The organism is Paenibacillus sp. 2TAB26 (assembly GCF_052115145.1).
Classification (GTDB): Bacteria; Bacillota; Bacilli; order Paenibacillales; family Paenibacillaceae; genus Pristimantibacillus.
On sequence record NZ_JBFRGC010000004.1, the window covers coordinates 1 to 57,671 of the forward strand.

Here is a 57,671-nt window from a genome sequence, read left to right on the forward strand (position 1 = left end):
ATGGTAAAGGACCTGAGTTTACCTCGGAACTGGAGCAAATAAAGGCGGAGAATCGGTTCTTAAAGCAACAAATAGATGTGCTAAAAAAGTACAAGGAAATGGAAAGGAGTTGTCACCAAAAATCATAGTTGAACAGGTTGAGTTGATTCACGGGGAAGTTACGATCACCAAAGCTTGTGCATGGCTGGGTGTGCCACGTGCTACCTATTACCGATGGAGAGCAAAAAACRAAACTCGGCCATTGGAYAGCATGGTTGAAGAGATTCGAGAACTCTGCACTGAGCATAAATTCCGTTACGGATACCGAAAGATTACTGCACTGCTTCGAAAAAAGCACAAGATTAATCACAAGCGCGTACAACGAATCATGCAATGTGAGCAGCTTCAATGTCGAGTCAGAGTCAAGAAACGAAAGCATACAGGGCAGCCTGCTTATGTAGCTGAGTACCTRTTAAAGCGGCAATTTCAAGCTGAAGCACCGATGCATAAACTCGTCACGGATATTACGTATTTACCATTCGGYGGAAAAATGATGTACCTATCGAGCATCCTCGATTTATATAACGGAGAGATCGTAGCTAGCAGTCTATCCGATACGCAAGATACGGACTTTGTCCTGGATACACTTAATCAATTGCCAGCTGTGCCTGGTGCGATTCTCCATAGCGATCAGGGCAGCGTCTACACGTCCCATGGGTATCAGGAAGCTGTAAAAGGAAAAGGCATTACCATGAGCATGTCCCGCAAGGGAACGCCCGCTGATAATGCCCCCATTGAATCGTTTCATTCCACACTAAAGTCTGAAACGTTCTACCTCGAAGGGTTGACCCATACAACGACTGCAATCGTTGAACAGACCGTTCGAGACTACATCACTTACTATAACGCAATTCGTATTCAAACGAAACTAAAGAACCAGTCGCCGATTGATTACAGGCGACTGGCCGTTTAAACTTGAAGGTGTTTTGATCCCTGTCTCACAAATGGGGGTCAGTCCCTTAATTGAATGCCTCCGCCGGTTACGAAAGCATCTTCAATGGATAAAGAGCCATACACTCTAATCGGAAAATGTTTGATCAGCAGCGAAAGGGCTATCCAGTCCTGTTTTGGAATATTGTCATAAGTAAGGCTATCCGGCAAACCTGCCTTTTGAAGCAAGATGGGTATCATTTTTTCCGGCAAATAACCTTTAAGGACATTTTTAATCGTTTTTTTCGGTTCAAGCTCGGAAAGTCTTAGCGTTTCCTTATAGACCTCGTCTTTGCTTTTATCAGGCACTAAGTCAATCGCAACCTCAATATTGCCCGTCTTAAATTGCTTAAGAGCTTTCACTACAAATTGACTGCATCTTAGCACAATCGGTCCGGAAATACCGAAATGCGTAAATAGCATATCGCCTTGATGCTCAATAATCTGCTTCCCTTTCGGGTTCCAAACCGACAGTGCAACGTCTCTCAGAGATAGCCCTTGCAGCTCCTTGCTTACAATGAAGGGCTCATTTGACGTAAGCGGAACCTCAGTTGGAAAAAGCTCAGTTATCGTATGCCCGGCTTTTTCTGCCCATGCATAACCGTCGCCAGTTGAGCCGGTTTGGGGCACGGACTTGCCGCCGGAAGCTACAATGACACTGCGAGCACGGAATGTTTCACCAGCTTTTGTACGCACGCCTGTGACCCTTCCATTGTCATACATGATATGATCGACAGGAGCGTTCAGTATGATTTTGACACCTTGTTTGCGTACCTGGTTAACAAGCGTATCTACCACCGTTTTAGCTCTATCTGATACGGGGAACATGCGCCCGTTATCCTCTTCCTTTAAAGCAATGCCAAGGTTTTCAAAAAAGGCGATAATATCCTTGTTATTGAAATTGGAGAATGTACTGTGAAGAAAACGCCCATTACCGGGAATATGCTTGATCAGCTCATCCAGTTCTTTATTATTCGTTACATTGCATCGGCCGCCGCCGGATATGCCGAGTTTGCGTCCTAATTTATCGCCTTTGTCTAGGAGAAGCACTTTAGCGCCTTCCTTGCTTGCAGCAATACCCGCCATTAGTCCTGCGGAGCCTCCACCAATTACAATTGCATCATATTGCATTGCTTTCCACCTGCTATATTATTAGTAGTATTATAATACCACAAAAGAAAGGCGGCGTTTGAATGCTGCGAGATGAATGGGTCATAACTGGTGCTAAGGGGTCGCAAATATTTTTGCGGGAATGGACGTCAGAAACGAGAGCGACAAAAGCTGTCGTCTGTCTCGTACACGGGATGGGGGAGCATGGCGATCGTTATGGACATGTAGCTGCTCAGCTTACTGCTGCTGGCTTTGTACTTATAGCGCTGGATCAGCAAGGCCATGGCCGCTCTTCAGGCAAACGGGGGCATCTGCATTCACTTGGAGCAGCTGTAAGCGATGCAGCGCTTATGATTGAAGAGGCTGGCAAACGGCACCCGGGAACGCCGATCTTCTTATACGGCCACAGTATGGGCGGCAATGTAGCGCTTAATTGTGTGCTGCGACTTCAGCCTCCAATTCGTGGACTCATACTGACAAGCCCTTGGCTTCGGCTTGCATTCAAACCGCATCCAGCTGTGGAGTGGTTTGGACGCAAATTGGCAGCGGTTGTCCCGAAGATGCACCAATCTACAGGCTTAAATCCTGCCGATTTATTTCGTCCTGGCTATGACCTTGCTGCGCCAATCGTGGAAGATCCGTTATGTCATACCAAAATTACTCTCCAAACCTATATGGAGATTACCGCTGCCGGCGAGTGGGCGATCGCTCATGCATCCAGCCTGCAGGTTCCACTACTGCTTATGCACGGCACTTCTGATCGCGTAACATCCTTTGAAGCAAGCGCGCTTGTTGCTGAGCGAATCGGAGACCAATGTTATTTTAGACGCTGGGATGGCGGGTATCATGAGTTGCACAATGACGTGGAGGGGAAAGAGGCTGTTCAAGAGCTAGTTTCTTGGCTGGAAGAACAATTGTAAATAGATGTATTTTATGTTTTAATCGGATTAATAGATTGTTTCAAATAGTAAGCTATTTCACGTAAAAAACATAATATGGAATAGATTCAGAGCGTAGTAGGGGGATCGGACGTGACGTCTGTGTTAAAGGAATTGCTCTTACAATTCATTGTGTCCTTATTGCCTGTTTTCGCCTTTCAGCTTTGGTATGACAAAGACCAAAGATGGAAGGGAATACCTATTTTTATGAGCCTTTTTTGCGGTGGATCGATGGTATTGTGTATGGTGACTGCTCCTGATTTATTAGGTTATGAAGTCGATTTTCGTCTCATTCCTTATGTAATAGGATCTCTCTACGGAGGCGTGCCAACATTAGCCGTCTTAACCGTCATCTACATTGCAGTAAGAGTATCTATGCTCGAAGGCAGCTTGGAAGTCATTAACTTTATCATTTTTGTCATTGGTTTTGTTCCGCTGATGTTGTATGCGATTCCATCTTTCCAGCGTAACTCTGTTTTAGGCAAAGAACAGAAAAAACGCAGGGGCTTAGTGATCATGTCCATTTTGATCCTATACTACATTATTTCCGTTACTGGAATTATGTTATTTAATGGTATTTGGTGGTCGGATGTGATGATTTATGTGCAGTTGATCTCTGTTTGTGCATCATTAATGGCAACCTGGCTCTCTATCTTTATGATCGAAAATGTTAAGGAGAAGCAGCAGCTCTATGATGAAGTGAAACGAATGTCGGTTAATTATAGCAATGAAGTGGAGAAGCTTCAGCAATTTATAGATGAGACTTCTTTTGGGGTAGTCATTGTTGATCGTGAAGGCAAAATCACACATTTTAATGATATAGCCAAAACAGTTCTCAGTCTGCCTTCAAAGGATTCGGAAGTGAAGGACTTGCTTGGCGCCTCCTTCCCGCTTATTTTTCAAGACGGACATGGCGATGTTTGCATAAAGCTGCTTTCTCAGGCGTTAAACGGCAGGAAGAACACACTCGTTCCGTACGTTAGCGGCGATAAAATGCTGCTCTTGTCGACGATTTCGATGCGTACATCGGTTAATGCTGAAAATGCAGGCGCATCACTTATCGTTCAGGATGTAACGGAGCTTCGTCAACTTCAGAGTGAGGTTGGGCGAATGGAACGATTAAGCCTGATAGGTCAAATGGCTGCAAGCATCACTCATGAAATACGCAATCCGATGGCGGTTATTCGCGGCTTTGTCCAATTGATTCAGGAGCGCAGTCCAAAAAATCAAGAGGAATACTTTCAGATTGTGATCGATGAGCTGGATCGTGCGAATATGATTATTAGTGATTTTCTATCGCTTGCTCAAAATAGGGAATTAGCCATGGAGCTGACTTCCCTGCATGATGTTGTTAATGAACTTATACCGCTGCTTAGTGCGGATGCGAATTTGCGAGGCCAATCTATTGAAGTGAGCCTTTGCGAAGATATACCTTTAATTATGATGAACGACAGAGAAATTAAGCAGCTATTTCTTAATATTGCCCGTAACGGAATGGAAGCTATGGGTAATAAGGGCTCATTACATATTAGTACTCGTAATAATGGAAATAAAATTGAGCTGCGGATTGCCGATCAGGGTGTCGGTATACCTCCAGAGCAAATGCAGCATTTGTTCGAGCCTTTTTTCTCGACGAAGACGCAAGGAACAGGGCTTGGCCTGCCGTTATGCCTAAGCATCGCTGAGCGCCATAATGGCCGGATTGACGTTGAGTCGAAGGAAGGTGAAGGTACAGCGTTTATCGTTACTTTCACAGTGCCGGAGGAACGCGCGAGTTGAATGAAGGAGCATATTAGAGTGGAAATGGAAATACGTAAGTTGTTAGCAAACGAACAACCCCCAATGGAACTGCTCTTGTTAGCTGATCCTTCGATTAAGCTCGTAGAAGAATACATAAAACGCGGGGAAGTTTTTGTAGGTGTTATAAGCAATGAAATTATTGCAGTATTTGTACTGCTGCCAACAAGGCCCGAGACGATCGAGATCGTAAATGTAGCAGTAGCCGAGTCAAAGCAAGGCCAAGGGCTTGGAAAGCAAATGGTACTTTATGCGATTTCATATGCAAAGCTTCTAGGCTACAAAACGATTGAAATTGGAACGGGCAATTCAGGGGTCACCCAGCTTGCATTGTATCAGAAATGCGGCTTTCGAATGACGAGTATTGACCGAGACTTCTTTGTTAGACATTATCCGGAAGCGATTTATGAGAACGGAATACAGGTTGTTGATATGGTTCGTTTATCTCAGGATTTATAAGGAAAGCGCCAGCTGCGCATACTACCTCTGAAAGATAACCGGCAATTGCGGTTACATTTTATGACGAGAGGAGCGCTCACAATGACGCAGCATAATGAGGTAAAAGGTCGTTCGGCTGAGCAAGCAAAGCAGGCTAAAAATAATACGGCTGCTGACAGCAAATCACCCGAATCCGCTGGTTTTGACAAAAAGCTTGATGGACCTAATCGTCCTTCAATTTAGTGCGGAGGTGTTCATATGCCAGATCATGAGCACAAGAATGAAGATGAAATGCTTAAAGATGATCCCGCTTTAGATCCTTTTGAAATCGAATTTCTGCCTCAGTTTCGCGAAGGGCGAGGAAGCCGTGCGCCGTTTGTGAACTCACACGGCATCGTTATAGGCGATCATGAATATGAGTCTCCGGATTCACCATTGTCGCAGTGGAGCGAGGAAACAGATCCAGCTGTAATGGCTGGCGATGAATGGGTGCATCCTTTTAAGGATGTAGGTTTTCTAACCGCTGAAAATCGAGATATTTTTGAGGAGGGCCTTCAGCCGCAAGGAGGAATATTTACTCATCCTGACAAAAATGCGGCATTTGGTTTGGACAAGCCGAAAGACGCTCCTGTTTAAGCTGAAAAAGAACAGCCGGAGTGCGAGCGCTCCGGTTGCTTTATTTTGACTACGGAAGGTATAATAGTAGCTAAAATAAAGTAATTAAAGGAGTGTGTTTCGATGTCGATGTCATTCGAACGATACATGTTAGATATGGTGCAGCCTATGAGAGACGATCTTACTCGAATTGGTATTCAGGAGCTTCGCACACCTGAAGAAGTAGAAGAAAAATTGCCAAATGCAAAAGGTACGGCGCTTGTTGTTATCAATTCCGTTTGCGGATGTGCAGCAGGCCAATGTCGTCCAGGCGTGGCTGATGCGCTTCAACACGATATTACTCCTGATCATTTATACACTGTATTTGCAGGACAAGATAAAGAAGCAACAGCAAAAGCTCGTGAGTTTTTCGCTCCATATCCGCCATCTTCCCCTTCAATCGCTTTGTTGAAGGATGGAGAGCTAGTACACTTTATCGAGCGCCACCAGATCGAAAATCGTTCCGCATCGGACATTGCAGCCGATCTGACAGACGCTTTCGATCGGTTTTGCCGCTAATTAGGAAGGTAACTATGAGCTTACAACAATCCATTATTCAAAGACTTGGCGTTAAGCCGCAAATCGATCCGGAACAGGAAATTCGCAAACGGGTTGATTTCTTGAAGGAATACGTAACGAACTCGGGAACAACGGGTTTGCTTATTGCGATTAGCGGCGGAATTGACAGCGCAGTCGCAGCGGGTCTTTGCAAGCGGGCAACAGATGAGCTTAGCGCTGAAACAGGCCGCGAGTATATGACGCTTGGCGTATTTCAGCCTTATGGCGAGCAATCCGATATTGCGGATAGTTATGCAGTAGCGGAAGCGTTCCAGCTAAAGCACCGCGCGGAGACGAATATTGAAGAAGCTGTGGATGAAATCGCGATTGAAGTGGAGCATAGCTTTAAGTCGTTAGGCATTCCGCGTCATTTGAGCCGCGGCGGCAAAGGCAACGTGAAAGCGAGAACGCGGATGGTTATGCAATACGCGCTTGCATTCGACCTTAATCTGTTAGTCGTTGGTACAGATCATGCATCTGAAGCGATTACAGGCTTTTACACGAAATGGGGCGACGGAGCGGTTGATGTTACTCCGCTTAGTACGCTTAATAAACGGCAGGTTCGTGAGCTGGCCTCCCATATCGGCGTACCGCAAAGCGTGCTCGACAAAGCGCCAACGGCAGGCCTATGGGACGGACAAACCGACGAGGGCGAGCTAGGCATCACTTATGGTGATAACAGCGACTATCTCGAAGGCAAGTCCATTAGCGACGAGGCTCGCGAGAAGCTTGAAAAGCAATATTTGAAAACCGAGCATAAGCGCTCCCCGATTCCGGGTATTTAATGAGCTGCTTTAAGCTTCGAGCAGTAAAAAGACTGTCCCTTGAACCGAGAATTCGGCAGGGGACAGTCTTTTTTTGTTGCAGTGGAGCAGCATTTGATTAGCTAAGCGGACGCCAATGATGGAGGAGAAACGGCTGGAAGATAGAATATAGTAGTTGTGAAAGGAGCTGAATGCCATGAATAATACGAAGTTAATCCTTGTTGAAGGATTGCCCGGATCAGGGAAAACGAGTACGGCACGTTTTGTGAAGCAGCTATTAGATGAACAGAATATTGCCAATCGCTTGTTTTTGGAGGGGGATTTGGAGCACCCAGCCGATTATGATTCCGCGGCTTATTTTACAGAAGAACAATATAAGCAAATGCTGCAAAAATATACGGAGCAACAGCAGTTAATCATTAAGCATTCCGAGGCTAAGGCGGACGGATATATCGTATATTACGGGAAGCTGCTAAAGGAAACAGATTCGATTAATAGTGAATATTTCGGGGATTATGATGTATATAACCTCCCTTTGGAGAGGCATCAGCAGCTCATTATTGAAAAGTGGAGCGATTTTTCGAGACAGGCTATTAACGGGGATGAAGTGTACATAATGGAATGCTGTTTTTTGCAAAATCCGTTAACCGTCATGCTTGTACGAGACAATTGTTCCGAGGTTGAAATATCGACCTATATTCATGAACTGAATCGCTTGATTAAGCAGCTGAATCCGGTATTGCTCTATTTGTATCAGGATGACTTTAAACATGCATTTCCTGCAATAATTGCTGAACGGCCAACAGAATGGCTAAACTTTATTACTTGGTATTACACGGAGCAGGGCTACGGCAAAAGTAAAGAGCTCAAGGGAACTCAAGGTCTTCTCGAGGTGCTTGAGCTGCGAAAGACTTATGAATTAGCGATACTAAACGAGTTGCCGATCGATAAAATGCTGTTTAATAAAAGCAGCTTGGACTGGGACAAGATCCACAGCCAAATCCAAATCGATCTGCAAAATCGTTTAAGCAGGTGATTATCAAATGAAACCGAGAATACGATACGCGATTGCGGTTGTTATAACGATGGTGCTTGGCTACAGCTCAAGGAGCTTTGCAGATTCGCTGCCTGGGTTTGTTGCAGAGCATTTTGGCGATGCGCTTTGGGCATGCATGATTTATTATGGCTTCCGTACCATAGGGGTGCACAAAAACTTGTTTTGGGCTGCTGGCGCTAGCCTCATCTTTTGTTTTGGCATCGAGTTTAGTCAGCTCTACCAGGCGGATTGGATTAATGAGATTCGCAGGACGTTTATTGGAGCTTTAGTGCTCGGGAGCGGTTTTTTGACCGTGGATTTGATCAGGTACAGCGTAGGCGTTATGTTTGCCATAATTGTTGATCGATATTTTATTTTTAAAAAGTAAGAAGACCCTTCCACCGAAACGCGGCGGAAGGGTTTTTGATTTATGATTCAACTTGACGTACAACTGTCCAGCTCTGGGCAGCAGGCTTTAGCACAAATTTAAATAGGTGTTCTCCAGATTTCTCAATAGCAACCATAATACCATCTTGAACAGGTACGATATGATGAATTTCTCCACCCGGTACAAGTTCGGCTGCCAGCGGCGTCAAGATGGGAATGAGAGCTTCCTCCAGCCAGCACCTTTCTTGATACCATTGTGGCGGTGGTAAATCAGAAGGATAACCATCAATAGGTAAATCAAGTTCAAGAGCCATTTTTAGGGGATCGGTTGAAAGCTTACGGCCGGCACCTATCGCTGCTACGAATCGCAAGCACAGCTCAATGGTACGGAGAATTTCTTCATCATTCACTGAGCCATTTGCATAACGAATTTCCACCGTGCCTATATCAAACCAAGCCGCTGTGTTTATTCCACAACGATGAGATTGCGGACGTCCTACATGGAGAACGGCTTCATCGCTTGGATTTGCAATATAGCTCTCACGCATGTCTGGAGTAACGGGCGGGCAGAACAGCAGTCGGTGCTCGCTCGTATTCAATAGCGCTTGAATCGTTTGTTGATATTCCAGTGCGGCGTCTATAAGCGGGAGGACAGCATCTTCTCCCCATGGTTCGAGACCAATATGAACATGGAGTCCGCAGCTCCAATTGGCTGTTGCTCCTTGTTCCCTCAGCCTGTTTAACATGATCTGAATTTGCTCACGGTCTTCCCACAAGATCGGAGGCGGCTTAAGCTCACTGCCTGATTCCATACCTTGTGCATCAATTTGCCGCTCATCCAAAGAAATAACCCAACCAGGCAGCAGCTCCAAGCTTTCTGGATTTCCGCCTACAAACTCAATTTCCACGCCAAAGCGCAGCTCTTTCCAATCAACGATTTTTGGCCACATTGCCATCATCCTCTCCATTTATATAAGCTTCATCATGTAAAGAGAGGAGTCGAGGCGGACCACGAGATTAACGAGGGATTTTTTTTCTGAACATAAAATGTCCTCCTTATTCGAAAAAATGATTGTAGTTTTGAACTAAAAAAATAATGAAGAGGTATCTCTTATTATTCAAATTATATATGATTAGAAGAAAAAAGGTAAATTGAGGAGATTCGTATAATGAGCTTTACAGCTAAGCAAAAAGAGATTATTCAAAAAATAGCAATTGCAGCCCATAACCAGCCATTATTAAGCAGCGGTTTATGGTTCCACCACGATTTACGCGATAACTTTTATTATGCTTCCTATTTGCTTGCAGCTGCAGTTGATAACTCAGAACAACTGCCGTTTGAGAGAGAGGCTGCTAAACGAACTGCGGAATCTGTGCTTCTAGAGGTGCTTGCGCTGCAAGATCAGGATGTAGAAAGCGATACTTATGGACATTGGCCGCTTAGACTAGAGGATGTTCCGAAGGACTCCAAGCCAAATACGTTGCCCGTAGAGCTGATGGGGAGCTTGATGGCATTTTTTGCGAGACGCTATAGGACGTTTTTTAACGAACAGCTAATCCAAGCATTTGATACTGCCCTTATCCATATTTATCGAAGCGGCTTCTACCATCATAAAAATGTATTTGGTCATCACGATGCAAAATATACAGCTGCAAAGCTGATTTTTGGACAAATGTTTGCCGATGCTGATTTGCTGGAGGATGGTCGCAGCAATCTTCAGCTTACATTAGCCCATATTCGCAAGTATGGCATGTCCGAATACAACAGCTTGCCTTGGTTCTGGCATTGGGTGCAGGCATTCACTTGTGCTTGGTACGAAATAAAGGACGCAGCCATTAAACAAGAACTCGCCGATGTGCTTGATTTTCTCTGGAATGAGCGAGCTGCATTCTATTTGAAAGGCGCCTTTGTCGGTGCTCATTGCCGCGGTCAGAAGCATGACATGCCGCTTGATAGCAACGTTCTGCATGATTATGTGCAATTCGGTGATTTCGAGCTTCCAGAGCAAATGCCGCGGACGGAGTATGCAGGATTTTTATTTTACGAGGCGCCTGAAACAGCTCGTCGTACAGCGCTTAATCATAGTGAGCCAACTGAGGTGAAAAAGGCGATTACGAAGCTAACGGATGAAGGAGCAAGCATGCTTCACAGCTATGCCTACATTACATCGGATTTTGCAGCGGGCGGAATGTGGGAGCGATTCTCGGAGTTTGACAATGAGCAGCATCGCTGGGATATTTCTTTGCCATTGGGACTGCAAAACGGCGTGAATCAACTCTACTTCTTCCATCCGGCAGAGGCGAATGCGGTTGAAGATTTGCGGCATCAAACCGAGTTTACGGAAGTTCTTTATTACAAAAACACAATAATGGCTCTATATCCGATTCCTCCAGACAAAGACAATACGATTATCGGGTTATTGCCATGTATGGATTGGCAGCAAGAGCCGGGCATGCTTGTTGGTCAGACAGAGAATGTGTTTTTGGCGGTTTATGTCATGCAGCCTTATGAGCTGGAACAACGTTCGGATCGCTCTATCGTGACGAGCAAAGGTTCGGAAAACGGCGTAATTGTCGAAGTAATCAGCCATAACGATGCGTTGAAGAATGGCATAAGCAGCTATGAAGAATTTGTGGAACAGGCAAAAAACAATAGGCCAGCTTGGTCTGCTGAGGAAAGGCTTAGTGTGAAGTATATGAGCCATGATAAGAGCGTACTTGAGCTAAATGTTGATGGAGAAGGCAGCAGTGAGAAATTAATCAATGGCCTTTCAGTTGATTTTAGTGAATATAGAACTTAAACGAGTTGCGTATCGTTTCAGACGGAAGGAAAGCTACACTTTCCATAATTGCATAGTCATGATTCACATATCGTTCACCACTATATAGCTCTAACGAGTCATGTGATGCAGCTCCCCCATTGATACAATTTGGACAGTGAATCCAAATCGATGGGGGTATTTTTATGAAGCTTAAGAAAAAAATCGCAGGAGTCGCACTGGCAGCTATGTTGACTCTAGGAGCGGCGGCTCCAGTATTTGCGCATGACGGTTGGTCTCAGACGAGTGCACCAATCGTAGCGCCTGGTCAAGTTTCCTATGTTGAGCTTATGTATGGAAACCACTCCAACGAGCACAAGAGCTATCGGTTGGAAGGGCAGTGGGGCAGCACTTCAAAAGTATATGTGACTACGCCGGCAGGGCAGAAGTCAGATATTACAGGCACTCGTTTCTACACTGGAGAGCCAGCTACGGAAACAACGCCAGCGCTAAATAATTACTTTGTTGCGTCATTTAAATCAAATGTTCCAGGCGCGTATATTATATCAACCGAAGCAGACAGCGTGTACAAAGGTGCAGACGCTGCTACTCGTACGCTGCGCAGTGCCAAATCATTCGTAGCGATTAGCGATATTCCTGTTATTGATCGGGTTAAAGCACTTACAGGTTTCTCTAAGGAAGTAAGCCCGGATCGAGCGGAGCTCATCCCTTTGTTCAATCCTGCTGCAGTTACACCGGGTGAAAAAGTGTCGATTGAGCTGCTTCTAAAGGGCAAACCGCTTACTAATACAGCCGTTGATATTATTCGTCGCAGCAATTCTGAAGCAGTGGAGCTGAAGACCGATGATAAGGGCGTGGTTTCATTTACGACGGGTGCTGCCGATTATTACTTAGTACGTGCGAAGCCAAGCACTACGGAAGCTAAGGAAGGCGAATACAGCGCAACAAATTACGAAGCTACAATGACTTTCACGGTTCAAAATAAATCAGTGAAGCTCCCAGGCAGCGCCGTGTCTGCTAAACCACAAATTTACGTAAACGGAAACGTAGTAGCTGTAAGCAGTTTGACCGTTTCAAACGGTACGACGAAAGTAGATGCAGCGTTCATTAAGCAATACGTAGACGCAGCATATAAAGGCACAGGTGCTGTAACCCTTCGTTCCGCAGCTGAGGCAGCTGGTGCTTCTGTTGAATACTTCCCTGCCGTAGGCGGTAATCAAGCAGCTGTCGCCATTTATACGAAATAAGGATTGCAGATGAAAAAAATAAGATTGATATTTGCAATAGTAATAATATGGGCATGCCTGCCGAGCTTCGTCTCGGCGCATGCCTATATTGCGCAATCGACACCTTATGGGGATGCGGAGCTGGCGGAAGCTCCGCCTGCCATTCGAATAAAATTTACAGAGAAAATCGATACGAAGCTAAGTAATATTTCACTAAAAAGCAGTAGCGGCACTGACATTACTGGCAAGTTAAGCAGTGATGATGATCTTACGCTTGTTTATACCATTCCTAAGCTGGATAAGGGCATTTATGAAGTAAGCTGGCAGGTGTTATCGCTTGATTCTCATATAACAGACGGTTCCTTTAAATTTGCGGTAGGCGTGAAGCTTGAGGCTGTGAAACCGGATGATACGGTTTCACTGGACGGTGCTTCTGCTGGTAATACAGGGAACAGCTCTGGAAATGAAACAAAAGTGACTGACAAACCAGTAATTACAAAGAGTCCAGAGCCCACAATTAAACCTAAGCCTACAAAGAAGCCGGATATAACGCCTACGCCATCTGCATCGCCCACTCCGACTGCTATAGAAGTCAGTGAAGGGACGGCAGCTACCCCGTCTCCCACGATTTCAAGCAGTGAAGAGGTGGAGACAGCAGAGCCGGATACAAATACAAATACAAATACAAAAGATGTTGATGCGGATGCTGTGGAAGATGATAATGCTGCTCCGCAGATCGAACAGGATACGGCTAATGATCACAGCAGCCATAGCAATCACAGCGGCGACAGTGGCGCTGGAGAGGCCGAGCACGATCATACGGGTGGCCAAGGCTTCATGGTGCTGATGCGCATACTCGATATTTTGACGGCTGTTATTCTCGCTGGAATATTGTTTTTCCGATATGTCATCTGGAGAGATGATGAATCTAAGGCACCGTTTGGTTTCTCCGTCCGAGCCGAGAGACTAGTGATGGGAGCCGCGGCGCTTATTTGGCTGGTTTCCGGATTGCTTCGCTTGTCGATGCTTGCAGACCAATTCGGCGGTGTATCCATCTATGCACTAGCTAATGGAACAATGATTGGAAAGATAGCGACATTAAGAGTTGGGCTTGCTTTAATCGCACTTCTTCTCGCATTTGCCCCTATTCGGGAGAGACGATGGGCGAATATGATTAAATGGATAGCTGCAGCGGCATTGATAGTGAGCTTCCCGCTCACAGGCCATGCGAATGCTGCTTTAACCGATGTCGTATTTGGAATAGTGACCCATACGGTCCATATGTCTGCTGCCGCAATATGGTTTGGTGGCCTTGCGGGTTTGCTGTCATTAACTTTCCATAGAAATGCTGTGGAGCTCTTGAACCAAGCGGCTGTGCGTTTCGCAAAGTGGGCGCTGCCAAGCATGATCGTTATTTTGATTAGCGGAATATGGCTTTCGGCTGCTAGGCTCTCAGAATGGGGACAATTGCTCACTACAGCGTATGGCAAGCTAATCCTCGCCAAAACCATTCTCATGCTGCTTGTCGTCGTCATTGCAGCACTTCATAAGCTCGTATTCATGCCGCAAATCGCGAAAGCGAGCGCCGCAAGAGGTTTGCTAGTTGGCATCCGAATTGAGATGCTGCTTGCTGTTGCTCTATTCGTGCTGGCAGGCTGGTTGTCGACAACTTCTCCGCCGGAAGCACGCGTGGAGTCAAAGCTGGCTGAACCGATTTATTGGCATGTGATGGGTGAGCAGGCGCATATGAGTTTGCGTATTTCGGAGAATGATCAGACTGGGGATCAGGCTGTACGCCTTGATTTGTGGCTTCCTGAAGATCAGGGAACGCCTTTATCCGCGGAAGTAGCTGTTAAGATAGACTCGAATCAAGCGGAAGCGGAAAAGGAAACCGAGCAAGGAAACAAAATTGTAATTCCGCTGGAATTGCAGCCGATGGGGGAAGAGATGTTTGAATTTCCAGGCTTTACGAAATATACGTATCGTTCATCAGGTGAGTTTATCGATGATCAGAAAAAAGGGTTAATTACAGTTGATGTAAAAGACGAGAAAGGAAACAATTTCCATTATGAGCGAGCGATAGGCGACTCTCTAACGGAATAGTTGTTACTGCAAAATAAGAGGGAAAGACATGTCCATGCTTGACTTCGCTTCATGCTTCTGCTAATCTCACCATCAGGGAAAAGGCGGGTGTTAGCATGATCATCGGCATCGGACATGATTTATCAGATATTACAAGAATCGCGAAAATAGTGGATGGCCGCACAGGCAGAAGGTTTTTGGAGCGGGTGCTGTCTGCGGGCGAGCGAGAGCTGGCTTCGGAGTATACAGGCGAGCGGCTTTATCAATTCACGGCTGGACGTTTCGCTGCGAAGGAAGCGGTTGTGAAAGCTTTTGGCTGTGGAATAGGGAATATATTAGGATTCACAGACATCGAAATTTTGCGGGGAAGCTGCGGCAAACCCGAGTGCAGCTTAACGGTGGCAGCTTGGAATCGCCTAGGCTTTAGCAGAGAGGCTGTTCGAATTCATGTTACGATTACACATGAACGAAAGCTTGCTTCCGCTTTTGCTGTTGCGGAACGGATATCGGAGTAACCTTTTGCCTATACTTGGAATGTAATATACCAAGTTAGCTAGTCGAGAGGGGATGTCGACAATGAAGGAGCAGCGGCTGCAAAAAACGAATCGTCGGTTTAAAACCGGACAATGGGTTGAATTCGACGGGTTGTATTCAGACGATTGGGGCGGAGATCTAGTGCTTGTACAGGGTGATTTATTTCCGATGCATCCCCAAATGGGTGAAACGCATTGGACCTACGCCGGCCAAGCGGCACTTCATTTCATGAGCTCTCCAAAAATAAACGGCCATCATATCGGCTATTAAGCGAACATGAACAAGAAAAAAAGGATGCTTGAGCAGCATAATCTGCTCAGGCATCCTTTTTTTTCGCTAAGCCTTTGTTATTTTTTGCTTGCCAACCAATTAGAGAGCCCAGCAATTTCTTCAGCAGTCAGACGCTCTTTAAAAGCAGGCATCGAGCCTTCGCCCTCTTCAATCTGTTTCGTAATATCAGCAGCACTCATGCGCTCTCCAACTTTTTGGAGATTTGTTGCCGGGCCTACTCTGCCTTGAAGCCCGGTTCCGTGACAGCTGACGCAATTGGCCTTATAAACCGAAATCACTTCCTCCGGCCCGCTAATCGCGTTGGTTTTCTCAGTCGAGCTGTTCTCCTTGCCTCCACAGCCCGCTAGCAGTATCACAGCTAAAAAGAATGTTATTGCGATAGAAAAACCTCGGTTCCGATTCATATATAGCAATCCTTTCATTAATTGTTTATTATAGAAGATTCGGTCTTGTTCAGGGTCTTCATAAGACTTCCATATGAATTTGAATCGTTAGTTCGTATAATAGAGAAGATGTTAACCACTAGAGAGAAGATATAACTATTATATCTCAGTTTTACTTATAGGAGAATTCATGAAACCGACAATAGAAAGTATTTTGCAAAATCAGTTGAACAACATTCAAGCCGAGGTTATTATGACTGCCTATAACGAATTTGAGCCGGGCTGGTTCGAGCAAAAAACCGAGCCAGATTTTTTTCGTTTCGGTTATACAGTCAAGGGAGAAGCCCGGCTTAACATACAAAATGACACCTATTTCGTACAGCCGGGTACTCTTTATTTTTTGCCAGCGGGTACAAAACAATCTTTTGGTACAGAGGGAAATGAGAAGCTTGGGCTTTATTGGTGCCATTTCCGTTTGGAGCTTAGCGATTTTCAAGTTATAAATGCGCTGCAGCTTCCGCCATTTGTTTATGTGAAAGACAAAGAAATGATGAAAAACCTTTTTATAAAAATGAACGAATATCAGCATTGTAAATCGATTACACGAGAGCTGCGGTTAAAGTCGGTGCTTCTGGAGCTGCTTGCCTATTATTTAGAAGAAAGCCATGTGCAGAGAACAACATTTCAGCAATCGGATTTTGAGGTAAAATGGAATGAAGTGCTCGCCTATATTGAAGCAAATTTGCATCAGAATATACAAATTGAGGAGCTAGCAAAGTTTGCTTTTCTTCATCCAAACTATTTCATTACATCCTTCAAAAACATCATGGGCTGTTCGCCGATCCAATATGTGACGAATCGCCGCATCGCGATAGCAAAGCAGCTGCTTATGGAAACAGAGCTTCCTGTAGCCGTTGTTGCGAAGCAGGTTGGCATGCAAAATCATTATTTATCTCGGCTGTTCAAAAGATATACAGGCATCACGCCGGTTCAGTATAGACGGATTGGAAAAAATACCGGAACCAATCGAAAGACGCTTACAACAAGAATGAACGAGGAGAAAAGCTAATGGGAGAAATAGATGTAAAGACGTATTTTAGCACAGAGCTGCTAAATTGGTATCGGCTTATCAAACGCGATTTGCCATGGAGGATTAATAAAGATCCTTACCGGGTATGGGTATCTGAAATTATGCTGCAGCAGACGAGGGTAGACACTGTCATTCCCTATTACAACCAATTTATGAGTAAATTCCCCACAGTACGAGCGCTTGCTGAAGCTCCTGAGGAGGAAGTGCTCAAAAGCTGGGAAGGACTCGGCTACTACTCGCGTGCCCGCAATTTGCAAGCAGGTGCCAAAGAGGTCGCTCAGCGTTATGGGGGAATCGTCCCAGATGATAAAGCGTCCGTTGCTGGATTGAAAGGCGTTGGCCCTTATACTAGCGGAGCTATTATGAGCATCGCATTTAATCGTCCAGAGCCGGCAGTTGATGGTAATGTGATGCGTGTGCTCTCGCGATATTTTTGCTTGGAGGATGATATCGCAAAAGCTTCTACACGAGTAGGCATTGAGAAGCTGGCTGCTTCGCTTATTCCAGAAGGCGCCGCTGGTGACTTCAATCAAGCGCTGATGGAGCTGGGTGCTCTCGTGTGTACGCCGAAATCGCCAAGCTGTTTGCCTTGCCCTGTAATGGAGCATTGTGAGGCGAGACTAGCAGGCAGAGAAATGGAATTGCCGATCAAGACGAAGGCGAAGCCTCCTCGTCCAGAGTTTAGGGCGGCAGCGATCGTTGTTGGCAGCGGAGAAAATGCCGGCAAAGTGCTCGTAAGGCAGCGTCCAGCTACAGGCCTTCTCGCCCAGATGTGGGAGCTTCCTCATTTGCTGCTGCCGCCGGATAAGGTGAACTGGCTGGATGAAGCATCGCCGAAGGAGCAGGGCGAGCTCGCCGAGATGATCAGCCGCATGCTTGATGAGGACACAGGACTTCTTATTCGTCCGCGCAGCTGGTTTACAGATGCTGATCATATTTTTAGTCATATTCATTGGAAAATGCGTTTTTATTTAGCCGATTTGGGTGAAACGCCTTATTCAGCTGTAGACGCAGACATCGCAGCTGCATCGGACAACGCAGCTATTGCTGCGGAGGCAGCGTCCTCTTATGAAGTGAATCAAAATGCGGCAGCTATAGATGTTTCTACTGAGGAACATAATGAGCAGCCGGGCACTTACCGATGGATTTCAAAGGAAGATATGGACACGCTGCCGTTTCCGAATTTATTTTTGCGCATTTTAAAGCAATTTTGGGAATAAATGATTATAAGAGTCGGAGGAGAAGCAAATGAGCAATATGCTGGAGCTGCTCTTGCAGCACAAAATCGTAGCCATTTTACGAGGAATTGAAGATCGGCATGCAGATGATACAGCGCAGGCTTTAATAGACGGCGGCATTCATATGATGGAAATTACAATGAACACGGGCGGAGCAGCGGCTATGATAGAGCGTTGGCGTTCGAAGTTTGATGGAAAAGCTGCAGTAGGTGCCGGCACAGTAACGGATGTAGACCTTGCTAAGGAGGCTGTGGCGGCAGGTGCCCAATATCTCATATCGCCTAACCTAGATGAGGAAGTTATTGCATATGGCCGCGAGCACGGCCTCTCTGTATGGCCCGGTGTTATGACACCGACTGAAATTGTGAAAGCTTGGAAGGCAGGAGCGGATGCTGTAAAAATTTTTCCAATGGGCACGCTCGGCATAGGTTACTTGCAGGAAATTCGCGGACCTTTAAACGATATTCCGATGATTGCTACTGGCGGAGTGGATTTACATAATATTGCAGATTACTTTAAGGCAGGAGCAAATGCTGTTGGAATGGGCAGCAAGCTCGTTAATTTGGAATGGGTTCGCGAAGGGAAATTCGCTCAAGTAACGGAACGAGCACGGCAATTCGTAGATATCGTAAGCAAGTTATAGAGCAAGGAGGTTATCTCATGGATGTTGTCTTATGGATCGTTATCATCTTCTTTATTATTGTTTTGCTGCTTGCAGCGCTAATCTGGCAAATGGGCGCGCGCAGCCAGAAGCCACGAAAGATTATGAATGCGGAGACTCCTCTTGTCGACACGCAGTGGCAATCCTTAACGTTCACTAATCATGGCTCTAAGCTGGAAGGCTGGCTGCTTCAGCCTGCTTCCAACGACTTGTTAAAGGACGGACTTGCGCCTCTTATTATTATTGCGCATGGCTGGGGGTCGAATCGGACGAGAGTGCTTAGGTATACGCGTCCGATTTATGAAGCAGGGTTCGCTATATTGATGTATGATGCGCGCAGCCACGGCAACAGCGATTCGATTTCTGCGCCTTCCGCGCTCATGTTTCGGGATGATGTGCTCGCTGCTCTTGATACAGCCAAAAGTTTGCCAGGTATGGATCCAGACCGAATTGCCATACTAGGTCATTCTCTTGGCGGATTTGGAGCGCTGCTTGCGCTTGATCAAGGCATGAAGGTGAGAGCGGTCGTAACGGATTCAATGCCCGTCCATTTCGATACGATGATGAAATCGGAATTGCGACGCAAAAAACTGCCGCTTTTCCCGCTAGCCTATCTGATTCCGATGATATGGCTAATTCGTTCACGCATATCGTGGTCGCAGTTTAAAGAGGCCAGCATTCCTGCTGTAATAGCTAAACATGCCGGCAGCTCCGACATTGGCCGTACACCGATTATGATGATTCATTCGAATGGTGATGAGTTTATTAGTGCGGAGGATCTGAAGCAGCTGAAAGAGCAATTGCCAGATCATCTGATTCAAACACTGTTCGTATCGACCAAAGGACATAGCACTTCCGAGCAAGATTCTAGCTTTTGGGAGAAGGTTATTCCTTTTTTGCTGGAATCCATGGAGTATGCTTCTATCAAAAAGGAAGCCCGCGGCACGAGGCTGCAGGCTTCAAGAGAGAATATATAATAAAGGGGGGTCATGAATTTATTATATAAGCATAAGATGAAACCAAGATGAGAGAAATATTACAGTTTGATTACAAGGCTGCTAACGTATAAGCGGGCATCCCTTCTAGTTGAAAATATAAATGTGAAGAAGTTTCCGATAAATGGTCGCTTTCTTTCACTTATTGTTAAGGAGGTTCGAATGCGTAGAGTAGCTTCTAAATTGTTGGTGGTTGTTGTTATCGTAGTAGCTGCATTTTGTCTTGACCTCAAGCTGGATTTATTTCCGGCGGCAGCAGAGTCGGAGGAGGTGGCCGCCTTGGATGAAACGAATAAGATGGAGCGCTTGGAGCTCGAGCTTGCTAAACATTTCAAAGCCAGGTCCGAGCGGTTTTCAGTGACATACACGGGGGACAAGCAGGAACTATCGAAGAAAATGACAGAGGTCATTCGTGCTGCTTTAAAGCATGATGATTATTCAGCCTACATTCTTGAATCCTACATCTACACCATTCGCAGCTGGGGAAATAAATCGACGATTGCTCTGGAAGCCAGATACCGCGAGACACTGGAACAAACGGCAGTTGTAGATCGCACCGTTGCAAAGGCGCTCCAATCTATAATAGAGCCGGGAATGAATGAGCATGAGAAAATAAAAGCCATTCACGACTGGGTCGTTAGCCATGTGGAGTATGATAAAACATTGAAGCATTACACTGCTTATGATGCGGTGACACTCGGAGAAACCGTGTGTCAAGGATACTCATTGCTAGGCTATAAAATGCTGAAGCAAGCGGGACTGACGGTTTTAATCGCAGAGGGTACTGTGAATACGGGCGAGCATGCATGGAATATGGTGCAGGTAGACGGTGTTTGGTACCATTTGGATCTAACCTGGGATGATCCGGTCGCAGCAGCATCAGCAGGAAGCCAAATCACGGCACAAAAAGTTTCGCCAAGCGAGAGTACGATTCGTTATAACTATTATTTGAGAACGGATGAGGAACTGCGCGTTGATCACCAGTGGACTAGAACTTATCCTGCTGCAAACGTCTCCTATGCGGATACGATTCGTGAGTTGGAGAAGCAAGGGGTGCAAACGGAGCGCAGCCGCTTCAGCAGGCTGAAGATCGCACTTGGCCTGCACTGGCTTGAACCGGAATATACGGTATCAAGCTCAGCGCAGCTGAATCAAGTTATACAATCGGCGCTTGATTCCAAGGCAGGGAGCCTGTCATTCAGATATGAGCAAGGTGATCAATTCCCAGCAGCTTTAAAGGCTGCCTTCAAACGTATAAACGTAGCAGTTGGCTATCGGGCAAGCTATGAGCCTTATGCTGGCGATCAATCACTTCTTGTTAATCTTCAGCTGGAATATACGAAATAATAGGATGAGGTGCAGAGGGCTGCACCTCATTTTGTTCCAATAGGAAAGGGGGTGCATTTCTGCACCCCCTTTCCTATTGGAGTAAATCAATTATTGCTCATTTTTTCTCGCTGCGGTCATTTGCTGCCATACAGAGCCGGCGGCTTCTTCACCGCGTTCAATACGTTCAAGCGCCATTTTGGCTTGAAGCTGAATTTCAAATTCATTATCGTTTGCGGCTTCACGCAGCGCATCGATCGCAGATTCATCTCCTGCTTCATAGAGGAAGCGTGCCGCGCGCCAGCGGACAAGCTTGTTTTTGTCACGGAGCGATTCAATCATCGGTCCAACCGCAGCGGGATCACCAAGATCAGACAGCGTGTCGCCAGCCGTCCTTCTAACGGATGTTGAGGAATCACGCAGCGCCATAAACAAATACGGCAGCGCTTCAGGCGCTCGCAGATCGCCAAGATAGATAACGGCAAGACGACGAATGGATGTGTTCTCATCCTTTATCGCTTGTGCAAGCAAAGGCAAACCTTCTATAGCGGAAACGTATCTCTCCAATGCTGCGTAACGAACCTGCCAATCCGGTGAGGCGAACTGCTCTTGCGCTTGTTCAAAAGTTAGCGGAGCTGGCCTTACGACAGCTGGAGCTTCTCCTTCAGCACCAGCATTCCCTTGCTCAATAGCTGCTTGCACAAGAGTGTCCAATCTCTCACTCGAATAGGAAGCTTCCAGCTCGCGTACAATTTCAGCTGCAATTTCCTCGGGCTCTCCGTAGCGAACGCCAAACTCCTCCAGCTTGCGCTCGCGAATCATGCCAGAGCCAGCGGCAAGGTTAACTGCCTCGCCAAACTGTGGCGGAAGCGCTGAACGTGCCTCGATGTCTCCCATTCTTACGCGCACCTGCATCGGAATGCCGCGATACATTTGAACGAGCACCTGTGCTTCGCCAAAGCTAGTTGAAGGTCCTTTCCCGCCGCTCTCGCCGTTGTCGCCATCAGCAACCTTCTGCAGCAATTGTCCTGCTTCAGCGAGTATAGCTGCCCAATCTGCTCCAGGCTTGCGGTCAAGCGCAATAAAGTCAGCTGTACGGAATAAGCTTTTCACTCCGTTTATTTGCAAAAGCTGCTGAAGCAGCTCAGGAGCGTCGCTTGCTTCACTCGTTTTGTAGGTGAGTCTGCGTCCGCGAGGGAGCATCTCATCGACGTTCAGCTTCATGGAATTGGGACTCGGCGTTGGTTCTATTGAAATTAGTTTCATAAGGAAACCTCCTGGGCTAATTGATATTTAGACGCTCATCTGCTTCATTTATGTAACAAATGCTGCGTCGAAAGCGTAATCTTATGTGTAAATGCTTTATAACCAAGTGTAACTGATTTTATGTTAGGATGCGAACGATGAAACGAGAGATTGTCTCTAATTCACATTTCTGGATAGACTGTCATACGGGTGCGTGGATGATTTCGCATAAATAACATATTTGCATTGAGTACCGCTGGCTTGGTATCTTAATAAAACAAGAAATGAATGCGAAGGAGGGATGGACGGTTGAAGTTAAAACGATTTGCTAATATAGATCCTATCGAGCAGCACACTTCAATGAAGCAGTTCAAAAGATGGCGTCAGGAACGCATTCGCAAGCTGAGAATGAAAGATTATTCATTCACCGTTCCGAATGTTGAACCTGACATCGCATACTTGGAAAATAACCGAAAATGGCCTTCTATTACTTGGGTAGGGCATTCCACTTTTTTTATTCAATTCGGTGGATTGAACATTATTACAGACCCTGTATGGTCGACTCAAATGGCATTTCAAAAAAGACTTTCAGCGCCAGGTATCAAGGTAGAGGACGTTCCGCCTATTGATATCGTGCTAATATCGCATTCTCATTATGATCATTTAAATATAAATTCGCTGCGCAGACTGGTTGGCGCTAGACAATTGCTTGTGCCTGCAGGACTAGGTGCCAAGCTTCGCAAGAAGGGCTTTCTTAGAATTAAGGAGCTGCACTGGTGGGAATCCGTTATGTATAACGGCGTAAAATTCACTTTTGTGCCTTCACAGCATTCGACTCGCCGCAATCCATGGGATACGAATAGCTCGCACTGGGGAGGCTTTGTCATTGAGCGTCCAGCATCACGCAGCGAAAAGCTTGTAAGCCATGTTCGTGATACTTTTGCGGCTAGTAACGGAATGGAATCAGCTGCAGAGTCGCGAGCGCAAATCGCAAGCGCATCCGAGCCGGCAGCTGCTCGGAGTTGTCCGTTTTTTAGCGGTGCAGCATCCGTCGAGCGGCCAATCATATCTGATTTCCCTACTATTTATTTCGCAGGGGACAGCGGTTATTTTCAAGGCTTCAAGGAGATCGGCCGCCGCTTCCCGGTTGATGTAGCGTTATTGCCGATTGGAGCTTATGAGCCGGAATGGTTCATGGCGCCGCAGCATATTACGCCGGAGCAAGCGCTCCAAGCCTTCGATGATTTGGAGGCCAAGTGGTTTATTCCTATGCACTATGGTGCGTTTAAGCTTGCGGATGATACACCTCGTGAAGCGCTCGATCGCTTGGAAGCTGAACGTAGAAAACGATGTATTTCTGACGAGCGAATTCTAGTTCTGCCGCATGGCGAGACATGGCGTATGTCCGGGAAATAACAAACGAGGACAAAGGTTTGCCAAATTCGAGCAATGACGAAGGTAAGCGAAACCGTTATACTTGCTAAGTATAAGTATGCATAGTGGAATAATTTTAGGGAGCTTAGGTTTGCATGCGCAAATCTAAGCTTATCTTACGAAGCAAGGTACCTATAAGGAGGAGCAAGGAATGATTCATGCAAACATACGTCTAGGCGTTATCGGTGCAGGTGCAATCGGTAGTATACATATGCAGACATTCAATAAAGTCGAAGGTATCGATGTTGTTGCTGTAACGGACGCTTACCTTCCGCTTGCTGAGCAGCGTGCTGCTGAGTACGGTATTGAAACGGTTCATCCTAGTCCTCAATCACTGCTAGAGGATTCATCGATCGATGCAGTTGTTATTGGTGTGCCTAACCAATTTCATGCCGAGCTTGCTATTGAAGCACTGAAGCAAGGCAAGCATGTTCTACTGGAGAAACCGATGGCCATTGATTCCGAAGCAGCGCGGCTAATCGTAGAGGAAGCTGAGAAATCAGGTAAAATACTAATGATGTCGCATCAAATGCGCTGGACTGGACTAAGCCGCGCACTTAAGCAGCGAATTGATAACGGCGATGTAGGCCACATCTATAACGCAAAGGCAGGCTGGTTCCGCAAAAAGGGCATTCCCGGCTGGGGCTCATGGTTCACTCGCAAAGACCAAGCAGGCGGCGGCCCGCTGATTGACATCGGAGTTCATATGCTCGATCTTTCGCTTTATCTCATGGGCAATCCGAAGCCTGTTTCCGTATACGGCTCGACTTATGCAGAATTTGGTCCTAACCGTCTTGGTACAGGAACATGGGGTACGCCAAATTGGGACGGGTACTATGACGTTGAGGACCTTGCCTCGGCGCTTATTAAACTTGATAATGGAGCAACCTTGTCGCTTGAGGTAAGCTGGGCAGCACATTCAGCCTTCCTGCCGGAAGATCCATTTATTCATTTGATGGGAACAGAGGGCGGCGTAGCGATCATTGGCAATAATGGGAAGTATGTTACGCATGAGAACAATGAAGTCGTTGAAAGCGACATCACTCCGCTAGAGGGCGAAGAGGATCGGATTCTAATGAGCCGCCATTTTGTCGATTGCATACGCGAAGGCAGGCAGCCGATTACGTCTGCACTTTCGGGTTATACAAATAACCTTATTCTTGACGCAATATATGAATCATCCCGCACGGGCAATGAAGTTAAGCTGAAGTGGGATTAATCTTTTAAAAAAAGACATCACTGCTTCATAGTGTATTGCTAAAAACCTTCCCTAATGCGACAACTGTATCAAAGTCGCATGGAGGAAGGTTTTTTTATCGTGAGATCTATGAATTAAAAGTAATCCTCGTTGCTGGATTGTCTATCCAAATGCTAAGGCAAAGGCAAAAGAAGGTTCGGTTTCCTTGCATACTGTGGTATAATAGATCAAGATAAAGTGATTTTGTAGTGAAGGACGGGATTAAACGAATGATTAGTACAAGTGGCATAACGCTCCGTTACGGGAAGCGGGCGCTTTTTGAAGATGTTAGCATTAAGTTCACGCCAGGCAACTGTTAYGGCTTGATCGGCGCTAACGGCGCRGGYAAATCGACSTTTYTSAAAATATTRTCCGGYGAAGTTGAGCAATCGCACGGAGAAGTGCATATAACGCCGGGTGAACGGCTAGCCGTTCTAAAGCAGAACCATTATGAATACGACGAGTCCGTTGTACTTGAGACGGTAATGATGGGTCACAAGCGTCTTTATGAAGTAATGAAGGAGAAGGACGCTTTGTATGCAAAAGCAGACTTCACTGATGAAGACGGCATGCGTGCAGGTGAGCTTGAAGCTGACTTCGCAGACATGAACGGCTGGGAAGCTGAGTCTGAAGCAGCAGAGATGCTAAATGGACTTGGTATTACTCCTGACCTGCATGATAAGAAAATGGCTGAGCTAAGCGGCAATGAGAAAGTCCGTGTATTGCTGGCTCAAGCATTGTTTGGCACACCGAACATTCTATTGCTCGATGAGCCTACCAACCACTTGGACATTGAGTCCATTCGCTGGTTGGAAGATTTCCTTGCCGATTACCAAGGAACTGTTGTCGTAGTCAGCCATGACAGGCACTTCCTGAATACGGTATGTACACATATTGCGGATATCGACTTTGGCAAAATCCAAATGTATGTCGGCAACTATGACTTCTGGTACGAATCCAGCCAGCTTGCATTGCAGTTGATGCGCGGTGAGAACAAGAAGAAGGAAGATAAGATCAAGGAATTGCAGGCGTTTATTCAACGCTTTAGTGCGAACAAATCGAAAGCGAAACAAGCAACTTCGAGACAGAAGCTTCTTGAAAAAATTTCGCTTGATGATATTCGTCCATCTAACCGTAAATATCCGTTTATCCTCTTCAAAGGTGAGCGTGAAGCGGGCAAGCAGCTCCTGCTTGTTGATGGCTTGACCAAAACGATCGACGGCGAGAAAGTGATCGACAATCTGACGATCGCTCTTAATAAAGGCGATAAAGTTGCATTTGTTGGACCGAACAGCTTGCCTAAGACTTTGCTTTTCCAATTGCTTGTTGGTGAAGTTGAAGCGGATGCTGGCAGCTACTCATGGGGTGTAACAACATCGCAGGCTTATTTCCCGAAAGACAACTCACCATATTTTGATGGTGTTGATTTGAACCTTGTGGAATGGCTTCGTCAATATTCAAAAGATCCGGATGAAACCTTTATTCGCGGATTCCTTGGCCGTATGCTCTTCTCGGGCGATGATGCAATGAAGAAAGCAAGCGTGTTGTCCGGAGGCGAGAAAGTTCGCTGCATGCTCTCCAAGATGATGCTTGAGGGCGCGAACGTATTTATTTTGGATGAGCCAACGAATCACTTGGATCTTGAATCCATTACGGCTCTGAATAATGGTCTGACAGATACGGATTGTACGATTTTGTTCACTTCGCATGACCATCAGTTCGTACAAACGATCGCTAACCGCATCGTTGAAATTACGCCGAACGGTGTAATCGACCGGATGATGACTTATGACGAGTACCTTGAAAGTGCTGAGGTTAAAGCGCTTCGTGAACGTATGTACGCTGTTTAATTACTATAGAGCGTCAATCAGTGAGGATAGTCTCGCTGATTGACGCTTTTTTTTGTCTAGATAAGGTTATGAAATTTAGTTTAAATGTCTAGCCACTTGCTTAAGATAACCAGCATGAAGCTTTACATTAATGTCTATTGTAAAAGATACCGTTTAAGCTCGAAAGCAGCCATCTTATCTAAAGTTATGCAACAATTGGCATAAATAAAATGGACAAACATGCAAAATTTTAGGTTGATTTATGCGTAAAAGGGAGTTATACTACGTTTGAAAAGGTTTTCAGAAAAGCTTTTCAGTAAGCACTTTCATAAATGTGAAATATGACTCATTATAATAAAATTCAAACTAGCGCATGTTACATCATTCTTACTCATCAAGAAAGGCGTGCCATTATGAAATCGACTATACGCGATGTAGCAAAATACGCTAACGTGTCCATAAGCACCGTATCCCGGGTCATGAATGCGCCGGAAACCGTAGTGGAAGAGAAACGTATCAAGGTGCTGGAAGCTATTGAGGCGCTTCAATACCAGCCGAATGGATTTGCCAGAGGGCTGATTTACAAAAAATCAGACACGCTTGGCGTTATGATTCCGGATATAGAAAATCCGTATTATGCCGGCTTAATACGCGGAATGCAGGATGCGGCTGTTATGCTGAACCATAGTCTGATGATCTGTAATACAGACCGCGACAAGCAGCGGACGATCGCTTATGTGCAAAGCTTTTTTGAGAAGCAGGTAGATGGCATCATATTTACGAGTGATTCATTGCATGAAGAATATTACGAGGAGATGCAGCGCTATCGTCTGCCATTCGTTCTAGCTTCTACCAATGCTCCGGAGTATGATATTCCGTCTGTTGATATTGATGATGAGCAGGGTGCGTATGATGCGGTCAAACATTTAATTGAAGCAGGACATCGCCGCATAGGTATGATTGGTTTTCCTTTAGGAATCACAATCTCCGGTGAGCCGCGATATACGGGCTTTAAGAAGGCGCTTCAGGAATATAACCTCTCAGAAAACGAGAATTGCATTGAATTTGCTATACATCGATTTGAGCATGCTTATGATGCAGCTGAACGACTGTTCACTCGTTGTCCCGAATTAACGGCTGTTTTTGCAGCTTCGGATGAATTCGCGATGGGTGCGATTTCATATTTGCGCGACAATGGCAAATCCGTACCTGAGCAAATGTCCGTCGTAGGCTTTGACAATATCCGAATGGCTCAGATGTTTATACCTAAGCTAACGACGATAGACCAGCCAACCTATGATATTGGGTATCGATCCGTTGAGAAGCTGCATGAGCTGATTACAACTGGGAAAGTTGAAGTGCTCAGAGAGAAGCTTCCACATCATTTAATTGTGCGGGAGTCAACCAAGACCTATTCATCATAGGCGTGAAACGATAATACTTAGATTCGAATATTAATAGCGAAACGGCTTTGCCTCTAAATTTTGGCTTTGGTCGTTCGCTTTAACTCCTCTCTGAAAAGCTTTTCAGAGCAATGGAAGCGTTATCTATTTAAAAGATCTTGTTTTCGATACCTGTTGAGCATAAAAACAACCTACATTGGCACTTTAAAGGAGGTGAGGCAACAACTTGTTATCTGACGTTAATTTAACGTTTCAAAAGGGCCGAGTAAGTGTAATTTAATTACTGATTACTTAAACATGAAAGGATGAGGTCTATGTACACGAGAAAAACAAAAAAAGCATCGACTGTCTTTATTCTAACGCTAGCGCTTGTGATGACGATTACGGCTTGCGGAGGAAAAAATAATAATACAACGAACCAGCCGACAGAGAAGCCAGCAGAGGGCGGAACGAATGCAGGAGCAGGAGCGGGCGACAGCGCGCTGGCTAAAGCATTAAACGGCGATTTTAAAGGTAAAAAGGTTACGATGTTCGGTCCGTTTACGGATGCGGATGAAGTGAAATTTAACGAAAGCATTAAAGCGTTCGAAGATAAGACTGGAATCGACATCGCGTATGAAGGCTCTAAAGAGTTCGAAGCAACGATTTCGGTACGTGTAAACGGCGGAAACGCTCCTGATATTGCGGATTTCCCGCAGCCGGGTTTGCTGAAGGGCTTTGTGAACTCTGGTAAGGTAATTGATGTAAAATCATTCCTTAGCGATGAGTATTTGAAGAAACAATACAACCAAAGCTGGCTTGACATGGCTACGATGAAAGGTACTGGCGGAGACGTAATGTCTGGCATCTGGGCACGCAGCAGCGTAAAAAGCTTAGTATGGTACAACAAAAAAGCATTTGCAGAAGCAGGTTATACCGTTCCGAAAACATGGACAGAGCTTATGGCGCTGACTGATCAAATCGCGAAAGACGGCGATCCAGCTTGGAGCATCGGCATCGAGAGCGGTACAGCGACTGGCTGGCCGGCTACAGACTGGATGGAGGATATTATGCTCCGCACGACTACTCCTGAAAACTATGACAAATGGGTATCGGGTGAGCTTCCATTCACAGACCCTGTAGTCAAAAATGCAGCCGAAAAAATGGCTGAAATCTGGTTCAACGAGGACTATGTATACGGTGGTAAAAAATCTATCGCTACAACATCGTTTGGTGATGCAGTTAAGCCGCTATTCGATAATCCGCCAAAAGCATGGCTTCACCGTCAAGCCGGCTTTATTACAAGCTTCTTCCCAGAAGGCTTGACAGCTGATGATTATGATTGGTTCCCACTTCCAGCTATTGATGAGAAATATGGTCAACCAGCTCTAATCTCAGGAGATATTTATGCTATGTTTAATGATCGTCCAGAGGTTCGCGCTGTAATGGAATTCTTCACAACGGGCGAGTCGCTCAAAGCTTGGATTCAAACAGGCGGCGTAACAGCTCCTATGAATGATGCTGATCCATCATGGTACCCGAACGATCAAGAACGCAGAATGGCAGAATTCGTGAAAACAGCAGAAACGATTCGTTTTGACGGTTCTGACCTTATGCCAGGCGCAGTTGGCGCAGGTACATTCTGGAAAGGTATGACGGACTGGGTAAGTGGAACAGTAGATTTGGATACAGCACTAAAAGAAATTCAAGCAGGCTGGAAAAAATAATTGACTGCTGCTTGAGTGATTCGGGGGGCTTCTCGCCGCAAGGTGAAAGCCCCTCTATAATCAACGCAGAAAATGGTGGCTTTTACGAAGAAAGGTTTGCTTCGCAAACCTAAGTTTATGCTTACGAAGATAGGTTTGCTACGCAAACCTAAGTTTACGCTTACGAAGAAAGGTTTGCTTCGCAAACCTAAGTTTATGCTTACGAAGATAGGTTTGCTACGCAAACCTTGAAGGAGGATTCATATGGAATTACAGGCTAGGAAAGGCAATGCTCTGCGGCTACTGTTGTTATCCATACTCGTGCCAGTTATCAATATTGTCATTCACGGGGGCATATTTATACTTTTTCGCGACTCCAACCTTCCGCCTATCCTCAATGCGGTGTTTGCAGTCATATGGGGAGCAGTTGGTATTTATTCGATTTACTATTCGTTTAACTGGGTAGTTGAAAAGTATCCGGATCAATGGAAGCGGAGAATATTGCCTTTTGTATTTGTTGGCCCAGCGGTGCTGCTGCTTGGTTGGCTGCTTGTCTTTCCGACATTGCGGACGCTATATTTAAGCTTTTTTGATGCCGGCTCGGTCAATTTTGTCGGTTTCGCCAACTATGTAGCTGTATTTACGGACCGCCTGCTCATCATGGCGCTGCGCAACAACTTGCTTTGGGTGTTCTTTGGCACACTGGCTTGTGTTGGCTTAGGTCTTTTAATTGCGATACTTGCTGATCGAAGCAGCTTCGAGAAGCTGGCTAAGGGTCTCATATTTATGCCGATGGCGATTTCGTTCGTAGCGGCAGGTGTTATCTGGAAGTTTATTTATTACTATCAGCCAGGCCAGGAGCAAATTGGACTGCTGAATGCGATCGTCGTGAAATTTGGCGGGGAACCGCAGGCATGGCTCAGTATGATTCAGCCGTGGAATAACCTGTTCCTTATCGTTATTCTCATTTGGATGCAAACAGGTTTTGCGATGGTTATATTCTCAGCTGCGATTAAGAGCATCCCAGAGGATATGCTGGAGGCCGCTCGTATGGATGGCGCAGGCGAGGTTCGCATTTTTTTCAAAATCATGATTCCTTACATTGCGGGAACTTTGTTATCCGTTACAACAACGATTATTGTGTTTACACTCAAAATCTTCGACGTTGTTATGATCATGACAGGCGGACAATATGAGACGGACGTTGTGGCAACACAGTTCTATCGCCAGCTGTTTATGTACCAAAATGCAGGTTATGGTTCAACCTTAGCCATTGTGCTTCTCGTTGCTGTCATTCCAGTCATCATAATCAATCTGCGGCAGTTCCGTAGAGAAGGAGGGTTCTAATATGAGCAGGAACAAAAAATCCCGTAAGTCCAAGTGGCTCGTGAATACAGTGCTAGCTGTCATATGTCTCATTTGGACTATCCCGACGCTCGGTCTGCTCGTTTCCTCTTTCCGGCCTGCAGCAGATATATTATCTACTGGCTGGTGGAATATACTGCCTCATCGAGATTGGAGCACAACAGAGCAAATTCAGCTGCCCAAAAACACCGATCTTCGTGAGCCAATTAAGGTGAATGGAACAACGTTTACCGATGATCAGCTGCGTGCGGGTGTGGAGCTTAACGGCGAACGATTGATCTGGGAAAACCGGAGAGCTAGACTTCTGAACGTACAGGATAAGCAGTGGACGATCATTTCAAATTTTACAACTCAGAACTATGAGACGGTGCTGGGTGGAAAAACATATTCCATCACGATGCCAGATGGTACGACCAAGACAGAGAAGGGCAGCGGTATGTCGCGTTCCTTCTGGAATACGATTGCGGTTACAGTACCAGCTACCGTAATTCCGATTTTCATCGCATCCTTTGCAGCTTATGCTTTTGCTTGGCTAAAGTTCCCAGGAAGAAAGACATTGTTTGTCATTGTTATCGCTTTGCTTGTCGTGCCTTTACAGGTAGCGCTCATTCCGATTTTGCGCGATTATACATCGCTTGGACTGAACGGCACATACTTTGGGATCTGGCTTGCACATACGGCGTTTGGTTTGCCATTGATCACATATTTTATGTACACATCAATTAGTCAGCTGCCCAAGGATTTGTTCGAATCGGCATTTATGGACGGGGCAACGAATTTTACAATTTTCAGCAGGCTCATCCTGCCGCTATCCGTCCCTGCGCTAGCATCGATCAGCATATTCCAATTTTTATGGGTATGGAATGATTATTTGATATCCCTTATATTTCTCGGAAGCCAGCCTGAAGTGCAAGTATTGTCAATGAATATTGCAAACATGGTAGGCTCCAGAGGAAATGACTGGCATTTGCTTACAGCAGCAGCATTTGTTTCGATGCTCATGCCGCTCACCGTATTTTTTGCACTTCAAAAATACTTTGTTCGCGGGATGCTTGGCGGCTCCATCAAAGGTTAACAGCAGCAAAAGAATGGCGCAGCGTCTGGACACGGTGTCCCCTCGCGCGCCATTTGTTTGTATAGAGAGAAGGAGAGATTAGAGTGCAGATAAAACCGGCTTGGTGGAAGGAATCAGTTGTTTATCAGGTTTATTGGCGCAGCTTTAAAGATACAAACGGGGATGGTATTGGTGATCTTCGAGGTGTTATTGAAAAGCTGGATTATATTCAATCGTTAGGTGTGACAATGGTCTGGATTAATCCGTTCAATGAATCTCCAGACAAGGACAATGGCTACGATGTGTCTGACTATTATACGGTTATGAAGAAGGCAGGAACGATGGAGGACTTTGATCAGCTCGTTGCGGAGACGCATGCAAGAGGCATGAAGCTGATGATGGACGTCGTCGTTAATCATACATCGAATCATCATCCTTGGTTCATCGAATCTCGTTCCTCGATCAACAATCCAAAGCGTGATTGGTATATTTGGCAGGATGGTAGAGAGGGTGAGCCGCCTACCAATTGGCGTTCTTATTTTAACCCTTCTAGCTGGGAAATTGATGAGACGACAGGGCAATATTATATGCATTCCTTTGCGATCGAGCAGCCGGATTTAAACTGGGCAAACAAAGAAATGAGAATGGAAATCTACAACATGCTGCGTTTCTGGTTGGATAAAGGTGTAGATGGGCTGCGTCTTGACGCTCTAGCATTGCTGGCTAAGCCAAACAGCTTCAGTGATGTAGAAGATCCACATGACATCAGATATTTAACACACAATCCGGGACTGCATGATTATTTGCAGGAAATGAACCGTGAGGTTTTCAGGCATTACGATATGATGACGGTTGGTGAAATTGCGTTCGCAACACCGGAGACAGGTCCTTTGTTCGTTGAAGAGGAGCGTATGGAGCTGAATACGCTGTTCCATTTTGAAGTTGCGGATGAAATGCCGGAATGGGATATGGTTCGTTACAAGCGCATCCAGAAGCAGTGGGCGGAGGCTTTGGCTGGCCGAGGGTTTGGCTCGCAGTTTTTAAATAACCATGATCATACGCGGCAAGTATCTCGTTATGGTAATGACAAGGAATTCCGCGAGGAATCAGCTAAGCTGCTTGCTACGATGGTCCATACGCTTCCAGGCATTCCATACATTTATCAAGGCGAAGAAATCGGTATGACAGGCGTAAGGTATGAAACGATCGGCGATTATAAAGATATTGCGATGATTAACAGATATGTGGAGGAAGTCGGTAAAGGCCAAGATCCTGCCGCAGTGTTTCGTTCATTGCAGGCGCTTAGCCGTGATAACTCCAGAACGCCAATGCAATGGAATACGGAGCTTAATGCAGGTTTTGGCAGCGCCGAGCCATGGATAAAGGTTAATCCAAATTATGAAGAGATTAATGTAGAACAAGCCGAAAAAGATCCAAATTCGGTATTAGCTTTTTATCGGAAGCTCATTGCGCTTAGAAAGAGCAATCCAGTCATGGTTTATGGCGACTTTACAGATATAAGTGAAGATGATCCGAATCTATATGTTTATGTTCGAGAGCTGGAGGGAACCGAATGGGTTGTGCTTTTGAATCACGGAGAAGAAGCCCAAACCTTTACGTTCTCGGATTCGTTTTTTGGAGAGGAAGCTTTGAAGCTGAAGCTGGTGCTTGGTACGTATGAGAATACATTAAGCACTTGGAATGACGAAGGGCGAAGCATCGAGCTGAGGCCATTTGAAGCGCGAATCTATGAAGTAATCACCTAATTCAGCGTGAGCGTGCGATTATAAAGAAATGGTGGAGCAGAATAAACCCTGCCCCACCATTTTTTTTATTATGCGCTTAACGCACGCTTTCTTGCTTTAATGGCAGCTTGCGGCCTTTCCCGTAAGGGATGCAAAGGGGAGTGCCAAATATGGGATCTGCTGTGATTTGGCATTCCATATCAAACACGGTGCGTATAAGCTGTTCGTTCATAATGGCTTCCGGTTTGCCCTGCGCATGTATTTGGCCGTCTTTCACAGCTACAATGTGATCAGCATATCGGCAAGCTAGGTTAATGTCGTGCAGCACCATCACAATCGTACGATTCTCCTGCTCGTTTAAATCAAAAAGCAAATCAAGAATTTCGATCTGATGGGCCATATCCAAATAGGTTGTCGGCTCATCAAGCAAAATAGTCGGTGTGTTTTGGGCTAGCGTCATTGCTATCCAAGCACGTTGACGTTGACCGCCGGATAGCGAGTCCAGTGAGCGCGAGGACAGCTCGTCCATATGCGTCACTTCAAGCGCTTTTTTGACCATCTTCTCGTCTTCATGCGACCATTGCTGCAGCCAGCTTTGATAAGGATAACGGCCTTGCTTGACGAGCTGATGGACGGTTAAGCCTTCCGGTGCGATTGGACCTTGAGGCAAGATCGCTAGGCGCCTTGCGATTTCCTTGCTAGAGAGTTTGGCAATCTCATGGCCATCAATAAGAATAGAGCCTTCTTGCGGCTTTAAAAGGCGGGCAAGGGAACGGAGCAGCGTTGACTTGCCGCAGCCGTTGCTGCCAATGAATACTGTGATCTTGCCGGGAGGGATCAGCAAATCAAGATTATTGAAAATCGCTTTTTGTCCGTAGGATAACGTAAGATTTTTCGCTTGAATGGAGGACACGATAATCTCTCCCCTTTGCATTATTGTTTAATTAAAAACGCGCAGTGCGTTATGATCGGTTGCGATGGCGATACAATAAATAGATAAAGAACGGTGCGCCTATCGCTGCAGTGAAGACACCTGCTGGAATATCTAGCGGAAGGAACGCAGTTCTTGCGATAAGGTCAGAGAGCAGCAATACGAGCGACCCTATTAAAGCGGACACAGGTATTACGCCTCCATAAGACGGGCCAACAAGCTTCCGGGCAATATGAGGCGCCATAAGCCCGATGAAATTAATGGCACCACCTATAGCAACCGCAACACCTGCGAGTGCAACGCTGATGATGAGCAGTATCGTTCTTTTGATTTGCACGGAGCTGCCTACGCTTGTAGCAACCTCATCGCCAAGCTCCTGGACATTAAGATGCCGAGCGTAGATAAGCGCAATTGGAAACAAAACGACAAGCCATGGAAGCAAAGTCCAAAAGTCTCTGTCCCATGATACGCCGTAGATGCTGCCAGTCATAAAAGTAAAGGCTTTGACGGCTACCGCAGTAGGCGTGAAGGATGACGTAAGGATAAGCATGTAGGTAACCGCAGTTAATGCGGTAGCCATTCCGATCCCAATTAGGACGAGCCTGAGCGGCGTGATTCCTTTTCGGTAAGCAAATAAATAAATGAGGAACGCAGCGGCAAAAGCTCCAATAACAGCACTGATCGGCATGAACCGGATGCTTATATGCGAAAAATACAAAATGAATATAACGGTGCCAAGTGAGGCTCCGCCCGTAATGCCGATAATGTCGGGAGATGTCAAAGGATTGCGCACAATACCTTGCAGCAGCGCCCCTGAAACAGCGAGTGCGGAGCCTACCATTACAGCAATCAACACGCGTGGCAGACGAAGTGAAAAAATAATCATCGCATCTGACGAATCACCTTGTCCCACAAAAGTAAGTAAAACATCGATAGGATTAATGGTTTTGCTGCCAAGCCCAACACAAATGACGACTGCTGCTAAATTGGCAATTAGCAACAAAACAATCACCATTAACGTTCGGCGGTCAAGTTGAAAGGAGTGTTTGCGGCCCCTGAGTGTGATCCATTTATTCATATTAGGATTGGCCTCCTCTTCTAGCGATAAACACGAAGAAAGGAACACCAATAATCGCTGTCATGATTCCCACGGGAACTTCCTTCGGAAATGAAATATATCTTGATCCGATATCAGCAGCAAGCAGCAATATGCCGCCAAACACCGCGCAGTATGGAATAACCCAACGGTAGTCAATGCCAACTAAATAACGCATTAGATGAGGAATAATAATGCCAACGAAAGCAATAGGACCAGCCATAGAGACCGAACCGCCTGCTAGAAGGACAATAATAATTCCAGCTGCTAATTTGATATAGACTGTTTTTTGACCTAATCCAACAGCAACATCTTCTCCAAGCGCCAGTACGTTCATATGTCTTGCAAGCACGATGGCCGCTATCAAGGCAATACCCATATATGGAGCAGCGGCTGTAAAGATGTTCATGTCGCGTCCTGAGACGGAGCCGACAAACCAATAAAGCACCTGATCAAATGTCTGGCCGCTTGTAAGCAATACACCCAGCGTGAGTGAAGAGAAGAAAGCAGTCATAGCAGCACCGGCAAGCGTAACCTTCAGCGGTGTCAAACCATCGTTGCCGATCGAGCCAAGCGAGTAAACGAGAGTCACTGTAAAGGCTGCTCCTACAAACGCCAGAGTTGCAAAAGTCGTCATGCCGCTAGCTCCGAAAAAGGCAGAGCCGATGACGATGAAGAAAGCGGCTCCTGAATTCACGCCGAATATGCTCGGAGAAGCAAGCTGATTGCGGGTAATTCCCTGCATGAGTGAGCCTGCTACAGCTAGACTCGCTCCGACTGCGGCTGCGATAAACGCGCGCGGCACTCTTGCCGTTTGAATGATGAGCTGCTCCTGAGAGCCATCAAATGCGGTAAATGAAGCTAAAATCGTGCGCCAGCTAATATTCGTTACTCCAAATGCTATGCTGCAAACGATACCAGCAGCAAAGAGGAGCAAGCCGGTTATCAGCCCTATTATTTTCTGGGCTCGTGTATGTAATAATGTACTCATAATTTCCTCTTTCCTTGATGTCAATTGTGAAGGGTATTCATGATTTAGGACTACTAAAACATTTTAGGGGATCATGTACATAGTGTCAATGAAGTTGAAAATCATTATCAACAGTTATTGACTTTGTTTTATATGGCTGGTATAGTTTCGTTTGTAATAAAACTGAGAATGATTTTCAACATGAAGGGGAGAAAAAAATGTCTTATGTATTAAAGAAGAAATTTACTTGGACAGCATCCGCCCTATTGCTTGCACTAGCCGTAATTGTTTCGGGATGCGGCCAATCCGGTTCAAAAAATAACGAAGGCAATTCATCGGCGACAGAAGGAACGAACGCGTCGAAGACAGAAGACACGAGAGTAATTACGCATGCAATGGGCGAGACCAAAATAGAAGGCAATCCAACTCGTATCGTCGTATTATCTAACGAAGGAACAGAAGCGTTGCTGGCACTTGGCATTAAACCGGTAGGCGCGGTGAAATCTTGGACAGGCGATCCATGGTATGACCACATAAAAGCGGATATGGAAGGTGTTACCGTTGTAGGTGAAGAGAGTCAGCCTAACATCGAGCTGATTGCAAGCTTAAAACCTGATCTTATTATTGGTAATAAATTGCGCCAAGAGAAAGTTTATGATCAGCTTAAGGCTATTGCACCTACTGTGTTTTCTGAAACGCTTCGTGGTGCTTGGCAGTCTAATTTCATGCTATATGCTGATGCGATCGGCAAGAAAGCTGATGGCGAAAAAATCATTGCCGACTATGACAACCGTGCAGCAGACTTTAAAAGTAAAGCTGGCGACAAACTCAACCAGAAGGTGTCAGTCGTTCGGTTTATGGYGGGCAAAACGCGCATTTACTTAGAGGATACTTTTACAGGGATTGCATTCTCGAAGCTTGGAATTACACGTCCAGACAATCAAAAATATAAAGATACATTCGTTGAGGAAATTACGAAAGAACGTTTGCCGGAAGTAGATGCTGACATGTTGTTCTACTTCACTTATGAAACGGGTGATGGCAAAGGAACGAAGATGGAAGAAGAAATGTTGAAGGATCCATTGTGGCAAAGCCTTCAAGTTGTAAAAAATAATAAAGCGATTAGAGTGAGCGATGCGATCTGGAATACAGCCGGCGGCGTCATTGCAGCTAATCTAATGCTTGATGAAATTTATAAGATTTATGAAATTAACTAAATAGTCGCTTTTTAAAGCAGTCGGTTCTTATACCGGCTGTTTTTTTCTTATAATAACGGGTAAGTTAATTAGGATATGATCGTTCGAATCGATACACTGGATTGTTGCATGGGTGCATAAAAGTGCGCAGCCGGTAAACACTGTTTCTCTAGACCCACTCGGGTGCGCTCCGTTATGATACCGATAGGTTATTTGGATGGTTTTAAAATACATACTTTTATTGCTTGGGGGGTATTAAAGCTGAATCAGTATGATGAGATTAAACAGGGCGAGAAGGGTGCTTGGGTCAGTATAGGCGCTTATTTGGGATTATCCGCCATCAAACTCGGAGCAGGCTACTGGTTCGTATCTGGAGCACTCGTTGCAGACGGCTATAACAACCTTACGGATATTGTTGCGTCAGTAGCCGTACTGATTGGATTGCGAATTTCACAGAAGCCGCCGGATAAGGATCATCCATACGGACATTTTCGAGCGGAGACCATTGCAGCACTTATCGCTTCGTTCATTATGGCGACGGTGGGCATCCAAGTATTGATCAGTGCGGTAAAATCCTTGTTTGCTGCTAATCATCATATACCTAATCTAATGACAGCATGGATTGCTTTATTTGCTGCGGCATGTATGGGCGGGGTTTATATATATAATCGAAGGTTGGCCCTCCGAATTAACAATCAAGCTTTATTAGCGGCAGCTAAGGATAACTTGTCAGATGCTCTTGTGAGCATAGGGGCAGCTATCGGTATTATAGGATCACAATTTGGCTTGCCATGGCTTGATCCTGTAGCGGCAATAGCTGTAGGTATTATCATATGTAAAACGGCTTGGGAAATTTTTTATAGCTCTACGCATGCGCTTACGGATGGCTTTGATGAGAATGAGCTGTCCTCTCTAAGTTCAACAATTGCCAAAACGAAAGGTGTTAAATCGATTAAGGATATTAAAGCTAGAGTACATGGCAGTCATGTACTTGTCGATGTAATCGTTCAGGTTGATCCCGAGCTTACATTGATCGAAAGCCATCAAATAAGTGACGAAATCGAGCGTCGAATGAGTAGGAAGCATAACATAATGAGCATACATGTTCACGTTGAGCCCGATGAGCTAATCGAGAATACAGGGGCAAGTAAGCCGGAAAATCATTAAATCCAATCGGTAATTGTTGCCAAATGAGTTCAAAATCGAAATTTATGGTTCAAATGGCATGAAAGGCTGATTCTGCCAAAAGACCTACTCTTTACATGAAAATCATACAATTTAGTTGCAGTGATGGAGTAAATTTCAAGTCTAACTAGGTACTAAGGCATCCTCTTAATTGGGATGTCTTTTTTTTGTGTACATACGACGATTTTATGGTTCTTAAAACCTATTACAAAGAGGGGTTAAATAGGCTTTTTGGTCGATACTTGTCTAATCTAATCGAATTTACAATGAAGCAGAACCGTGAAACTTAAACTGTTTACACACCAAGGAGGCGTAAGGATTGCAACACAGCATGAAAAAAAGGATGGCAACAGCAACGTTAACGGCAGCATTATTGTTTAGTTCACTTTCAGTTCCAGCAGCGCTGGCGGCTCAGACAACACAAGCAGCAGAGGTACAATCGAGCGTAAATATGCGCACATCACCTTCGACATCAGCATCCATTATTCGCAGTTTAAAGAAAGGCGAACAAATTACGGTGATGGAGAAGGTTAATTCATATTGGTATAAAGTAGCAGATTCTTCGGGTAAACAAGGTTACATATCGACCTCATCACAGTATATTGAGCTTCAAACCTCGGTTCCTGCACAAGACGGCAATGCAGTCGCTCTATCTTCTGTTTCTTTCCGAAAGGCGGCATCGACATCGGGTGAACGCATTCGATATTTGAAGAAAGGCGAGCAGGTAACTATCGTAGCAAAGACAAACAGCTATTGGTATGAAGTGAAGGATGGCAACGGTGTTCGCGGCTATGTAAGCACAGATTCTTCCTACTTGAAAGTAACTGGGACTATTCCTGATGGGAATACTGGGGGGAACACGGGCGGCAATGGCGGCGGAACAGTTACGAATCCTGATGTATCAAAAGATAAGCAGGTTGAGAAAATCATAGCTGCAGGGATGAAGTATTTAGGCACCCCTTATGAATACAGTTCTGATCGCAACACGACGACAACTTTTGATTGCTCCGATTTCGTGAGACAAGCCTTTCTTGATGGCGTCTCTCTGAAGCTCCCGGCTGACTCTCGTCAGCAAGGTCAGTACGTAAAGGATAAAGGTTCTATTACGACCAACTGGAAGCAGTTGAAACGCGGTGATATCGTATTCTTTATGTCCTATAAAGGAACGAAGGCATCAGCCTATAATGGAATTGATAAATCTAAAGCTACGATTACTCATGACGGTATTTATTTGGGAGACGGCAAAGTATTGCATACGTATTCGAAAGAGGGGGGCGGCGTTACCGTCAGCAGTATTGAAGGTACACATTGGGAGTATCGTATTCTGTTCGGTGGAAGCGCGTTGTAACCTCAAAAAAGCCAGTTAGGATTTAATCCTAACTGGCTTTTTTACATCTGTATGAAATTGCTTATGAATCTATTTGAATTTTTGCATTATCGTTATGTTTAATTTGTTCGTTCTGGACTGCTTCAGCTTCTTTGTCCTCGAGCGCTTTCTTCTTGTTACGTCTCTTGCGAAGTAAAAGATAAACAATGAGAATAGGCACGGCTCCTAAAAAAATATACAAGGAAACATCCTTAACCATGCTTTCCGCAGCGCGTCCGTAGAAATAAAATAATGATCCAACAATATAGAACTTTAAGCCCCGGCCAATTGCTGCGTAACCGATTAATCTCCAAAGAGGGAAATTTAAGCAACCAGACAATATTGTAAATACTTTGAATGGAATAGGTGTGAATGAGCCGATAAGAATGGCTGCTTCGCCATTTTTCTGAAACTTATCCGTAGCGGCATCGATCCATTCTTTTTTTAGAAATTTATATAGAACGGATTTGCCCATAATCTTTCCCAAATAATACCCGACAGGTGTACCTAGGAGGCAGGCGATATAGCCCACAGTGGCCAGCCATAATGCTGTAGATGGATTGAGTATGCTCAATGAGACTTGAAGAAAAAAAGCAGGAATGGGAAATATAACTGCGTCTAGAAACGAATGAATAAACAATCCGAGTGGACCGAAATCCTTTAAAAAATCGACTACGGCTTGAAACATTACCAGGCTCCCTTTCCATCAACTAACCTGCACATAAAGCCTGCTTTTACGAAATATACCGTGTGTAAATTCCACTTATGCTAACATATGCTGCAGCTTGTTGAAAAAGCGCTTTAGCGCTTGATATTTTAATTATAGCATAATTTTTTCGCTTAAGAAGATGATACTTGTCATGTGTTTCATCTCCGCTTCTCTAGTTCCTCTAGACCAAGTGCTTAAGAACGAATACGTGATTACCTGCTTACAGGTTTCAACGTCTTTTTCAGAATATTCTCTCCCAGCATTTTCAATTCTTATGATTATTGATGATTTAGAAAAATTTACGTTGTTAGAAATAAAAAAAAGCTCGTTACGGGGGCCGTAAACGAGCGGAGATTACTACAAAGAATAGAGCGGCAGCAGTTACTCCCGAATTTGACGGCGAGAGACACCGCTTTGCTGTGCAGCCTGTATGACGCGTCGCCGTACTTCCTCAACGACTCTCGTGTTGAATACGCTAGGAACGATATACATAGGGCTCAGTTCTTCATCGCTTATAACGGAGGCAATGGCTTCTGCTGCCGCAAGCTTCATTTCTTCATTAATCGTAGCAGCGCGGCTATCGAGCGCTCCACGGAAAATTCCCGGAAAGCAGAGAACATTGTTAATCTGATTAGGATAATCCGATCTCCCCGTAGCAAAAACAGCGACGATATCCTCAGCAAGTTCAGGGCGTATTTCAGGCTCTGGATTCGCCATAGCGAAAACGATTGGATCTTTTGCCATCGTTGTAATATGCTCTCGCGTCAATATGCCGCCGGCCGAAACGCCTATAAAAACATCAGCGCCGTTTAGCGCTTCAGCTAAACCGCCTGTGATGCGCTCTTCATTCGTATGATTAGCATACCACTGCCACATAGGGTTGTCATAAACACAGTCAGCGGACAATATCCCAGCCCGGTCCACACCGATAATATGTTTTGCTCCTCCGGCGATCAGCATTTTTGTACAAGCGGTTCCTGCTGCCCCGATTCCGCAAATAACGATGCGAGCCTCTTGGAGGCTTCGATTTGTCAGCTTCAGCGCATTTAGCAGCCCTGCGTATAATACGACCGCAGTACCATGCTGATCATCATGAAAGACAGGGATATCAAGCTCCTGCTTTAACCTTTGTTCAATTTCAAAGCAGCGAGGGGAGGAAATATCCTCTAAATTAATGCCGCCAAAGGCAGGAGCAATGTTTTTGATCGTTGCAATGATGGTTTCGGTATCCTGCGTGTCGAGGCAGATCGGGAACGCATCGACATCGGCAAATTGCTTGAAGAGCATCGCTTTGCCTTCCATGACTGGCATAGCTGCATATGGACCGATATTGCCGAGGCCGAGCACCGCGCTTCCGTCGGAAACGACGGCAACCATATTTCTTTTTATGGTGAGCGTATAAGCTTTGGATGGTTCTTCAGCGATTGCTTGGCATACTCTAGCCACATCCGGCGTATAAACACGGGACAAGTCATCGCGGTTTTGGATCGGCGTTTTCGGCTGAATTGAAATTTTACCTCCAAGATGAAGCAGGAAGGTACGGTCGGATATATGAACGAGCCGAATGCCTTCTAATGATTTCAGCGCTGTCGTAAGCCGTTCTGCTGCGCCATGCTCCGATATTTTCACAGTTAAATCGCGCAAGCTTTTGTTTTTGTCTGTATGTATGACGTCTATGGCGATAATATCGCCTTTGGCTTGTTCGATTGCTGTAGCTGCTCGGCCAAACTGCGCAAGATTCGTATCAATTTCCAACCTTAAAATAATCGTTTTTCCGTCTGTCATCTCCGAACTCATTATAAACAGCTCCCTTCATCAGTTATACTATTTGGATAAGGGCATACAATTTATGCTTCATTCTTATTTTAAAAAGAAAACCGTCACTGCATCAGTCGCAGGACGGCGTTCGGACAACTCGTGGGGTCGTATTGTTGATTGCGTTTGGTAAGCAGGCTGTCTCTAAACTGGCCTGAAGCGTAGGGCTCATGGATAAGCTTGAACCACTTATCGACAGTATCGTTCGAATCGAGCATTTCTCCAAATCCGTTATTGATAAAATATTCGCAGTTCTCTTCTTCTTGTCCAGGAATCGGCTCATAAAACAGCATTGGAATTCCTTTGCTCATTCCTTCTGTGCAGGTCATGCCGCCAGGCTTCGTGATTAGAAGATCGGAGACATCCATCAGCTTGTTCACCTCGCGAGTGAAGCCAAGTATACGAATGTTAGGATGCTGAAAAAGGGGATCGGCAAGCATTTTTTCCTTCATCTTCTCGTTTGAGCCAACGCAGTAAATGAGTTGTGTGCTTTCCCGCCATTTGGTCATATATTCAAGGGCATTGTCCTCGTATAAAATTCCCCAACCGCCGCCCATTATGAGTACGGTCGGCATGTTTTTTAAATCAAATTGTTCTCTAATCTCTTCTTTCTCGTATGTATGCCAGAAGTTGGGGTGAACAGGGATTCCTGTTACTTCAATTCGGTCTGTTGTAACCCCTTTTTCCATGAGCCGCTCTTTCACAAGCTCGCTTGAAACGAGGTATTTATTGACTTCTTGGTTTACCCATGACCCATGTGCATCATAGTCTGTAATAAGCGTATATAACCGTATGTCTAGTCCTAGACGTTTGAGCCGAGCAACGACAGCATTCGGTACAGGATGGGTGCATACGATTAGTTCTGGCTTCAGCTGGGATATGACCTGTGACGTTTGGGTATAAAACACACGATGAAGCGCAAGCTGTGTAAAGCGGTTAAGCGACTTCTTATAGTTGCTGCGGTACATAAGACCGACCATCTTTGGTTGTTTGCTTACCGTTTTGCGATATGCAGATATAATCCACGGACCAAGCACCGGATTAAGGAAATTTCCTAACTCGATGACGCGGGTCTGAATCCCCGGACTTAATTGCTTGAGTCCGACAGCGAGCGCATAGGCAGCTTGGGTATGACCAGAGCCAAAGCCTTCAGAGAGCAGAAGCACTCTTTTCTTACGCATTCATTCCACCTACTTTTCTAATTCCATATTACGATGCAAGTGCGACTAACACAAGTTTTATCCGCTAGGGTTGCGAATAATGTGGTGGATAAATTATCCTAGAATGAAGATGTACACATTATTATTATATGTAACTAAGTAGTCAACTATATTTACATATATTTTACAAGCAAATATAACATAATAAAGTGAGGATGGTTCGATATGGAACGAAATAACCAGGTTGACGATAGTTTGAAAATAGGGGACAACGTAAGAGCTGAAATCCGCTCCGGTCATTATCTAGGTGAGCTTGTTGAAATTAACGGGCCTCGTGCTCTCGTCAAGGTTTTAGCTGTGTTAAAGCATCCTGAGCAAGGAGACCTGCATAATCCTTATAATCCAGACGTGCCTATGTTTCATGAGCGTCGTGCACTAAGCTTTACAGAAAAAACAAATGTTTTGCTGCGTGACGTAAAGCGGCATACAGGCATTATTCCAGAGTATAACGATTCTTTAAGAGCTGCCGCAGAAGCCGAAATTGCTTCACTGGATCGACTGCAGCGCTGGGCGGCTAAAGGCTTGGAGCAAATGCAGCAGCTCTTAAAGGAATATAAATAGCTTTATATTATTTATTAATGAAGACGGTTTTTAGAGTATCGCGATAAATCACTTGGAATTGCAATCCTTCTGATAAAGCGGCAAGCGGAACATATAACGTGCTTGCTTTGCCAACGGTATGGATGAAAGCAGGCGGTGCATTTAGTGCTTTAACTGTACCGTTTTCACGGAAAGAGGATTGTCCTACCGTTATATCCACCGCTCGATCGGCAACTTTTATAGTTGCCGTCTGAGCAGCGGCATCCCATTTGGTGGTAGCGCCTAATACGTCTGCAATGCTCCGAAGCGGTACGAAAGTACGATTTTGAACAACCATTGGTTTATTTGCGCTAATCATTTCTTTTCCATTAACGACAATAGCAAGAGCAGCCTCACTATCTTTTGCTCTTGGCTTAACGATACGATAATCTCCCCAAATGGCCTTCGAAAAGGATTTCCCCATTGCAGCATAACCCGCCCTGCTAGGATGTATGTCCCCTTTTGCAATTGAAGTATAGCTAAGCTCATTATCTATGAAGGAAGATGAGACATTTGCGATTTTAACATTAAATCCTTCTTTCACAAGCCGTTCGATTATCTGATTTAAGCGTTCCCGCAGCTGCTTGATGCTATCCTTCAGAAACAACCGGTCAGCCTCAGGGTAAAGAGGGAAGATGAGCGATCCTACCTTTAATGGAGGAGGTATTGGCAGATATTGATCTGCAATAATGATTTGGGCATTTGGCTGCTGAGAAAGCAGCAATCTTAGAGCTGGCTCAAGCTCCGTCTCGTAAGTGTCCAAAGCCTTGTCCAGCACAGCTATCGTCTCGGCATGATCTGCACCCTTATTTAGCTTGTCGAGAACAGCATACAAGTCGTTTCCGCCTATTGTCATTACGATTAGATCAGCTTCACTTAAGGAAGAGCGGAGCTGCGATGTTTCAGCAAAAATATGCTCTGCGCGTGGATCTGGCAGTCCGCTCTGAATATCAGAGCTTTTTACGCTGGCACCGCTCACAACGGCATCAATCCATCGATTTAATCCTGATGTTCGGAGCCCTAGAACCCCATAATTGATGTACTCTGCACGAAGTCCATGGAATAGAGCTTGTTCGTATACATGCTCTACGAAGCCATATGGAATGGATTGTTCGGTAAAGCCATATTCGTAGCCGGCAGTTAATGAATCACCAACCGCGACGATGCTGTAAGTGTGATCATCTTTCTTTTTGTCAACTACAGAGGCAGCATGAGCAGTAGGAGCGTTATTCCCGGCAGTGCTTATACTTAGTGGAGAGAAAATACCGGTTGTAAGCACGATAGCGATCAATACTGACGATGCAGCGCGAAACGCCGCTTTCCTAAACTTGCTATACAATAAGTACACACTCCTCTGTTAAAATAAAAGGAAATAAAAACTGCAGGGTATGCTATGATGATACTCCGCAGAGAATCGAAGCTAACGCCTTCCAAAACCATGTTCGATAATTGAATTTGTAGTAAAATAGTGCAAACTATTATGAAAATATTAAATTGATTCCGCTTTGGCCTAATGATAAAATAACAGGATAATCGCTATGACGCGGTAAAGGCCGGGTGTGGTCAATTAAACGTTAACGCTCTATAAGAGACGTTTCCGTTTAGCTTAGGAATGTCAAGGAGCAGGCCGGTGTGCCTCGCTGACTACCATTCTATGATAAAACAAGCCAAAAATGAAGCGTAATGCGTATTCATCGGTGCTTAATTTCAACACGTTCACGCTTACCCAAAAATCTTCTCATAGAAAGGTTGCTCACAATGAAAGAACATATTTTGGGATTGCCGCCGAAGCAGGGGCTCTATGATCCGCAGTTTGAGAAAGACGCATGCGGCATGGGCTTTGTGGCCAACATCAAGGGAATCAAGTCACACAAGGTCATTCGCCAAGCGCTGATGCTGCTCGAGAATATGGAGCATCGCGGCGGTCAAGGCAGCGAACCGAATACGGGAGATGGAGCAGGTATTTTACTTCAAATTCCTCATACATTTTTTGCGGCTGAATTAAAGAAGCAAGAAATTGTACTTCCCGCCGAAGGACACTATGCCGTAGGTATGATTTTTATGCCGCAGGATGAAGAAGCTCGCCGTGCAATTGAGCGTGAAGTGGAAACGATCGTTCAAGAGGAGAACCAATCGGTTATCGGTTGGCGTACGGTTCCAACGGATGATAAGAAACTGGGTGAATCCGCATTAGCTGTTAAGCCTTATGTTCGTCAATTGTTTATCGGCATGAACGACAGCCTCAAGGACAATATGGCATTTGAACGCAAATTATATGTTATTCGTAAGCGCGCTGAGCTTGCGATTCGTTATGCCGGCAAAGAAGGCGGCAATATGTTTTACTTCTCTAGCCTATCCTCCAGAAAAATCGTTTATAAAGGAATGCTTACGACAGAGCAGGTGCGTTCGTTCTATACCGAGCTGAACGATGAATCCGTTGTTTCGGCAATGGCGCTTGTACATTCCCGTTTTAGTACGAATACATTCCCAAGCTGGGAACGCGCTCATCCTTTCCATTATATGATTCATAACGGAGAAATTAATACCCTTCGCGGCAATGTGAACTGGATGCATGCCCGTCAAACCTTGTTTGCCTCTGAATTGTTCGGTGATGATATCGAGAAAATCAAACCTGTTATTAACCCAGATGGATCGGATACAGCAATGTTCGACAACACGCTGGAGTTCCTATTCTTGTCCGGTCGTTCGATGGCACATGCCGCAATGATGATGGTGCCAGAGCCTTGGTCCAATCATGAGAGCATGAGCGACGAGCGCAAAGCATTTTATGAATACCACAGCACATTGATGGAGCCATGGGATGGCCCAGCTGCGCTTGGTTTTACTGACGGCGTAAAAATCGGTGCGGTGCTTGACCGCAATGGTCTTCGTCCAGCTCGTTATTACGTAACGAAGGACGATCATATTATTCTCGGCTCCGAGGCTGGAACTGTCGAGATTCCGCCAGAGGATATTTTGTACAAAGACCGCTTGCGTCCAGGACGCATGCTGCTTGTAGATACAGAGCAAGGCCGCATCATTTCTGATGAAGAAGTGAAAGCGGAAATCGAGACCGAGCATCCATATCGCGAATGGCTGAATGAGCATCTTGTTGATTTGGAAGATTTGCCGGAAGCTCCTGAGCTGCCAGAACCAAACCATGCTACTGTTCAAATGAGACAGCAAGCGTTCGGATACACATTTGAGGACATTCGCAAAGTGCTTGAGCCGATGGCTGGCAGCGGCATGGAGCCTATCGCTTCAATGGGTTATGATGCACCGCTGGCGGTGTTGTCAGAGCGTCCGCAGCGTTTGTACAATTACTTCAAGCAGTTGTTTGCACAAGTTACGAATCCGCCTATTGATGCGATTCGTGAGGAGATTATTACTGCGACAGGTACAACGATTGGTCCAGAACGCAATCTGCTTAATCCGGAGCCAGAGAGCTGCCGACACATCAAATTGGATACGCCTATTTTGTCTAATGAGCAATTCGCCAAGCTGCGCCATGTGCGCCGTCCTGGCTTCCGTTCCATTACACTCCCGATCTTCTTCCCTGCAAATGAAGGTGAGACGGGCTTGCGCGCTGCGCTTACACAAATGTGTGAAGCGGCTGATCGTGTTATTGCGAAGGGACATAATCTGCTTATTCTCTCCGATCGTGGCGTCGACAAGGAAAATGCTGCAATTCCAGCTTTGCTGGCAGTAGCGGCACTGCATCATCATCTTATTCGCCAAGGTACACGGACAAAGGTTGCTATTTTGCTGGAATCCGGTGAACCTCGTGAAGTGCATCACTATGCATTGCTGCTTGGTTACGGCGTAAGCGCAGTTAACCCTTATCTTGCATTTGAATCGCTTGACGACATGATTAAGCAAGGCATGCTTCGCGGCGTATCGCATGATAAAGCAGTGAAAAATTATATTAAAGCAGCCACTAAAGGCGTTATTAAAATATTGTCCAAAATGGGTATCTCGACTATTCAATCCTACCGTGGTGCTCAAATCTTTGAAGCGCTCGGTTTGAAAGAAGATGTGATCAACGAGTACTTCACATGGACACCGTCCCGCATCGGCGGCATCGGTCTAGATGTTATTGCCGAAGAGACGTTGAAGCACCATAACCGCGCATTCGCTGAGCAAGAAGGCGGAGAGAAAGAGCTTGACTCTGGCGGTGATTACCAGTGGCGTAAAGATGGCGAAGACCATTTGTTTACACCGCAAACGATTCATACGCTGCAAATGGCTTCTCGTGCGAATGACTACAAGCTATACAAAAAGTTCTCTGCGCTTGTACAGGGCGAGGACAAAAAACATCTTACACTTCGTTCTTTGCTCAAGTTTAAGGAAGGTCGTCAAGCCGTTCCTCTTGAGGAAGTTGAATCACTTGAATCCATCGTAAAACGCTTCAAAACAGGTGCGATGTCATTTGGTTCAATCAGTAAAGAAGCCCATGAGAGTCTGGCTATTGCGATGAACCGCCTAGGCGGCAAATCGAATACGGGCGAAGGTGGAGAAGATCCAGCACGCTTTATACCAGATGCGAATGGCGACTCCAGACGCAGCGCGATTAAACAAGTAGCATCGGGACGTTTTGGCGTAACGAGCAACTACTTGGTTAATGCAGATGAGATTCAAATTAAAATGGCTCAAGGCGCTAAGCCTGGTGAGGGCGGTCAACTGCCTGGCCTTAAAGTATATCCTTGGGTAGCCGAGGTTCGTGGTTCCACGCCTGGCGTAGGACTGATCTCGCCGCCGCCGCATCACGATATTTATTCTATTGAGGATTTGGCAGAGCTTGTTCATGACTTGAAAAATGCTAATCCACGCGCACGAATCAATGTAAAGCTGGTATCTGGTGTTGGCGTTGGTACGATTGCGACTGGCGTTGCGAAAGGCCGCGCAGATGTTATTATGGTCAGCGGTTATGATGGCGGAACTGGAGCTTCTCCAATGGGCTCGATTCGTCACGCAGGTTTGCCGTGGGAGCTTGGTCTTGCAGAAACACATCAAACGCTAATGCTAAACAAATTGCGTGACCGTGTTGTTCTTGAGACAGATGGCAAAATGATGAATGGCCGTGACGTTGCGATTGCTGTACTGCTTGGAGCAGAAGAATATGGCTTCTCGACGGCTCCGCTTATCGTGCTAGGCTGCATCATGATGCGTGTGTGCCAATTGGATACTTGTCCAGTAGGCGTTGCAACTCAAAATCCTGAGCTTCGCAAAAAATTTATGGGCGATCCTAGCCATGTTGTTAACTACCTGCGCTTCATTGCTGAAGAGCTGCGTGAGATAATGGCAGAGCTCGGTTTCCGTACCATTCAAGAAATGGTTGGACGCGTCGATATTTTGGAAACGAAGCAGCTGCTTGAGCATTACAAAGCAAAAGGTATTGATCTCTCTGGCTTGCTGTACGAAGCTGATCTACCACAGGATGCAGTTCGCTACAATGTTCAAGAGCAAAACCATGGTCTTGAATTGTCGCTTGATATGCAGCAGCTCGTTCCACTTGCAAAGGCTGCGATTGAGAATGGCGAGCGCGTGCGCGGAACATTCCCTATTTTGAACACGAACCGTGTTGTTGGTACGATTCTTGGTAGCGAAGTTACCCGTAAATACGGTGCAGCAGGTTTGCCGGAAGATACGATTTCTTACCATTTTGTCGGAACGGCTGGCCAAAGCTTTGGTGCATTCGTGCCAAAAGGAATCACATTGTCAATCGAAGGCGATTCGAATGACTATGTAGGAAAAGGGTTATCCGGCGGTAAAATCATTGTAGCACCGTCACCAAAGGCAACTTTTGTGGCTGAGGACAATGTTATTATCGGTAACACAGCGCTGTATGGTGCTACTAGCGGTCAAGCCTATATCCGCGGTGCAGCTGGCGAACGCTTCGCTGTTCGGAACAGCGGCGCAAATGTAGTTGTAGAAGGTGTCGGCGATCATGGCTGTGAGTATATGACAGGCGGACGCGTCGTTATTCTTGGCCTAACAGGTCGTAACTTTGCGGCAGGTATGTCTGGCGGAGTCGCGTATATCTACGATGAGAAAGGCGATTTCTACAATCATTGCAATCTGGAGATGGTATTGCTGGAGCGCCTAGAAGACTCTGTAGATGTTGCTGAACTTCGTGGTTTGATTGAATCACATGTTAAGTATACAGAGAGTGCGATTGGTAACCGTCTATTGAATGATTGGGAAGCATCGCTTTCGAAATTCGTTAAAGTTATTCCTAAGGACTACAAGCGTATGCTTGAACAGATCCGCAAGGTTGAAGATACAGGCTTAGTGGGCGAAGCGGCACTTCTTGCAGCGTTCGAAGCGAACAAGAAAGAGCTTGCACGCGCAGGCGGCAAGTAATTCAGACTTATTTTATAAATCGTATATACGAGTAAAGGGACTGTCCCTGAAGTAGCTTCATTACTTCAGACGACAGTCCCTTTTGTTTTTCGACAAAATGCCACCAAATTAGAAGAAAGCCGCGCCCATTAACCGACATATTCCATCCGCGGACTCGGGTATAATGATGTTAATATATCTATCATTATTAGTAATTTATATGTAGTTGGTCAGAGGTTAAGAGATAAAGTAGAGATGGATAGCGGAGAGGGAGCTTGGGACGCAGCCGTCACTGTACTTGAAATAGATTTCTTGCTAGATGAATAGGCATTAATAGAAATGGAGTCCAGTATTTGAGCTGTAACAAGGATTGTTATTGCTATTAGGTATGATGGAGGAATTAAGCATGGCGATGAATTCAAATGATGCCTCGCGCAACCACATTAGGCTACGCTTTACAGAGGGCGTTAAGGCAGAGCTGCGGCTAATTAGTAAAGATGGACAATTGTTGACGTCGTCTACGACTACAGTACTTCTACTTAATTTAAGCCAAAATGGTTTATGCTTCTTATCCGGCTTGCAATTACCGATTCAATCCAATTATCTTGTTGAATTTCGAATGACGATTTCGAATGTGCAGATTATGATTCGCGGTCGGATCGTTTGGAATTTGAAACAAGATAATCAATTCGCTCATGGCGTGTTATTTGAATGCTCGAATACACTTCGCTCTCTTATTATTGGTGTCATGAACCAAGAAATATTAGAAAGTCAGCCACAGCAGAAAAAAATTCATTATTTATACAGCAGATTATTGAATACAAAACGGCTGTATTACAGTAGTTAACGATCTGATAGGAAGTAGAATTCAATAACAACTTAGAAGGGGGACATGCCTTGAAAATTATTTTGTTATCAGGCGGATCTGGGAAGAGATTATGGCCTTTGTCGAATAGTAGTCGAGCAAAACAATATTTAACTGTACTGGAGAGTCCAAACGGCGGCATGGAATCAATGCTGCAGCGTATATGGCGCCAGTTGGAAGAGTCGGATTTGCAGGAGCATTCTCGCATTTCGACTTGCCGTGAGCAGGTGGAGATTTTACAAAGACAGGTTGGTGTAAAAGCACCGCTTATCATTGAGCCTGAGCAGCGTGACACGTTTCCTGCGATAGCGTTATCCGCTGCTTATTTGTATTCAATCGCGGGCGTATCTTTAAATGAAACGGTCATTGTCATACCAGTTGATGCTTATGTAAGCTGTGATTTTTTCTCATGTATAAGAGGACTTCCAAAGCTGATCAGAGAAAGCAAATCTGAGCTGCTTATGGTTGGGACTAAGCCAAGTTATCCGTCAGAGCAATATGGATATATCGTTCCAGAAGCCAATCGGCACAGCAATGATGATGACAGCTATGAACGTAGAGTACATTCATTCAAAGAGAAACCGTATGAGGCTGAAGCTAATCAATTAATAAAAGGCGGAGCGTTATGGAATAGCGGTATTTACGCTTTCAAGCTTGATTATATGATTACTTTGCTCATGAATCGCAGGCTGCCTATCCATTATGATGAACTATATAAACAGTATACGAAAATTCCTAAATCAAGTTTCGAAATTGAAGTATCGCAAAAAGAAACCTCTCGTTCAGTTATTTGCTACGACGGTGAGTGGAAAGATCTTGGCACATGGAAAACATTATCCGAGGAGCTGGCCTTTGAACGACTAGGCATGGGCGAAATATCGGATGACAGCGAGCAATCCCAGCTCATCAATGAGCTGGACATTCCTATCTCCATTATTGGGCTTACGAATGTGATTGTTGCGGCAAGTCCCGACGGCATTTTGGTTACTAGCAAAAATGCGAGTAATGAGCTCGATGCGAAGCTTAAGCTCATGAATGAGCGTCCAAAGTATGAGGAGCGCAGGTGGGGACATTCCAAAATTGTTGATTCCGTTGTCTTGTCATCAGGAACTCATTGTGTTACAAAGCGGGTTTTTGTTGCAGCTGGCCAAAATATAAGCTATCAAATGCATTTTAAGCGAAGAGAAGCGTGGACCATTATCTCAGGAGAGGGAGTGCTAATTCTGGATGATCTGTACCGTCATGTTGAGCCGGGCGATACCGTATCGATTCCGGAGAGAACGAGGCACAGCCTGCGGGCAATTACGGACGTTGAGCTAATTGAGGTTCAAACAGGCAAACAGATTAATGAGGATGACATTATAAGGCTTGGAACGACATGGGATGAAATCACTAGTCAATTAAATAGTGTATAATATGCTGTTAAAGCATGTTTGGGATGGATTGCAAATCGACGTTATGATAGAACTTCTGCCATTTAACGCTTAATGCCGTTTTTAATGTTGAGGTTGATACAATCATTACGAAAGAGAGAGGGAGCGATCTATCGAATGATATGTTCAAAGGACCGTTTTTATTGTGTTAGTTGCGGGGAGATGCTTTTAAGTCCTGAAGCAGATATTTTGTTTCGAACAGGATTTTTCCGAGTGGTACATCCAATGGGTTATTGCTTAACATGCAGCGTGGAGCAGGATAGGCTGGATGCTATAGTAGGATCGCCGGGTAAGACCAGTAACTATGACTATAAAATGTTCCTTCGTGCAGATGCGAAAGTTGCCGAACATGTTATACAGCCCTATCGCACAAATGATAATGAGAGCCTCTGCCCTACAGTTTAACTGTAGAGTAGAGGTGTATTTTTTTGTAAACTACCAATTGTTTCCTTAATCGTTTATAATGAATAGGATTTGGATTTTTGAAGGAGGAGCACAAATATGGATCAGCCTATTGTTAAATTAAAAAATGTAACCAAAAAAATCGGCGGCAGAACGATTATTGATCGCTTAACGCTTGATATCCCACTTGGGGAAGTATTTGGTTTCCTTGGTCCCAACGGCTCGGGTAAAACCACTACGATTCGAATGATGGTTGGCTTAATGTCGCTCACAGATGGTGAAATTACTATTGGAGGACATAGCATTACGAAGGAATACGAAAAGGCAATTCGCCATGTCGGAGCGATTGTTGAGAATCCTGAAATGTACAAATACTTGAGCGGCTATGATAATTTAATTCATTATGCACGAATGATTCCAGGCATCACAGAGCATCGTGTTCATGAGGTTGTTAAGCTTGTTGGTCTTGAAGGGCGAATTCGGGATAAGGTGAAAACCTATTCGCTCGGCATGCGGCAGCGGCTTGGCGTAGCACAGGCTATTTTGCATAAACCCCAACTGCTTATTTTGGATGAACCTACGAATGGCTTGGATCCGGCAGGGATAAGAGAGCTTCGTGATTATTTGCGCATGCTTTCCAAAGAAGAAGGTATTGCTGTATTTGTATCGAGCCACTTATTATCTGAAATGGAGCTTATGTGTGATCGTGTCGCGATCATTCAAAATGGCAAGCTCATAGACGTGCGAACCATTAAGGGTGAGCATGCAGCTAAAGTACATAACCGTGTTGTTATTGAAGTAGACAGTCAGCAGGCAGCGATGGATGTGCTGTTCACATCTGGCTTTTCCGCGGTGCTTGAAGGCAAAGATGCCATAGCGGTTGAGACGGATAAGGAAAACACAGCTGCCATTAATGCTTCTCTCGTTCATGCTGGAATCAAGGTTTATGGCATTCGCGTACAGGTTAAGACACTTGAAGATCAATTTTTAGAAGTGACAGGAGGGGAACGAATTGGGTAATTTTTTGCCGCTTATTCAAAATGAGAATATGAAAATTTACCGTCGTCCTCGCACATGGGTGATGACCGGTATATTGGTTTTGTTAGTTCTGGCGATTTCTATTTTATGGGTAATATTCGGCGGTAGAGATGCTTCGATGTGGGATGTTGCTTTTATGGAATCCTCCATTTTGTTTCTGCTCGTTACGATCTTTACTGTAGTCATCGCTGCTGGCGGCGTTGCTGAGGAATTTACGAGTGGCACCATCAAGCTTTTGCTTATCAGGCCTTGGTCACGCTCGAAAATATTGTTGTCTAAATATATTTCGATCATGATATTCGCTCTTTTGCTTGCTATTGTACTGTTTGCTACGACGATATTCGTGAACTGGATTTGCTTCGGCATTAATGCGTCGCCGGATATAAAGCCAACCTTCGTTGGAGATGAAGGAACGAATCCATTTTCGTATATGCTTAAGTATTATGGCTTAACGTTAATTTCGCTTGTTGTTACCGTAACGCTTGCGTTCATGCTCTCTACTGTATTCCGCAGCAGCGGTTTAGCAATTGGTATGGCATTGTTTCTTCTTCTAGGCGTGAACAGCTTTATTGGTTTAATTGCGATGCTCGATTACAATTGGATCGATTATCTATTGTTTATTCATTTGAATCTAACGCAATACTTGGATGGAAATCCGATGAGAGAGGGCATGACCTTAGGCTTTTCGCTTGTGGTGCTCGGTGTTTATTATGCTCTTTTCATCGCCATTACATGGTATACCTTTAAGAAACGCGATGTTGCAGCTTAGATTTTAGATGAATTAAAAAAGCCGTTTCTATACATGCTGCTTCTTCGGAAGACATGCACATGTAGAACGGCTTTTTTGCTGTATTATCCTGCTTGGCGAGATTTATCTTTGGATTCTTTAATTACTGCTTCTTTACCGATGATGTGTGGTGGATCGGATTCTACTGGCACACGATTTTTGCTGTCAGCTGCTTGCTCCATGTAGCAGTTGCCATTCAGCTTGCCGCCATCTTGAATGATAAGTGTTTGGGTTGTAATTGCCCCCGTTAACGTGCCGGAGGAAGTAATGATTAGCCTCCCCTTGGTGACGATATCTCCGAACACCTTTCCTGCAATGGTAATATCACGCGCCGTAATATTCGAGCGAGCAAGACCGCATTCTCCAATGATGACGTCAGCTTTGCATTCGATATCGCCTCGGTGCTCCCCCTCAATGCGAAGACTTGCTTCACAAATTAGCCGGCCCTCGCTTATCGTGCCTTGGCCAATTAATGTATCAGTGGCTGCCAGACGCTTATGGTCCTTGAACATAAACATTAATCCTCCTTTATTAATGACAAAAATGGTAAAGGGTTAACAGGCTCGTTTTTCTGCATAATTTGGAAATGCAAATGCGGACCAGTGCTTCTGCCGCTCGATCCGAGCAAACCAATCTTTTCGCCTCGAACGACGGTGTCGCCTTCTTTCGCTTCGATTTCCTTTAAGTGCATATAGGCGCTTTGCAGGCCTCCGAGATGATCAATGATAATATACTTGCCCAGTGAGTTATTGAAGCCAGTGTCCGATACAGTGCCGTCTGCTGCGCTAAATATGGGATCTCCTAGCTTGCCAGTGATGTCTAGTCCAGCGTGGAAAGCCGTTCGTCCAGTAAAAGGATCTCTTCGATAACCAAATCCAGAGGTCAGCATTTTGGAGCGTGTCGGCCAGCCGGAAGGATAAGCATCAACGGAGACTCGCGTCGCTTGTGCGAGCTGCAGCGTCAACGTTAATGAATCCTCCATCGTCTCGACCATCCGTTGCAAATCGGCGAGATGAAGTCCTGTTTCCTGTGCGAGCAAAACAAACTGTTTGCTTTGCTTCGAATCGTTAAAGCTCCGATTTCCTGTTGAGGAAGTATCGGAAAGAATTTTTACAGTTGTCTCACTTTTGTCTATTGGCGTCAGATAGGTAGAGGTCTCAAGTTTGCTGCCATAGTTTGCGATAAATTGCTTCAGCTTTAGTTCGAGCTGCTGCAGATCATCGATTTTCTCTTTCATTTCATTTGCTTGCTCTGACAATCCGATTATTTCTTGCTGCAGCGAGACAATAGCTTCGTTTTTATCGGAAACGGTTTGGGCAAATAGTTCGTCTTGTTGTGACATCTGTTCTTCCAATTGGTTCATTTCATAGGCCGACTTTATTTGAAGCCCCGCAATACAGCCCGTAACCGCTATTACTACCGCTGTTGGAGCGGCAAAGACCGATCGCTTTGAAACGTGAAACTGTTTAACGGTTTTGTCAGC

51 protein-coding genes and 1 pseudogene (1 of these 52 running past the window's edge) are annotated in these 57,671 nt (G+C 45.3%); 38 read left to right on the forward strand and 14 right to left on the reverse strand.

Annotated features, from left to right (window positions below; translation table 11 throughout):
* Window positions 1-952: pseudogene (locus AB4Z50_RS04475) on the forward strand (IS3 family transposase); the annotation flags it as partial.
* A 38-nt stretch (window positions 953-990) separates the two neighbouring features.
* Here AB4Z50_RS04475 and AB4Z50_RS04480 read toward each other — a convergent pair.
* Entirely contained in the window at window positions 991-2,100 is a 1,110-nt protein-coding gene (locus AB4Z50_RS04480) for an NAD(P)/FAD-dependent oxidoreductase (protein ID WP_441876201.1), read from the reverse strand.
* A 62-nt stretch (window positions 2,101-2,162) separates the two neighbouring features.
* Between AB4Z50_RS04480 and AB4Z50_RS04485 the strand changes: the two genes are divergently transcribed.
* The 7 genes from AB4Z50_RS04485 to nadE all read left to right on the forward strand — a co-directional run bounded on the left by AB4Z50_RS04485 (window position 2,163) and on the right by nadE (window position 7,249).
* Window positions 2,163-2,999 (forward strand): alpha/beta hydrolase, encoded by an 837-nt coding sequence (locus AB4Z50_RS04485; RefSeq protein WP_441876204.1) that lies wholly within the window; start codon window positions 2,163-2,165, stop codon window positions 2,997-2,999.
* 111 nt (window positions 3,000-3,110) lie between these two features.
* Complete coding sequence (locus AB4Z50_RS04490; RefSeq protein WP_441876207.1) at window positions 3,111-4,796, forward strand: ATP-binding protein; 1,686 nt, start codon at window positions 3,111-3,113, stop codon at window positions 4,794-4,796.
* 24 nt (window positions 4,797-4,820) lie between these two features.
* Window positions 4,821-5,273 carry a GNAT family N-acetyltransferase gene (locus AB4Z50_RS04495; RefSeq protein WP_441876871.1) on the forward strand — a complete coding sequence of 151 codons (453 nt, stop codon included), beginning with the start codon at window positions 4,821-4,823 and terminating at the stop codon, window positions 5,271-5,273.
* 81 nt (window positions 5,274-5,354) lie between these two features.
* On the forward strand, window positions 5,355-5,495 hold the full coding sequence (locus AB4Z50_RS04500) for a hypothetical protein (protein WP_441876210.1): 141 nt from the start codon (window positions 5,355-5,357) through the stop codon (window positions 5,493-5,495).
* 15 nt (window positions 5,496-5,510) lie between these two features.
* The gene (locus AB4Z50_RS04505; RefSeq protein ID WP_441876213.1) at window positions 5,511-5,888 is read left to right on the forward strand and encodes a DUF3905 domain-containing protein; all 378 of its coding nucleotides are present in this window, start codon (window positions 5,511-5,513) and stop codon (window positions 5,886-5,888) included.
* Between the two features lie 102 nt (window positions 5,889-5,990).
* Window positions 5,991-6,425 carry a BrxA/BrxB family bacilliredoxin gene (locus tag AB4Z50_RS04510; RefSeq protein WP_076268955.1) on the forward strand — a complete coding sequence of 145 codons (435 nt, stop codon included), beginning with the start codon at window positions 5,991-5,993 and terminating at the stop codon, window positions 6,423-6,425.
* Between the two features lie 14 nt (window positions 6,426-6,439).
* The gene (gene nadE / locus AB4Z50_RS04515) at window positions 6,440-7,249 is read left to right on the forward strand and encodes an ammonia-dependent NAD(+) synthetase (protein ID WP_339204629.1); all 810 of its coding nucleotides are present in this window, start codon (window positions 6,440-6,442) and stop codon (window positions 7,247-7,249) included.
* Between the two features lie 9 nt (window positions 7,250-7,258).
* On the opposite strand, the gene AB4Z50_RS04520 is transcribed toward nadE, so the two are convergent.
* Window positions 7,259-7,426, reverse strand: coding sequence for a hypothetical protein (locus tag AB4Z50_RS04520; RefSeq protein WP_441876218.1), 168 nt, complete (start codon window positions 7,424-7,426; stop codon window positions 7,259-7,261).
* Between AB4Z50_RS04520 and AB4Z50_RS04525 the strand changes: the two genes are divergently transcribed.
* Both AB4Z50_RS04525 and AB4Z50_RS04530 read left to right on the forward strand, forming a co-directional pair.
* A complete protein-coding gene (locus AB4Z50_RS04525) occupies window positions 7,425-8,264 on the forward strand; it encodes a hypothetical protein (protein WP_441876221.1) in 840 nt (279 codons plus the stop codon). The two genes, AB4Z50_RS04520 and AB4Z50_RS04525, sit on opposite strands and share 2 nt — an antisense overlap.
* Before the next feature lie 7 nt (window positions 8,265-8,271).
* Window positions 8,272-8,652 carry a DUF2809 domain-containing protein gene (locus tag AB4Z50_RS04530; RefSeq protein ID WP_441876224.1) on the forward strand — a complete coding sequence of 127 codons (381 nt, stop codon included), beginning with the start codon at window positions 8,272-8,274 and terminating at the stop codon, window positions 8,650-8,652.
* A gap of 40 nt (window positions 8,653-8,692) precedes the next feature.
* Here AB4Z50_RS04530 and AB4Z50_RS04535 read toward each other — a convergent pair whose 3' ends face one another.
* Complete coding sequence (locus AB4Z50_RS04535) at window positions 8,693-9,607, reverse strand: amidoligase family protein (RefSeq protein ID WP_441876227.1); 915 nt, start codon at window positions 9,605-9,607, stop codon at window positions 8,693-8,695.
* A gap of 213 nt (window positions 9,608-9,820) precedes the next feature.
* Between AB4Z50_RS04535 and AB4Z50_RS04540 the strand changes: the two genes are divergently transcribed.
* From AB4Z50_RS04540 to AB4Z50_RS04560, 5 genes are all read left to right on the forward strand, one after another.
* Window positions 9,821-11,452, forward strand: a complete 1,632-nt coding sequence (locus AB4Z50_RS04540; protein WP_441876230.1) for a hypothetical protein — start codon at window positions 9,821-9,823, stop codon at window positions 11,450-11,452.
* Window positions 11,453-11,616: 164 nt separating this feature from the next.
* Entirely contained in the window at window positions 11,617-12,678 is a 1,062-nt protein-coding gene (locus AB4Z50_RS04545) for a DUF4198 domain-containing protein (RefSeq protein WP_441876233.1), read from the forward strand.
* 9 nt (window positions 12,679-12,687) lie between these two features.
* On the forward strand, window positions 12,688-14,760 hold the full coding sequence (locus tag AB4Z50_RS04550; protein WP_441876236.1) for a CopD family protein: 2,073 nt from the start codon (window positions 12,688-12,690) through the stop codon (window positions 14,758-14,760).
* 95 nt (window positions 14,761-14,855) lie between these two features.
* On the forward strand, window positions 14,856-15,254 hold the full coding sequence (acpS, locus tag AB4Z50_RS04555) for a holo-ACP synthase (RefSeq protein WP_430059712.1): 399 nt from the start codon (window positions 14,856-14,858) through the stop codon (window positions 15,252-15,254).
* A gap of 61 nt (window positions 15,255-15,315) precedes the next feature.
* Window positions 15,316-15,543, forward strand: coding sequence for a hypothetical protein (locus AB4Z50_RS04560; RefSeq protein ID WP_441876239.1), 228 nt, complete (start codon window positions 15,316-15,318; stop codon window positions 15,541-15,543).
* Window positions 15,544-15,620: 77 nt separating this feature from the next.
* Here AB4Z50_RS04560 and AB4Z50_RS04565 read toward each other — a convergent pair whose 3' ends face one another.
* On the reverse strand, window positions 15,621-15,968 hold the full coding sequence (locus AB4Z50_RS04565; protein ID WP_441876242.1) for a c-type cytochrome: 348 nt from the start codon (window positions 15,966-15,968) through the stop codon (window positions 15,621-15,623).
* 169 nt (window positions 15,969-16,137) lie between these two features.
* Between AB4Z50_RS04565 and AB4Z50_RS04570 the strand changes: the two genes are divergently transcribed.
* From AB4Z50_RS04570 to AB4Z50_RS04590, 5 genes are all read left to right on the forward strand, one after another.
* Complete coding sequence (locus AB4Z50_RS04570; RefSeq protein WP_441876245.1) at window positions 16,138-17,016, forward strand: AraC family transcriptional regulator; 879 nt, start codon at window positions 16,138-16,140, stop codon at window positions 17,014-17,016.
* Window positions 17,016-18,257: an A/G-specific adenine glycosylase gene (gene mutY, locus AB4Z50_RS04575; protein WP_441876248.1), complete on the forward strand. Its 1,242-nt coding sequence runs from the start codon at window positions 17,016-17,018 to the stop codon at window positions 18,255-18,257. Before AB4Z50_RS04570 ends, mutY begins: the two co-directional genes overlap by 1 nt.
* 28 nt (window positions 18,258-18,285) lie before the next feature.
* Complete coding sequence (locus AB4Z50_RS04580) at window positions 18,286-18,918, forward strand: bifunctional 4-hydroxy-2-oxoglutarate aldolase/2-dehydro-3-deoxy-phosphogluconate aldolase (RefSeq protein ID WP_076268942.1); 633 nt, start codon at window positions 18,286-18,288, stop codon at window positions 18,916-18,918.
* Between the two features lie 17 nt (window positions 18,919-18,935).
* Window positions 18,936-19,913: an alpha/beta hydrolase gene (locus AB4Z50_RS04585; RefSeq protein ID WP_441876252.1), complete on the forward strand. Its 978-nt coding sequence runs from the start codon at window positions 18,936-18,938 to the stop codon at window positions 19,911-19,913.
* A 180-nt stretch (window positions 19,914-20,093) separates the two neighbouring features.
* Window positions 20,094-21,278, forward strand: a complete 1,185-nt coding sequence (locus AB4Z50_RS04590; RefSeq protein WP_441876255.1) for a transglutaminase domain-containing protein — start codon at window positions 20,094-20,096, stop codon at window positions 21,276-21,278.
* Between the two features lie 90 nt (window positions 21,279-21,368).
* Here the strand turns inward: AB4Z50_RS04590 and AB4Z50_RS04595 are convergent, their stop codons facing one another.
* Window positions 21,369-22,523: a virulence factor gene (locus tag AB4Z50_RS04595; RefSeq protein WP_441876258.1), complete on the reverse strand. Its 1,155-nt coding sequence runs from the start codon at window positions 22,521-22,523 to the stop codon at window positions 21,369-21,371.
* Window positions 22,524-22,790: 267 nt separating this feature from the next.
* Between AB4Z50_RS04595 and AB4Z50_RS04600 the strand changes: the two genes are divergently transcribed.
* The 8 genes from AB4Z50_RS04600 (at window position 22,791) to AB4Z50_RS04635 (ending at window position 34,275) form a co-directional block, all read left to right on the forward strand.
* Window positions 22,791-23,918, forward strand: coding sequence for an MBL fold metallo-hydrolase (locus AB4Z50_RS04600; RefSeq protein WP_441876261.1), 1,128 nt, complete (start codon window positions 22,791-22,793; stop codon window positions 23,916-23,918).
* Between the two features lie 169 nt (window positions 23,919-24,087).
* Entirely contained in the window at window positions 24,088-25,155 is a 1,068-nt protein-coding gene (locus AB4Z50_RS04605; protein ID WP_441876264.1) for a Gfo/Idh/MocA family protein, read from the forward strand.
* Between the two features lie 248 nt (window positions 25,156-25,403).
* Window positions 25,404-27,023: an ABC-F family ATP-binding cassette domain-containing protein gene (locus AB4Z50_RS04610; protein WP_441876267.1), complete on the forward strand. Its 1,620-nt coding sequence runs from the start codon at window positions 25,404-25,406 to the stop codon at window positions 27,021-27,023.
* Between the two features lie 392 nt (window positions 27,024-27,415).
* Window positions 27,416-28,426 (forward strand): LacI family DNA-binding transcriptional regulator, encoded by a 1,011-nt coding sequence (locus AB4Z50_RS04615; protein ID WP_441876270.1) that lies wholly within the window; start codon window positions 27,416-27,418, stop codon window positions 28,424-28,426.
* A 293-nt stretch (window positions 28,427-28,719) separates the two neighbouring features.
* The gene (locus tag AB4Z50_RS04620) at window positions 28,720-30,111 is read left to right on the forward strand and encodes an ABC transporter substrate-binding protein (RefSeq protein WP_076268934.1); all 1,392 of its coding nucleotides are present in this window, start codon (window positions 28,720-28,722) and stop codon (window positions 30,109-30,111) included.
* Between the two features lie 243 nt (window positions 30,112-30,354).
* The gene (locus AB4Z50_RS04625) at window positions 30,355-31,437 is read left to right on the forward strand and encodes a carbohydrate ABC transporter permease (protein WP_076268933.1); all 1,083 of its coding nucleotides are present in this window, start codon (window positions 30,355-30,357) and stop codon (window positions 31,435-31,437) included.
* A gap of 1 nt (window position 31,438) precedes the next feature.
* Window positions 31,439-32,530: a carbohydrate ABC transporter permease gene (locus AB4Z50_RS04630; protein ID WP_441876275.1), complete on the forward strand. Its 1,092-nt coding sequence runs from the start codon at window positions 31,439-31,441 to the stop codon at window positions 32,528-32,530.
* Window positions 32,531-32,619: 89 nt separating this feature from the next.
* Window positions 32,620-34,275 carry a glycoside hydrolase family 13 protein gene (locus AB4Z50_RS04635; RefSeq protein ID WP_441876874.1) on the forward strand — a complete coding sequence of 552 codons (1,656 nt, stop codon included), beginning with the start codon at window positions 32,620-32,622 and terminating at the stop codon, window positions 34,273-34,275.
* Window positions 34,276-34,351: 76 nt separating this feature from the next.
* Here the strand turns inward: AB4Z50_RS04635 and AB4Z50_RS04640 are convergent, their stop codons facing one another.
* Genes AB4Z50_RS04640 through AB4Z50_RS04650 form a run of 3 tightly spaced genes read right to left on the reverse strand, consistent with a single transcriptional unit; the run spans window position 34,352 to window position 37,272 of the window.
* Complete coding sequence (locus AB4Z50_RS04640; protein WP_339204607.1) at window positions 34,352-35,167, reverse strand: ABC transporter ATP-binding protein; 816 nt, start codon at window positions 35,165-35,167, stop codon at window positions 34,352-34,354.
* Between the two features lie 49 nt (window positions 35,168-35,216).
* On the reverse strand, window positions 35,217-36,263 hold the full coding sequence (locus AB4Z50_RS04645) for a FecCD family ABC transporter permease (RefSeq protein ID WP_441876278.1): 1,047 nt from the start codon (window positions 36,261-36,263) through the stop codon (window positions 35,217-35,219).
* A gap of 1 nt (window position 36,264) precedes the next feature.
* A complete protein-coding gene (locus AB4Z50_RS04650) occupies window positions 36,265-37,272 on the reverse strand; it encodes a FecCD family ABC transporter permease (protein ID WP_339204605.1) in 1,008 nt (335 codons plus the stop codon).
* 197 nt (window positions 37,273-37,469) lie between these two features.
* On the opposite strand from AB4Z50_RS04650, the gene AB4Z50_RS04655 reads away from it, so the two are divergent.
* The 3 genes from AB4Z50_RS04655 (at window position 37,470) to AB4Z50_RS04665 (ending at window position 40,980) form a co-directional block, all read left to right on the forward strand.
* On the forward strand, window positions 37,470-38,468 hold the full coding sequence (locus AB4Z50_RS04655) for an ABC transporter substrate-binding protein (protein ID WP_441876282.1): 999 nt from the start codon (window positions 37,470-37,472) through the stop codon (window positions 38,466-38,468).
* 240 nt (window positions 38,469-38,708) lie between these two features.
* Window positions 38,709-39,614 (forward strand): cation diffusion facilitator family transporter, encoded by a 906-nt coding sequence (locus tag AB4Z50_RS04660; RefSeq protein ID WP_441876877.1) that lies wholly within the window; start codon window positions 38,709-38,711, stop codon window positions 39,612-39,614.
* 337 nt (window positions 39,615-39,951) lie between these two features.
* Window positions 39,952-40,980: a C40 family peptidase gene (locus AB4Z50_RS04665; protein WP_441876285.1), complete on the forward strand. Its 1,029-nt coding sequence runs from the start codon at window positions 39,952-39,954 to the stop codon at window positions 40,978-40,980.
* A gap of 61 nt (window positions 40,981-41,041) precedes the next feature.
* Here AB4Z50_RS04665 and AB4Z50_RS04670 read toward each other — a convergent pair whose 3' ends face one another.
* From AB4Z50_RS04670 to AB4Z50_RS04680, 3 genes are all read right to left on the reverse strand, one after another.
* Window positions 41,042-41,686 (reverse strand): YqaA family protein, encoded by a 645-nt coding sequence (locus tag AB4Z50_RS04670; protein WP_076268927.1) that lies wholly within the window; start codon window positions 41,684-41,686, stop codon window positions 41,042-41,044.
* 402 nt (window positions 41,687-42,088) lie between these two features.
* A complete protein-coding gene (locus AB4Z50_RS04675) occupies window positions 42,089-43,504 on the reverse strand; it encodes an NAD-dependent malic enzyme (RefSeq protein ID WP_441876290.1) in 1,416 nt (471 codons plus the stop codon).
* A gap of 83 nt (window positions 43,505-43,587) precedes the next feature.
* Complete coding sequence (locus AB4Z50_RS04680) at window positions 43,588-44,703, reverse strand: MGDG synthase family glycosyltransferase (RefSeq protein ID WP_076268925.1); 1,116 nt, start codon at window positions 44,701-44,703, stop codon at window positions 43,588-43,590.
* A gap of 204 nt (window positions 44,704-44,907) precedes the next feature.
* On the opposite strand from AB4Z50_RS04680, the gene kapB reads away from it, so the two are divergent.
* A complete protein-coding gene (kapB, locus tag AB4Z50_RS04685; protein WP_076268924.1) occupies window positions 44,908-45,303 on the forward strand; it encodes a sporulation phosphorelay system protein KapB in 396 nt (131 codons plus the stop codon).
* 7 nt (window positions 45,304-45,310) lie between these two features.
* Here the strand turns inward: kapB and AB4Z50_RS04690 are convergent, their stop codons facing one another.
* The gene (locus tag AB4Z50_RS04690; RefSeq protein WP_441876294.1) at window positions 45,311-46,660 is read right to left on the reverse strand and encodes a stalk domain-containing protein; all 1,350 of its coding nucleotides are present in this window, start codon (window positions 46,658-46,660) and stop codon (window positions 45,311-45,313) included.
* A 419-nt stretch (window positions 46,661-47,079) separates the two neighbouring features.
* Here AB4Z50_RS04690 and gltB point away from each other — a divergent pair, with 419 nt between their 5' ends.
* The 6 genes from gltB to AB4Z50_RS04720 all read left to right on the forward strand — a co-directional run bounded on the left by gltB (window position 47,080) and on the right by AB4Z50_RS04720 (window position 56,170).
* Window positions 47,080-51,684 carry a glutamate synthase large subunit gene (gltB, locus tag AB4Z50_RS04695; RefSeq protein ID WP_441876297.1) on the forward strand — a complete coding sequence of 1,535 codons (4,605 nt, stop codon included), beginning with the start codon at window positions 47,080-47,082 and terminating at the stop codon, window positions 51,682-51,684.
* Between the two features lie 385 nt (window positions 51,685-52,069).
* Window positions 52,070-52,510: a PilZ domain-containing protein gene (locus AB4Z50_RS04700; protein WP_441876300.1), complete on the forward strand. Its 441-nt coding sequence runs from the start codon at window positions 52,070-52,072 to the stop codon at window positions 52,508-52,510.
* A gap of 50 nt (window positions 52,511-52,560) precedes the next feature.
* A complete protein-coding gene (locus AB4Z50_RS04705) occupies window positions 52,561-53,943 on the forward strand; it encodes a sugar phosphate nucleotidyltransferase (RefSeq protein WP_441876303.1) in 1,383 nt (460 codons plus the stop codon).
* Window positions 53,944-54,150: 207 nt separating this feature from the next.
* Window positions 54,151-54,366, forward strand: coding sequence for a hypothetical protein (locus AB4Z50_RS04710; RefSeq protein WP_441876306.1), 216 nt, complete (start codon window positions 54,151-54,153; stop codon window positions 54,364-54,366).
* Window positions 54,367-54,462: 96 nt separating this feature from the next.
* Window positions 54,463-55,383 carry an ABC transporter ATP-binding protein gene (locus tag AB4Z50_RS04715; protein WP_441876309.1) on the forward strand — a complete coding sequence of 307 codons (921 nt, stop codon included), beginning with the start codon at window positions 54,463-54,465 and terminating at the stop codon, window positions 55,381-55,383.
* A complete protein-coding gene (locus AB4Z50_RS04720) occupies window positions 55,376-56,170 on the forward strand; it encodes an ABC transporter permease (protein WP_076268918.1) in 795 nt (264 codons plus the stop codon). The genes AB4Z50_RS04715 and AB4Z50_RS04720 overlap by 8 nt, the downstream gene beginning before the upstream one ends.
* Window positions 56,171-56,253: 83 nt before the next feature.
* Here the strand turns inward: AB4Z50_RS04720 and AB4Z50_RS04725 are convergent, their stop codons facing one another.
* Window positions 56,254-56,700, reverse strand: a complete 447-nt coding sequence (locus tag AB4Z50_RS04725) for a bactofilin family protein (protein ID WP_441876313.1) — start codon at window positions 56,698-56,700, stop codon at window positions 56,254-56,256.
* Window positions 56,701-56,705: 5 nt separating this feature from the next.
* On the reverse strand, window positions 56,706-57,671 hold the 3' portion of the coding sequence (locus AB4Z50_RS04730; protein WP_441876316.1) for a peptidoglycan DD-metalloendopeptidase family protein. 48 nt of this gene lie beyond the right edge of the window; only the last 966 of its 1,014 coding nucleotides appear in the window; its start codon lies off the right edge, out of view — the gene reads right to left on this strand; it ends in the stop codon at window positions 56,706-56,708.

Coding starts and splice junctions, on each gene's coding strand:
- AB4Z50_RS04510 (WP_076268955.1), top strand. CDS start 5,991: ATGTCGATGTCATTCGAACGATACATGTTAGATATGGTGCAGCCTATG.
- AB4Z50_RS04505 (WP_441876213.1), top strand. CDS start 5,511: ATGCCAGATCATGAGCACAAGAATGAAGATGAAATGCTTAAAGATGAT.
- kapB (WP_076268924.1), top strand. CDS start 44,908: ATGGAACGAAATAACCAGGTTGACGATAGTTTGAAAATAGGGGACAAC.
- AB4Z50_RS04580 (WP_076268942.1), top strand. CDS start 18,286: ATGAGCAATATGCTGGAGCTGCTCTTGCAGCACAAAATCGTAGCCATT.
- AB4Z50_RS04725 (WP_441876313.1), bottom strand. CDS start 56,700: ATGTTCAAGGACCATAAGCGTCTGGCAGCCACTGATACATTAATTGGC.
- AB4Z50_RS04480 (WP_441876201.1), bottom strand. CDS start 2,100: ATGCAATATGATGCAATTGTAATTGGTGGAGGCTCCGCAGGACTAATG.
- AB4Z50_RS04605 (WP_441876264.1), top strand. CDS start 24,088: ATGATTCATGCAAACATACGTCTAGGCGTTATCGGTGCAGGTGCAATC.
- AB4Z50_RS04645 (WP_441876278.1), bottom strand. CDS start 36,263: ATGAATAAATGGATCACACTCAGGGGCCGCAAACACTCCTTTCAACTT.
- AB4Z50_RS04525 (WP_441876221.1), top strand. CDS start 7,425: ATGAATAATACGAAGTTAATCCTTGTTGAAGGATTGCCCGGATCAGGG.
- AB4Z50_RS04585 (WP_441876252.1), top strand. CDS start 18,936: ATGGATGTTGTCTTATGGATCGTTATCATCTTCTTTATTATTGTTTTG.
- AB4Z50_RS04715 (WP_441876309.1), top strand. CDS start 54,463: ATGGATCAGCCTATTGTTAAATTAAAAAATGTAACCAAAAAAATCGGC.
- AB4Z50_RS04500 (WP_441876210.1), top strand. CDS start 5,355: ATGACGCAGCATAATGAGGTAAAAGGTCGTTCGGCTGAGCAAGCAAAG.
- AB4Z50_RS04590 (WP_441876255.1), top strand. CDS start 20,094: ATGCGTAGAGTAGCTTCTAAATTGTTGGTGGTTGTTGTTATCGTAGTA.
- AB4Z50_RS04570 (WP_441876245.1), top strand. CDS start 16,138: ATGAAACCGACAATAGAAAGTATTTTGCAAAATCAGTTGAACAACATT.
- AB4Z50_RS04700 (WP_441876300.1), top strand. CDS start 52,070: ATGGCGATGAATTCAAATGATGCCTCGCGCAACCACATTAGGCTACGC.
- AB4Z50_RS04530 (WP_441876224.1), top strand. CDS start 8,272: ATGAAACCGAGAATACGATACGCGATTGCGGTTGTTATAACGATGGTG.
- AB4Z50_RS04680 (WP_076268925.1), bottom strand. CDS start 44,703: ATGCGTAAGAAAAGAGTGCTTCTGCTCTCTGAAGGCTTTGGCTCTGGT.
- AB4Z50_RS04670 (WP_076268927.1), bottom strand. CDS start 41,686: ATGTTTCAAGCCGTAGTCGATTTTTTAAAGGATTTCGGTCCACTCGGA.
- AB4Z50_RS04675 (WP_441876290.1), bottom strand. CDS start 43,504: ATGAGTTCGGAGATGACAGACGGAAAAACGATTATTTTAAGGTTGGAA.
- AB4Z50_RS04520 (WP_441876218.1), bottom strand. CDS start 7,426: ATGGCATTCAGCTCCTTTCACAACTACTATATTCTATCTTCCAGCCGT.
- AB4Z50_RS04495 (WP_441876871.1), top strand. CDS start 4,821: ATGGAAATACGTAAGTTGTTAGCAAACGAACAACCCCCAATGGAACTG.
- gltB (WP_441876297.1), top strand. CDS start 47,080: ATGAAAGAACATATTTTGGGATTGCCGCCGAAGCAGGGGCTCTATGAT.
- mutY (WP_441876248.1), top strand. CDS start 17,016: ATGGGAGAAATAGATGTAAAGACGTATTTTAGCACAGAGCTGCTAAAT.
- AB4Z50_RS04650 (WP_339204605.1), bottom strand. CDS start 37,272: ATGAGTACATTATTACATACACGAGCCCAGAAAATAATAGGGCTGATA.
- AB4Z50_RS04565 (WP_441876242.1), bottom strand. CDS start 15,968: ATGAATCGGAACCGAGGTTTTTCTATCGCAATAACATTCTTTTTAGCT.
- AB4Z50_RS04540 (WP_441876230.1), top strand. CDS start 9,821: ATGAGCTTTACAGCTAAGCAAAAAGAGATTATTCAAAAAATAGCAATT.
- acpS (WP_430059712.1), top strand. CDS start 14,856: ATGATCATCGGCATCGGACATGATTTATCAGATATTACAAGAATCGCG.
- AB4Z50_RS04595 (WP_441876258.1), bottom strand. CDS start 22,523: ATGAAACTAATTTCAATAGAACCAACGCCGAGTCCCAATTCCATGAAG.
- AB4Z50_RS04600 (WP_441876261.1), top strand. CDS start 22,791: ATGCGAAGGAGGGATGGACGGTTGAAGTTAAAACGATTTGCTAATATA.
- AB4Z50_RS04545 (WP_441876233.1), top strand. CDS start 11,617: ATGAAGCTTAAGAAAAAAATCGCAGGAGTCGCACTGGCAGCTATGTTG.
- AB4Z50_RS04560 (WP_441876239.1), top strand. CDS start 15,316: ATGAAGGAGCAGCGGCTGCAAAAAACGAATCGTCGGTTTAAAACCGGA.
- AB4Z50_RS04550 (WP_441876236.1), top strand. CDS start 12,688: ATGAAAAAAATAAGATTGATATTTGCAATAGTAATAATATGGGCATGC.
- AB4Z50_RS04620 (WP_076268934.1), top strand. CDS start 28,720: ATGTACACGAGAAAAACAAAAAAAGCATCGACTGTCTTTATTCTAACG.
- AB4Z50_RS04615 (WP_441876270.1), top strand. CDS start 27,416: ATGAAATCGACTATACGCGATGTAGCAAAATACGCTAACGTGTCCATA.
- nadE (WP_339204629.1), top strand. CDS start 6,440: ATGAGCTTACAACAATCCATTATTCAAAGACTTGGCGTTAAGCCGCAA.
- AB4Z50_RS04630 (WP_441876275.1), top strand. CDS start 31,439: ATGAGCAGGAACAAAAAATCCCGTAAGTCCAAGTGGCTCGTGAATACA.
- AB4Z50_RS04485 (WP_441876204.1), top strand. CDS start 2,163: ATGCTGCGAGATGAATGGGTCATAACTGGTGCTAAGGGGTCGCAAATA.
- AB4Z50_RS04625 (WP_076268933.1), top strand. CDS start 30,355: ATGGAATTACAGGCTAGGAAAGGCAATGCTCTGCGGCTACTGTTGTTA.
- AB4Z50_RS04535 (WP_441876227.1), bottom strand. CDS start 9,607: ATGGCAATGTGGCCAAAAATCGTTGATTGGAAAGAGCTGCGCTTTGGC.